Below are 56,757 nucleotides of genomic sequence, written 5' to 3'. Positions count from 1 at the left end.
GGAGCTCAGCAGCCTCTACGACGACCTGGAGGCGGCCGGCCAGAAGCCCGCCACCCGGGTCCTGCTGCACACCACCACCGAGGCGGACGCCGAGGTCGCCGCCGCGCTCGGGGTCGCCGAGGGCGATGAGGTCGTCCTGGTCGAACGGCTCCGGCTCGCCCACGGCGAACCGGTCGCCCACCTCCGCAACCACCTCCCGGCCGGCCTGCTGCCGCTGGAGACCGCCGCCCTGGAGGAGACCGGCCTGTACCGCCTGATGCGGGCCGCCGGGATCACCCTGCACAGCGCCCGCCAGGCGATCGGCGCCCGCGCCGCCACCGCCGAGGAGGCCGCCCGGCTCGACGAGGCCGAGGGTGCCCCGCTGCTCACCATGCGGCGCACCACCTTCGACGACACCGGCCGCGCGGTGGAGTTCGGCTCGCACGTCTACCGCGCGTCCCGCTACGCCTTCGAGTTCCAGCTCCTGGTCCGGCCCTGACCGGTCCGCCGCGGACGGGCCCGGGACGGACGGCCCCCGGACAGAATGTTCGGACAAACCCTTGACGCCGCCCCGCGCGCGCCGTTGGATCTCCTCCAGCCGCAATCCGGCGGCGGGGGAGCGAAGGCGGTCCACCATGAGCTGCGTCGGCACGGCCCGGCCCGGAGCGATCCGGACCCCGGGCGCGCGCACCCTTACCACCCGGCACCTCTCCACCGGGGCCGGGACCCCATGAATCGGTACAGAACGCCGGTAACCGATACTTGGTCGGTTGCCCGGTCCGGCCCGCCGGCACCGCGGCGACAGCAGACAGACCCGGGACAGCGACAAGAGCGGGAAAGGCAAGTCCTCGTGGCAAGGGTTCGAAGAAGAGGACGCGTCGTGGGCGCCGCGCTGGCGGCGGCGGTGCTCGGCGCCTCCCTGGCGGGGTGCAGCAGCACCGGGGGCAAGCGCGCCGAGGAGGAGCGCGCCGCGCAGACCGCCGGCGGCCGGGCCGCCGTGCACACCCCCCGGTGGACCGTCGCGATGGTCACGCACTCCGGGGACGGCGACACGTTCTGGGACATCGTCCAGAAGGGCGCCCAGCAGGCCGCCGTCAAGGACAACATCAACTTCGTCTACGCGCATGACAAGGAGGCCCAGCGGCAGAGCCAGCTGGTGCAGTCCTATATCGACCAGAAGGTCGACGGGCTGATCGTCTCGCTGGCCAAGCCGGACGCGATGAAGGACGTGGTGCGGAAGGCCGAGCGGGCCGGGATACCGGTGATCACGGTGAACTCCGGCGCCGAGGAGTCCAAGGCGTTCGGCGCGCTCACGCACGTCGGCCAGGACGAGAGCGTGGCCGGCGAGGCGGTCGGCGAGGAGCTGACCAAGCGCGGGAAGAAGAAGGCCCTGTGCGTGCTGCACGAGCAGGGCAACGTCGGCCACGAGCAGCGCTGCGACGGGGCCGCCAAGACCTTCAAGGGCACGATGGAGAAGCTGTACGTGGACGGCACCAACATGCCGGACGTGCAGGCGTCCATCGAGTCCAAGCTCCAGGCCGAACCGGACATCGACGCGGTGGTCACCCTCGGCGCGCCGTTCGCCCCGACCGCCGTCAAGGCCCGGGAGCAGGCCGGCAGCAAGGCCGAGGTGGACACCTTCGACCTGAACGCGCAGGTCGCCGGCGGCCTCAAGGACGGTTCGCTGGGCTTCGCGGTCGACCAGCAGCCCTACCTCCAGGGCTACCAGGCCGTCGATCTGCTGTGGCTGTACAAGTACAACGCCGATGTGCTCGGCGGCGGCCGCCCGGTCCTCACCGGACCGCAGATCATCACCAAGGACGACGCCGCGGCGCTCCAGCAGTACACGCAGCGGGGGACCCGATGAGCGCGGCCGGCGCCCCCGCGCGCCCCGCGCCCACCGGGAGCGCGGGCGACGAGCGGCTGGTACGGCGCTCCCTGGCCCGCCGCCTGATGGGCCGCCCCGAGCTGGGCTCGGTGGTCGGCGCGCTGGCGGTGTTCGTCTTCTTCTCCGTGGTCGCCGAACCGTTCCTGCGGCCGGCCAGCCTCTCCACGGTCCTGTACGCGTCCTCGACGATCGGCATCATGGCCGTCCCGGTGGCGCTGCTGATGATCGGCGGGGAGTTCGACCTCTCGGCCGGCGTGATGGTGGTCAGCTCGGCGCTGGTCTCGTCGATGGTCAGCTACCAGATGACCGCCAACACCTGGGTCGGCGTCGGGGTGTCCCTGCTGGTCACGCTGGGTTTCGGCGCGCTGAACGGGCTGCTGCTGACCCGGACGAAGCTGCCCAGCTTCATCATCACGCTGGGCACCTTCTTCATGCTGACCGGCCTGAACCTCGGCTTCACCAAGCTGATCAGCGGCACCGTCTCGACCAAGTCCATCGCCGACATGGAGGGCTTCGGCTCGGCCCGCGCGGTCTTCGCCTCCCACCTGACCGTGGGCGGTGTGGACATCCAGATCACCATCCTGTGGTGGCTGGCGCTGGTCGCGGTGGCCACCTGGATCCTGCTGCGGACCCGGGCCGGCAACTGGATCTTCGCGGTGGGCGGCAACGCCGACGCGGCCCGCGCGGTCGGCGTCCCGGTCGTCCGCACCAAGATCGGCCTGTACCTCGGCGTCGCGTTCGCCGCCTGGATCTCCGGCCAGCACCTGCTGTTCTCGTACGACGCGATCCAGTCCGGCGACGGGGTGGGCAACGAGTTCCTGTACATCATCGCGGCGGCGGTCGGCGGCTGCCTGATGACCGGCGGCTTCGGCTCGGCGATCGGCGCCGCGGTCGGCGCGCTGCTGTTCGGCATGGCCAGCAAGGGCATCGTCTACGCGCAGTGGAACCCGGACTGGTACAAGTTCTTCCTCGGCGCGATGCTGCTGCTCGCCACCCTGCTGAACGCCTGGGTCCGCAAGCGGGCGGAGGAGACGTCATGACCGCGCTCGTCGCCCTCGACGGCGTCAGCAAGTTCTACGGCAACGTCAAGGCGCTCACCGGGGTGTCCCTGGAGGTGCACGCCGGGGAGATCACCTGCGTCCTCGGCGACAACGGCGCCGGCAAGTCCACCCTCATCAAGATCATCGCGGGGCTGCACCAGCACGACGCCGGCAGCTTCCGGATCGAGGGCGAGGAGACCCGGCTCGGCTCCCCGCGCGAGGCCCTGGACCGCGGGATCGCCACCGTCTACCAGGACCTCGCCGTGGTGCCGCTGATGCCGGTGTGGCGGAACTTCTTCCTCGGTTCCGAGCCCACCACCGGTGCCGGCCCGTTCAAACGGCTCGATGTGCGCACCATGCGCGAGACCACCCGCGCCGAGCTGCTGCGGATGGGCATCGACCTGCGCGACGTAGACCAGCCGATCGGCACCCTCTCCGGCGGCGAGCGGCAGTGCGTCGCGATCGCCCGCGCGGTGTACTTCGGCGCCAAGGTCCTCGTCCTGGACGAGCCGACCGCGGCGCTCGGCGTCAAGCAGTCCGGCGTCGTCCTGAAGTACGTCGCGGCCGCCCGGGACGCCGGCCTCGGCGTGGTGTTGATCACCCACAACCCGCACCACGCCTACCTCGTCGGCGACCGCTTCGTCCTGCTCAAGCGGGGCACGATGGCCGGCAGCCACCTCAAGGCCGAGATCGAGCTGGAGGAGCTGACCCGTCAAATGGCGGGCGGCAGCGAGCTGGAACAGCTCAGCCACGAACTGGCCCGGACGGCCCCCGGGGAGTTCCCCGGAGGTCACCGGCCCGGGTGAACCCCGCCGCGCCCTCCGCCGGCTCCGCGCCGGTGGGGGGCGTGCCGCCCGGCACCGCGGTGCGCCGGACGGCGCGGGTGATGCACAATCGCACCGGACCATCCGCCGAGGCCCCCGGCCTCCCCGAGACCCGCAGGGACGAGACGACTCTTGCGCGCACGCAGCCGCGAAGACCGTGACGGCAGCCGGTACGGCTGTCCCGGCCGCCGCCCCGGCAGCCGTACCCGCGACCAGGTCCGAGGGGTGAGCCGATGAGCATGTACCGCGACCGGACGCACCGCGGGACCGCCCGCGCCACCGTCCTGCGCACCGTCGGCGCCCGCGAGCGCCGCTCCCACCTCACCGCCCCCCGGGTGCCCACGGTCGGTATCGACATCGGCGGCACCAAGGTCATGGCCGGTGTGGTGGACGCGGACGGCACCATCCTGGAGAAGGTCCGCACCGAGACCCCGGACAAGTCCAAGAGCCCCAAGGTCGTCGAGGACACCATCACCGAGCTGGTCCTGGACCTCTCCGACCGGCACGACGTCCACGCGGTGGGCATCGGCGCGGCCGGCTGGGTCGACGCCGACCGCTCCCGGGTGCTCTTCGCGCCGCATCTGAACTGGCGCAACGAGCCGCTGCGGGACCGCCTCGCCGAACGCCTCGCGGTCCCGGTCATGGTCGACAACGACGCCAACACCGCCGCCTGGGCGGAGTGGCGGTTCGGCGCCGGCCGCGGCCAGGACCACCTGGTGATGATCACCCTGGGGACCGGCATCGGCGGCGCGATCCTGGAGGACGGCGCCGTCAAGCGCGGCAAGTACGGGGTGGCCGGCGAATTCGGCCATATGCAGGTCGTCCCCGGCGGCCACCGCTGCCCGTGCGGCAACCGCGGCTGCTGGGAGCAGTACAGCTCCGGCAACGCCCTGGTCCGCGAGGCCCGCGAACTGGCCGCCGCCGACTCCCCGGTCGCGTACAACATCATCGAGCGGGTCGGCGGGCGGATCGGCGACATCACCGGCCCGCTGATCACCGAACTGGCCCGGGAGGGCGACGCGATGTGCGTCGAGCTCCTCCAGGACATCGGCCAGTGGCTGGGCGTCGGCATCGCCAACCTCGCCGCCGCCCTGGACCCGTCCTGCTTCGTCATCGGCGGCGGGGTCAGCGCCGCCGACGACCTGCTGATCGGCCCGGCCCGGGACGCCTTCCGGCGCCACCTCACCGGCCGCGGCTACCGCCCCGAGGCCACCATCGCCAAGGCGCAGCTCGGCCCCGAGGCCGGGATGGTCGGCGCCGCCGACCTCGCCCGCCTGGTGGCCCGCCGCTTCCGGCGCGCCAACCGCCGCCGGGTCGAGCGCTACGAACGCTACGAACGGGCCGGCCGCCGATGACCGAACCCGAACCGCAGACCGTGAGCGACGAGCACCCGGGCCCGCCGCCCCGCCCGCGCACCCGCCGGCCGTTCCTGATGGCGCTGGTGATCTTCCTGCTGATCACCATCCCGGCCGGCTACATCGTCATCTCCGCCGAGCAGAGCCGCGACAGCGGCGAGGACAAGGAGGCCGAGGCCGCCGCCACCGGCCTGACCAACGCCTTCCCCTCCCGGCTCCAGCAGCGGATCTACAACGTCCCGGTGCCGCTCGGCTCCACGCCGGTCTACTACTACGAGACCAACTCCTGGGAGACCAGCTCGCTGTTCGTGCAGTTCCGCACCAACGACTGGGGCCTGGACAAGTATCTGGCGGCCGTCGGCACCAGCACCGCCGCCCTGAAGAACGGCGCGATCACCATCCCGCCCGCGCAGGCCGCCAAGGTCGGCTGGGACTTCAACCCCGACTGGCCCTGGCGCGGCACGACGGTCAACCGCCCGGCCCCGCAGCCGTCCCAGCGCATCGTCGTCAACTACGACGAGCCGGGGCACCCCGTCGTCTACACGGTGTCGACCGTACGGTTCTGAGCCGTCCCCGGCGGGCCGTCCCCTGCCGGGCCGCCGCACCGCCTCGCCCGTACGGCACTGAGCCCGCCCCGCCGGGCCGCCGCCCTGCCTGCCGTGCCCTGCGTTCCCCTGCCCGCGCGACGCCGCGAGCGCCTCATGCCAGGGGCATAACCAACAGGCATGTGCATGATGATCAATGTGTCTTGGACGGCTGACCTCCGCTTCTGCATAGTTGAGGCATCGGCACCGCCCGCGGTGCCGGACTCCGTAGAGGTTGGACCCCCCTCACCTGTCGGCCGCCGGAACCCATCGGCGTGCCGAGGATTGGCCACCATGCCTGCGACGACCGCCCCCTTCAACGCGCATATGGACCGTGTGCTCGCCCCGGCCCGCGACCTCCCGGCCAACTCCCGCATCCTGGACGCCGGTTGCGGCCGCGGCGATGTCGCGCGGTGGCTGGCCGAGCAGGGCCACGACGTCCTGGGCGTGGACACCGACCTGGCCCCGGAGCTGCTCACCGACCGCCGCCCGCACGGCGGGGGAGCGCTGGCCCTGCGCCGCCAGGACCTCCTCACCCTGCCGGCCGGCACCCCGTACGACGCGGTACTGCTGCTGGGCGTCCTGCACTTCGCCGGCAGCGCCGCCGGTGTCACCGCGATGCTCCGGCACGCCACCGCGCTGGCCGGCCCGGCCGCCCCGCTGGCCCTGAGCTGGATCTGCGACGAGGTCCCCCTGGTCTACGAGGAGGGGTACCTGCCGGGTCGGCAGGAGGTCAACGACGCGCTGGCCGTGCTGGGTTGGCGGCCCGCCGAGATGTGGGACCGCGACGTCAGCCACCGCCACGGCGGACTGCCGCAGCACGACCACCGGATCGTCTACGGCGTGTGGTACCGCGCCTGACCTCGTCCGCGGGGGCGTGACGGCGCCGGCCCGATGCCTGGCGCTCCGCCCCGACCGCACGGTACGCGATGCGCGTACCGCCCCCCACACGCGTGGCACCGGGCCGCCCCCGACCCTTCCGCCGGGCCTGCCGCCCCGCAGCGGCGCCTGCCGTCAGCGGCACCGGCCGCCCCCACGCGTCCCCAGACTCCCTCCGCCCGAGCGGAGGGACGTTCCAGCACGGCGGCCGGACCCGCCGTCCGCCGTGGTCCCCGAAGGGACGATCCCCCGCGCGCACCGCCGTGGTGCGCCGTCGACGAAAGGAACTCCCATGACCCACACCCTCGTTGAGCGTGCCCCGGAGAGCGCGGTCCGTCCGGCGCTGATCCAGAACGGCAACGACCCCAAGCACTACAGCCACTCCGGTGTCTCGCTGGTCGAGCGCGCCCCGGAGAGCGCGGTGCGTCCGGCGCTGATCCAGAACGGCAACGACCCGAAGCACTACAGCCACTCCGGCGCCTCCATCTGATCCTGGCCCACCGGCGTGCCGTGGCCCCGTTGCGGGCCACGGCACGTCCCCACCGTCCCCACCGAGGAAGCAAAGGGTCCACCGCGCCATGTCCGCCACCGCACCCCCAGACACCCCGCCCGTCTACGCCCCCCATCCGCAGCTGCTGATCCACCCCGTCACCCTGGACGGGGAGCGGGTGATGGCGGCCGAGACCAGTTCGGCCACCCCGCCGCTGATGCTGCGCGACCCGCGTGTCGCCCTCGCGCTGTCGGTGCTGCCCGACACCGGCGGTACCCGCGAGGAGATCCTGGCGCTCTGGCGCGGCGAGGAAGCCCTGGCGCCGCTCGCCGAGGACCTCTGGGAGATCGTCCTCGCCGAGGAACTCCTGCTGCCCGCCGACCAGTTGCCGCCCACCGCCGCCGCGTGGCGCGACTACGGCTGGGCGGAGGCGTACCGCTTCCACGCGTCCACCCGCGACTACCCCTTCCTGCAGATGGACCAGGAGGGCGCGTTCGATCTGGACGACGCGCGGATGGCGGAGTACATCGCGGTCAGCAAGCCCCCCGAGATCACCCTGACCCTCCCCTGCGACACCGGCGTGGAGCTGCGGAAGGTCGGCGCGGACGAGTCCGCCGACGCGATGCTGGCGGCGATGACACCCGGGCAGCGCCGCGGCCGGGAGGGCCTGAGCCTGCTGATGGACGTCTGCTTCGGCGAACGCACCCGGCGCCCCTTCGCCGTCCAGGGCGACTTCCTGCGCAAGGCGGTGCCCTCCGGCGGCGCCCGGCACCCCACCGAGGCGTTCCTCGTCCTGTTCGACGACGCGGTGGCGCCCCCCGGGGTGTACCACTACAACGTCGAGCACCACCGCCTGGACCTCGTCCGCCCCGGGCAGCACCGGGACGCCTTCCGGCACGCCAGCTTCGACCTGTTCGACAAGTTCCACCAGGAGCCCTACGGCCTGCTGGTCTTCTGCTCCCTCGCCGAGCGCGCCATGTGGCGCTACCGCGACGCCCGTTCGGCCCGCGCCCTGTTCATCGACGTCGGCCACACCCTCATGGCCTACCGCACCGTCATCCACCGACTGGGAGTCGGCGGCTACACCTACCAGAAGTTCCACGACCGCGAGATCGCCGACCTCCTCGGAATCGATGGGGAACGGATGATCCCTCTCTTCCTCGGGACCCTCGTATGACCGCTACCGCACCGGCCACGCACGACACCGACACTCAGGCAGTGGACGAGCCGGGCGCCGTTCCCGAGCTGCCGCGGACGCTCGTCACCTCGCCGCTGTTCTTCGCCCACGAACGGCAGGGCGGCCAGGTCAGCGCCCTGGGCCTGTCCCGCCGCGAGCGGCTGCGCGCCCTCCACCCGCGCGCCTGGGACCTGCTGTACTTCTTCCTCGACCCGCGCCCCGCCACCGAGGCCACCGACGCCGGATACCACCCGGACGAACTGGCCCAGGCGCTCGCCGCCGGACTCCTGGAGGACGCCGGGGCGCCGCGCACCCGCGATATGTTCCGCTGGGAGGACCACCGCTGGTCGCGCGCCGCCTACGCGCTCTACTCGCAGCTGGACCTGCCCTACACCGAGCCCGTCGAGGAGGGCCACCGGCTGCCCGCCCTCTCCGACCTGCGCCGCGAGGAGATCAGCCGCTTCCAGAGCGACCGGCCCTACCCGCCGCGCTTCCGCGTCGAGCCGAAGGCCGTCCACCCGCTGCCCGCACCGGCGGAGCCGTTCGTCCAGAGCCTGGACTCGATGCTCGCCCGGCGCAGCGCCCGCAAGTTCGCCGCCACGCCCGTCACCCTGGACGACCTGGGCGCGCTGCTGTACCACAGCGCCGCCAACGTCCGCATGGCGGAGGACTCCAAGGCCGGCGGCGACCCGTACTACCTGCTGAACTCCTTCTACACCTGGCTCCAGCTCTACGTCGTGGTGCAGGGCGTGGAGGGCGTACCGCGCGGGGTGTACCAGTACGACTTCGCCGAACACGCCCTGCTGGAGACCGGACTGGCCCCGGACGACGCGGAGATCGCCGCCACCATCCAGGGGCAGAACTGGATCGGCGGCGGCGGAGTGAGCCTCTACGTCACCGTGCAGTGGGAGCGCTACCAGTGGCTCTACCGCCACTCCCGCGCCTACCTCAACCTCCTCATCCAGGTGGGGGAGTTCGCCCAGGAGGTGCTCCAGGCGGCCTACCAGCTCGGCCTGGTCGGCTGGCTGACCCCGGCCGTCGCGGAGAGCCGGGCCGCCCGGATGCTGGGCCTGGACCAGGTGCCCGCGGACGCCGACGCGATGTACTACCTGAAGCTGGGGTACCCGCGGTGAGCGGCGCGGCACCGGCCGGCGCGGTGCGCCTGTGGCCGGCCGGCGCCGGGGACGGCTCCCCGGCCCGCGCCTGGCGGTTCCGGAGCCGCGGGGCTGACCTGCTCCGCACCGCCGAGGAGCTGACCGGGCGCCGGCTGGCGGTGGTACGGGACGTGACCGTGGGCATGCCCGGCGACGACGGCGAACTCGTCGCGCAGCAGGGCGACTTCTGGTTCCACACCGACGCCACCTTCCTGCCCGAGCCGCCGCACTGGATGATCATCGCGGTCCAGGAGGCGCACGCCGGCGGTGAGCTGGAACTCCTGCCCAGCGAATTCCTCGACACCGAGGCGCTGTCGGCCGAGGCCACCTACCTCACCCCCGACGGCGCGGTCCACACCCCCGTGTGGGAGCCCCTGCCCGGCCCGCCCGGCACCGGACGGCTGCGCTACCGCGAGGACCGGATGCTGGCCGGCGGCGACGCCGCGGCCGTCGACCGCGCGCAGCAGGCCGTGTCCGACGCCGCCGCGCACGCCCTCACCGTGGGCGCGCTCGCGCCGGGGGAATGCCTCCTGGTGGACAACTGGACCGTGCTCCACCGGCGGCGCACCTTCACCGGGCGCCGGGTCATCCGCCGCCTCTGGCTCGACGAAACGGGCTGACCACCGGCCCCTGAGCGCGTCATAGGGCCGTGCCCGCGGCAGCGGCACGGCCCCGCGCCCGGACCGCGCCCGGACCGCGCCCGGACCGCGCCCGGACCGCGCCCGGACCGCGCCCGGACCGCGCCCGGACCGCGCCCGGACCGCGCCCGGAGCCGACCGGCAGACAGGGAGAACGCACGGCCCATGAGCGCCACCGACCGCACCACCGAGCCCCCGCCCGCGCTGCTCGCGCCGCTGCGGGCCCGCGGCTTCCGCTACCTGGCGATCGGCCAACTGGTCTCCAGCGCGGGCAACGCCATGTACAAGATGGCGCTCTCCTGGCTGCTGGCGGCCACCACCGGTGCGGACGGCGCCCTCATCGGCCTGCTGGCCGTCTTCCAGTTCGCCCCGCTGCTGCTGTTCAGCGGCACCGGCGGCGCCCTCGTCGACCGCCTCCCGCGCCGCCCCCTGCTGCTGACCACCCAGAGCGCCCAGGCCGCCCTCAGCCTGGCCATGGCCGCCCTGGCCTTCGCGGGCACCGCCCGCACCTGGCATATCTACGCCCTGACCTTCGCCTCCGGCCTGGTCACGGTCGTCGACAACCCGGCCCGGCAGCGCTTCCTGACCGACCTGGTGGGGGAACGGGGACTGGCCGGGGCCCTGGGCCTGTACTCCGCGCTGCTCAACCTCGGGCAGATCGGCGGACCGGTCCTGGCCGGCCTGATCGCCGGCCGGGCCCACCTCGGCTGGGTCTTCGCCGCTGACGCCGTGACGTTCCTCTTCGTCGCCGCCGTCGTGCTGCGCACCCCCCGGCCGCCGCGCCCCGCCCGCGCCGCCGCGGCCCCGCCGCGCTCCGGCGGGCTGCGCACCGGCCTGCGCGAGGTGCGCGGCAACCGCCACCTGACCGCCGCCATCGCGGCCTCCGTGATCGTCGGCGCGGTCGGCGTCCAGTTCACCGTCACCAACACCCTCATGGCGTACCGGGAGTTCCACCTCGGCCCCACCGGCTTCGCACTGCTCCCCACCCTGATCACCGCCGGCTGCCTGCTCGGGGCGCTGCTGGCCGGCCGCCACCCCCGGCCCGGCGGCACCACCGCCCTCCTGGCCGCCGCCGGTACGGGCGTGGCGAGCCTGGCCACCGGCCTCGCCCCCAGCTACCCGGTCTTCGCCGCCCTGATGGTGCCCACCGGCTGCGTGTCGATGTTCTTCACCACCACGACCGCGGTCTGCCTCCAGCGCGAGGCCGCCGAGCAGGTACGCGGCAGGGTCCTGGCCGTCCAGACCGTCGCCTTCTACGGCGGCGGCCCCCTCGGTGCCTTCCTGGTCGGCCTGTGCGGCGACCACCTGGGCCCCCGCGGCGCCCTCCTGGCGGCGGGCACCGTGACCGTCCTCCTGAGCGCCGGCTTCCTCGTCCGGCACCGCCGCCCGGCGCGGGGCGGCGGTCAGGACCCGCCGCCCGGCCCTCCGGCGCCGCTCAGGACCAGCTGAAGACGAACGGGGCGCCGGCCGAGCGCGTACCGTCCGGGCCGACCGCCACGACGTCGAGGGCGGTGGACGTCTCGCCCTGCTGGTCGAGCCGGTCGACGTAGTAGACGGTGTTGGGCGTGCCGCCCAGGTAGACCGGTGTCGCGTTCTGCCCGCGGCGGTACACCTCGTAGTGGTGCACCTCCGGTTCGGGGGCCGAGGGCGTCCACGCCAGGCGGAGGCCCTTGCGGCCGTCGGCCAGCGGCACGGTGCCGAGGTTGCGGACGTTCGCCGGGGCGCCGGGCGTCCCGAACGACCCGTCGTGGACGGCGAGTTGACCGACGTTGATCGCATAGCTGTCGACCGCCGCGGTGGCGGACACCTGCAGCGCGAGCTGGACGACGGTCCGGTTGGCGTAGCCGGCCAGGCTCACCGTCTTGGTCTCCCAGTCCGCCGACGCGGTGCTGCCGAGGTCGATGGTGGTGAACGTGGTGGGCGTGTCGGTGAAGGCCAGGGCGAGCCGGAGGTGCGTGGCGCCGGCGGCCGGGGTCTTCAGGGCCACGGTGACCTTGCTGGCCGAGGTGAGCGGCAGCCGGGTCTGGTACAGCCGCACCGTGGCCGGCTTGTTGGCGGTCAGCTTGCCGCTCAGGCGCAGACTGGTGCCGCCCTCGTAGGCGTCGGTGAAGGACAGCGACGGCTGGACGCCGGCGTCCGAGGGCTCGACGACCCACCGGTACGTCGGGAGGACGTCCTGGAGGGACAGGTTGTTCCACCCGCCGGTGCGGACCTTCTTCCCGCGCCGGAAATAGCCGGTGCCGTGCCCGGTGTTGAAATGGGTCACGAACGGCAGACGGCGCACCGGGGTGGATTCGGCCACATAGCGGGCGATCCCCCGCCAGCCCTCGGTCGGCGTGGACGACGGATTCCCCTTCGCGCCGACCCAGGTGTTCGCCTCTTTCTTGTAGAAGTCGGCCAGGTCCATCGTCTTGTACGTTCCGTTCTCCTTCTCCGGCATGGATTTGTCCTCGGGCACGAAAAGCGCCACGGACGTCAGATGCTGCTTCCCCTGCGGGCAGGCCGTCTCCGGGTCGAGCGGGCTGGTCCACGACATCTCCACGCCCGCGTAGACGTCATAGCGGCTGCGTTTCAGTTCGCCGGTGGCCTTCTCCGCCGACTTGGTGAGCTTGCCCGCGTTCCACCGGTAGTCGAGGAAGATCGAATCCGATACGCGGACACCGCCGTCCTGGAGGAACATTTTGTTCTGGTCGTTCAGCTCTCCCTGCCAGTCGATCTCGCCGGAGGGGAGCATGCTGTCGTACCACATGAACTCGACGGTGCCGGTGGCCCGCGCGTAGGCGAGCACATCCCGGAAGCCCCGGGCGATCGTCTGGTCGGCGCATTCGGTGCCGTCCGTCTCCTGATTGATGAACCAGCCCTCGAATCCGTAGTGCTGGGCGACCTGGATCAGCTTGTCCGCCACCGGATACGCCGCACCGGAATTCTGGACGAACTCCTTCAGCCATTTCTTCTTGCCGCCGGAGCGCTTCTGGGGAAAGAAAACCGTCCCGTAGACCTTCACGCCGTTGCGGTGCGCGGCGTCGATCACGGGTGCGGCCGGCGCGACGACGAGTCCCTCGTCGGCGGAACCGCCCCAGAAGACCAGGGTGTCCAGGTACTGCCAGTGGCCGAAGGCGTAGAAGGTGTGGTCGTAGAAGCCCTGCGAGGGGTTCTTGGAGGTTTTGGCGAACGATGAGCAGATGGCGATCCGCGCCTCACCGGCCCGGGCGTTGGTGTTCGCCTTCAGCGCGGCGTTCTGCTCGCGGGGCATCAGCGGGACCCGGGAGCGGTTGAACGGCGCGTTGGGGTCCGTGGCCGGGTCCCAGGCCAGCAGTGTTTCGAAGTGCCAGTGGGAGGCGTAGGGCGGTTCCGTGATCGACGGCGCGGCCGGGGCCGTTTCCGTACGCGTGGCCACCTGAATGTCGGCCATGGTGAGGTCCTCCTTGATCCTGCATTTCGCCGCACCGGGTGCGCGGCGGGGTGAGCGCGCGCGGCGTGCGCTACATGCAGAGATCTCGCGGAGCCGCCCTTTTCTCACGCGGGCGTCCGGCAACTTCACTCCAGCGGTCGGGCGTGTCCGGCGGCTCTCCGGGGCGCTCCTCCGAGCCGCCGAGGACACCCCCAAGAGGCCGCACGTCAAGCCGTATACGGAGGATCTTCGCCAAGCCGTCACAACGTGGGACGGTTTGCGCGGGGTTCCCACCCAAGCGCGTGAGAATTTGTGCGATGTGAGAGCGTGCAGGGCGTGAGTGAGACACCGATGCACACCCTGCAGTACCGCGTTGACGGGCCGGACGACGCCCCAGCCCTCGTTTTGGGTGCCGCACTTGGTACAACCTGGCACATGTGGGACCGGCAGATCCCCGAGCTGACCCGCCAGTGGCGCGTCATCCGCTTCGACCTGCCCGGCCACGGCGGATCGCCCGCGCACGCCGCCAGCTCCGTCGCCGAACTCGCCGACCGGCTGGTCGCCACCCTCGACGCGCTGGGCGTGGAGCGCTTCGGCTACGCCGGCTGTGACCTCGGCGGCGCCATCGGCACCCAGCTGGCGCTGACCCGCCCGTACCGCGTCACCTCCCTCGCCCTGGTCTCGTCCTCCCCGCGCTACGGCACCGCCGACGCCTGGCGCCAGCGCGGGGTGGTGATCCGCACCAACGGACTCGACCCGATCGCGCGCACCGCGCCCGAGCACTGGTTCACCCCCGGTTTCGCCGGTGCCCAGACCGCCATCGTCGAATGGGCCGTCCAGATGGTGCGGACCACCGACCCCGGCTGCTACATCGCCGCCTGCGAGGCGCTGGCCGCCTACGACGTGCGGTCCTCGCTCGGCCGGGTGGGCACGCCCACCCTGGTCGTCGCCGGGTCCGAGGACCAGGTCACCCCCACCACCGACGCCCGCGCCCTGGTCGCCGGCATACCCGACGCCGGTCTGGCGCTCATACCGGGCACCTCGCACCTGGCCCCGGTGGAGCAGCCGGCGGCCGTCACCGAGCTGCTGATCCGGCACTTCTCCACCGCCTGGGACGACAAGCCGGGCCCCGGCACCCCGGCGATCGGCGCGGCCGCCCCCAAACCGCAGATCGCGCCCCCGATGCCGACCCACGCCCCGGCCGCCATCGAGTCCGGCCTGGCGCAGCCCGCGCAGGTCCGCGGCGCCACGTACGAGCAGGGCGTCAAGCTGCGCCGCGAGGTCCTGGGCGACGCCCACGTGGACCGCGTCGAGGCCGCCACCGACGACTTCACGGCCGACTTCCACGACTTCATCACCCGCTACGCCTGGGGCGAGACCTGGACCCGGCCCGGCCTGGACCGCCGCACCCGCAGCATCATCACGCTGACCGCGCTGGTCGCCCGCGGCCACCGCGAGGAGCTGGTGCTGCACACCCGCGCCGCGCTCCGCAACGGCCTCACCCCCGCGGAGATCAAGGAAGTCCTGCTGCACACCGCCGTGTACTGCGGCGTCCCGGCCGCCAACACCGCGTTCGCGGTGGCCCAGAAGGTCATCCAGGAGGAGACCAGCCCGGAGGTGTGACGGCGCGCGGAGGTTGTCCACAGGCCCGCCCGCCCCGCCGCCCCGCGCGGCAAGATGGCCCCATGGAACTCACCAAGAAGACCCACGCCTGCGTCCGGATCGAGAAGGACGGGCGGACGCTGGTCATCGATCCCGGGGCGTTCAGCGAGGAGGACGCCGCCGTCGGCGCCGACGCGATCCTGGTGACGCACGAGCATCTGGACCACTTCGACGAGGGCCGCCTGCGCCGCGGTATGGAGGCGAGCCCCGGGGCCGAGATCTGGACCCTGGCCGCCGTCGCGGACCAGCTCTCGGCGGCCTTCCCCGGCCGGGTGCACACCGTCGGCGAGGGCGACACCTTCACCGCGGCCGGCTTCGAGGTGGAGGTGCACGGCCAGCTGCACGCGGTGATCCACCCGGACATCCCGCGGATCACCAACGTCGGCTTCCTGCTGGACGGCGGCGCGGTCTTCCACCCCGGGGACGCCCTGACCGTCCCGGAGGGCCGTACGGTCGACACCCTCCTCCTGCCCGTCCACGCGCCGTGGAACAAGATCGCCGAGATCATCGACTACGTCCGCGCGGTCGCCCCGCGCCGGGCCGTGGACATCCACGACAGCCTGCTGGCCGACCACGCCCGCCCGGTCTACGACTCCATGATCGACAAGCTCGGCGGCACCGACCACGGCCGGCTCTCCCCGGGCGCCCGGACGGAGGTGGGCTGACTGTCAGCGGTCCGCTGTAGGTTTACGGACATGCGCATCGCCACCTGGAACGTCAATTCGATCACCGCCCGCCTCCCCCGGCTGCTGGCCTGGCTGGAGAAGTCCGGTACGGACGTGCTGTGCGTCCAGGAGACCAAGTGCTCCGACGAGCAGTTCCCCTACGACCAGCTCCGCGAGCTGGGCTACGAAGCCGCCGTCAACGCCGACGGCAGGTGGAACGGCGTCGCCGTGGTCTCCCGCGTCGGCCTCGCGGACGTGGTCAGGGGTCTGCCCGGCGGCCCGGCCTACGACGGCGTCCAGGAGCCCCGCGCGGTCTCGGCGACCTGCGGCCCGGCCCGCGTCTGGTCGGTCTACGTCCCCAACGGCCGCGAGGTCGACCACGCGCACTACGCCTACAAGCTCGACTGGTTCCGGGCGCTGCGGACGGCGGTCGCCGAGGACGCGGCGGCCGGCCGCCCGTTCGCCGTCCTCGGCGACTTCAACGTCGCGCCCACCGACGAGGACGTCTGGGACCCGGCCGTCTTCGAGGGCCTGACCCACGTCACCCCGGCCGAGCGCGCCGCCCTGGGCGCCCTGCGCGAGGCCGGCCTCTCCGACGTCGTGCCCCGCCCGCTGAAGTACGACCGGCCCTACACCTACTGGGACTACCGCCAGCTCTGCTTCCCCAAGAACCGCGGGATGCGCATCGACCTCGTCTACGGCAACGCCCCGTTCGCCAAGTCCGTCGCCGACGCCTACGTCGACCGCGAGGAGCGCAAGGGCAAGGGCGCCTCCGACCACGCCCCCGTGGTCGTGGACCTCGACGTCTGAGCCCCGGCGCGCGCCGCCGGACCGGACAGGTGCCGCGCGCCTGTGGCCCCGGCGCGGGGGCGAGTGGGACCCTCGCACCATGAACCTGTCTTTCCTGGACAAGTGGCGCAGGCGTACGGACGCGGCCGGTCCGGTACCGCTCGCCGAGTCGGTGCGGGCCGATCCCGGCAGCGTCGTCGAGCTGTTCTCGGAGTGCGGGCTGCTGCGCGACCAGGCGGCCGCCGCCGGGGTCGAACTCGACGACTCCCAGCGGTCGTTGGAGGCGCTGGACCAGCTCCAGCCGGTGTGGCGGGACGACCCCGAGGTGCTGCCCTGGCTCGGCAACGACGCCGGTCTCTACCTCGGCACGGTCGTGGTCCGCACGGTGCGCGGCGCGGTCTGGCAGGTCCGCCCGGACGGCCGCCCGGTGGTGCGGCTGGACTCCGGCCGGGAGATCGACGTGGTCGCGGCCGGCCACGAGTGGGCCGACGAGGGCGCCCCCGAGCTGTGCCAGGTCTACGCCGAGGTCGCCGAGGGCTGAACCGCCCGCGGCGTTCCGCCCGCCCCGCGCGTGTCACCGGCGAAGTGCCCCATTCGTACGGGTAAGTTGCGAATCTCTCCGCCGTACGGATGAGAGGGGACGGGCCGCCCATGGCCGGTGACGCGCTGATCGAGCTGCGCGGGGTCAACAAGCACTACGGGACGCTGCACGTCCTGAAGGACATCGACCTCGGCGTCGGCCGCGGCGAGGTGGTGGTGGTCATCGGGCCCTCCGGGTCCGGCAAGTCGACCCTGTGCCGCACCATCAACCGCCTGGAGACCATCGAGTCCGGCACCATTACGCTGGACGGCGTCCCGCTGCCCGAGGAGGGCCGGGCGCTGGCCCGGGTCCGCGCCGACGTCGGCATGGTCTTCCAGTCGTTCAACCTCTTCGCGCACCGGACCGTGCTCGACAACCTCACCCTGGCGCCGGTCAAGGTCCGCCGGAAGCGCAAGGAGGACGCCGAGCGGCGGGCCCGCGAACTCCTCGACCGGGTCGGCCTCGCCGCCCAGGCGGAGAAGTACCCGGCGCAGCTCTCCGGCGGCCAGCAGCAGCGCGTCGCCATCGCCCGGGCGCTGGCCATGGACCCCAAGGCGCTGCTCTTCGACGAGCCCACCTCGGCCCTCGACCCCGAGATGATCAACGAGGTGCTGGAGGTGATGCGGCAGCTCGCCCGGGAGGGCATGACGATGGTCGTGGTCACCCACGAGATGGGGTTCGCCCGCTCCGCCGCGCACCGCGTGGTCTTCATGGCCGACGGCAAGATCATCGAGGACCGGCCGCCCGAGGAGTTCTTCGCCGCCCCGCGCAGCGACCGCGCCCGGGACTTCCTCGCCAAGATCCTCAAGCACTGAACGGGCCGCCGCGATGCCGCACCCTCCCGCCCCGCAGCCCTGCCGCCCGCTCCTCCTGGCCGCCCTGCTGCTCGCCCTCCTCGTCCCGGCCGCGGCGGGCTGCGGCCGGCCCGGCAGCCCGCCCGCCAAGGGCCCGCGCGCCGGCGACCTGCCCCACTACCGGGTGGCCCGCGGCTTCCGGCTGCCCGCCTCCCCGACCTGGACGGCCGCCGAACGCCGCGGCCGGCTCGTCATCGGCGTCAAGGAGGACCAGCCCTACCTCGGCGAACGGGACCCGGCCAGCGGCACCTACAGCGGCTTCGACATCGAGATCGCCAAGATGATGGCCGCCGCGCTCGGCTTCCCGGTCCGCGCCGTCGACTTCCGCACCATCGCCTCCGCCAACCGCGAGACCGCCCTCCAGAACGGCCAGATCGACCTCTACGTCGGCACGTACACCATCAACGCCAAGCGCAAGCAGCAGGTCGGCTTCGCCGGCCCGTACTACCTGGCCGGCCAGTCGCTACTGGTCCGCCGGGACGAGAACGGCATCCACGGCCCCGCGGACCTGGCCGGCAAACGCGTCTGCTCGGCCGCCGGCTCCACCCCCTACCAGCGCATCCGCGCCGACTACCCCCGGGCCGTCCTGGTCGCCTACGACACCTACTCGGTGTGCGTGGACAACCTCCTCACCTACCAGGTCGACGCGGTCACCACCGACGACGCGATCCTGCTCGGCTACGCGGCCAAGGCGCCGCGCGACCTCAAGCTCACCGGCCGCCCGTTCTCGAAGGAGCCGTACGGCATCGGGGTGCGGCGCGGCGACAGCGCGCTGCGGTTCGCGCTGGACGACGCGCTCGCCGCCGCCGAGCGGAACGGCACCTGGCGGCAGGCGTACCGGGCCACGCTCGGCCTGTCCGGGGTCCCGGCGCCCGCGCCGCCCCCGATCGACCGCTATCCGGCGCCCCGATGAGCCAAGGAACCGCCCGATGAACGTCCTCCTCGACAACCTCGCCCGCTACGGCGACGGCCTGCTGGGCACCGTCGAACTGACCGTCTACGCCGGCCTGCTGGCGCTCGCCCTCGGCTTCCTGATGGCGGCCTTCCGGGTCGCGCCGGTCCGCCCGCTGCGGGCCTTCGGCACGGCGTGGGTCACGGTGCTGCGCAACACCCCGCTGACCCTGCTGTTCTTCGCGGTGCTGCTGGGCCTGCCGCGCTTCGGCGTGGTGCTGCCGTTCACCCTCTTCGCCGTGCTGGCGCTGGGCTGCTACACCTCCGCGTTCATCTGCGAGGCGGTACGGGCCGGTATCGGCACGGTACCCGCCGGGCAGGGCGAGGCGGCCCGCAGCCTGGGCATGACCTTCCGGCAGACGCTCGGCCTGGTGGTGCTGCCGCAGGCGTTCCGCGCGGTCATCCCGCCGCTCGGCTCGACCCTGATCGCGCTCGCCAAGAACTCCGCGATCGCCGGCTCGTTCAGCGTCACCGAACTCCTCGGCGTCTACAAACCCCTCAACGAGCTGGGCTACAGCATCATCTGGTCGTTCGTGTGGATCGCGGCCGGCTACCTCCTCGTCACCCTCAGCCTCAGCGCGCTCTTCAACGCGCTGGAGAAGCACTACGGAGTCGCCCGGTGAGCGCCGTCCTCTACGACGTGCCGGGGCCGCGGGCCCGGCGCCGGCACCGCTGGTTCGGGCTCGCCGGGACGCTGGTGCTGCTGGCCCTGGTCGGCTGGGCGCTGGTGCTGCTCTTCCGCACCGGCCAGTTCACCGCGGCCAAGTGGACGCCGTTCCTCTACCAGGGCATCCAGGACCTGCTGCTCACCGGACTGGCCAACACCCTGCGGGCGTTCGGGCTGGCGGCGGTGCTGGCGCTGGCGCTGGGCGCGGTGCTGGCCGCCGGGCGGCTCTCCGCGCACCGGGTGCTGCGCTGGTCGTGCACGCTGCTGGTGGAGTTCTTCCGGGCCATGCCCGTACTGGTGATGATCTTCTTCATCTACGTGGCGCTGCGCGCCGAGCCGCTGACCGCGCTGGTCAGCGGGCTGACGCTGTACAACGGCTCGGTGCTGGCGGAGGTCTTCCGCTCCGGTGTGAACTCCATCGAGCGCGGCCAGGGCGAGGCCGCGTACGCGCTGGGCATGCGCAAGACGCAGGTGATGGTGCACGTACTGGTGCCGCAGGCGGTCCGGGCGATGCTCCCGGCGATCATCTCCCAGCTGGTGGTGGCCCTGAAGGACACCTCGCTGGGCTTCCTGATCACCTACGAGGAGTTCCTGCACGCCGGCAAGCTGATCGCCTCCAACCTCGACTACGACCTGCCGTTCATCCCCGTCGTCCTGGTCATCTCGCCGGTCTACATCGGGATGTGCATGCTGCTGTCGTGGCTGGCGACCTGGGCCGCCCGGCGGCAGCGGCGCAGCCCGAAGGTGGAGACCGGCGAGGTGGCCGCGCCGCAGCCGGCCACCCTGCGCGCCGACGACCACCGGGCGCACGGCTGACCGGCCGGCTCCGGACGCGTCGGCGTCAGACGATCCAGCTGCCGTCCCGCATCAGCTCGCGGCCGGGCAGCTCGTTCGCCTCGCGCCAGACCAGCAGCCGCCGCGGGGTGAAGCGGAGGTAGACCCAGGTGGCCCGGCCGTACGGATCCCAGCCGAGCTTGGCGGCGAAGGCGTCCGCGGCGTCCCGCGGCAGGGTGTCGCAGGCCAGCACCTCGGTGGTGCAGTGGGCGAGGACCACGTCCCGGGTGGTGCCCAGCGCCACCCGGCTCTCCGGGCGCGCCGCGAGATTGCGGGCGGTCGGGTTCCGGCGCTTGGTGGCCATGAGCAGGCGCTCGCCGTACCAGACGAAGGAGAGCGGCACCAGGGCGGGCGTCCCGTCGTCGGAGACGGACGAGACCCAGGCGTCCTCGTCCGCCTCCAGCCGCCGCAGCGCGTCCCGTTTGCGGAGTCCGGCATCGCGGGCCGGGGGGAAAGGGCTCATGATCCGGAGCGTAACGGCCGCCCCCGGGCCGCCGCGTCGGGCGCGGGGCGTACGCCCGGGGGCGTAGGCCCGGCCGTACGCCACCCAAGACCTCGGGCGGTTCAGTCGCGCACCGGCACCGACACATACGACGGGTCGTTCGCCGGGGAGGAGAAGGTCAGCCGGGCGCCGGACGGGTTCTGCGCGATGTAGAGCGGGTCGGCGGTGTCCACGACCAGCGTGAGGCGGTGCCCGGCCGGCACGTCGTAGGCGGTGGCGGCGAGGTCGAGGTCCAGGCCGAACGGTTGGCCCGGGGTCTTGCCGTGGAAGGTGAGCGGGGCGTGCGTGACGAGCTTGCCCAGGCCCAGCGGGCCCTCGTCGTAGAGGTAGGCGATGAGGGTGCCATCGGCGGCGGTCGGCGTCACCGTGGTGTGCAGCCGGGTCGTGCCGCGCACCCGCTGGCCGCCCGCATACGGGTCGGACTGCCAGACGGCGGCGGCCGAGCGCGGCAGCAGCGGTATCGACGCCATCGGCGGCATCCGCAGGAACTGGTCCAGCATGCTGGACAGGAAGATCAGCCCGCCATCGGCGCCGGAGTCGGTGCCGGTCCGGATCCGCTGGGTGGTGCCGAGCGCGATCCTGTGGTGCCCGGACGGCACGTCCTGCCAGCTCTTGTAGCCCTCGTAGGCGCCGGTGGAACGGGACTTCAGCAGGACCGGCGGCTCCTTGTCGATGCCGTTGTCGGTGCCCTTGAGGTAGTGGTCGAGCCACCGCTTGCTGTCGTTCCAGGTGTCGTTGGGCAGGCCGAGCAGGCCCAGGCCCTCGGCGGTGGCGTGGTCGCCGGGGCGGAACTCCAGCCGCTTGGGGCCCTTGAGCTTCTCGAAGAACGCCGCGTACTGGTCGGGCGGGAAGAGCGAGTCGCCCCAGGCGTTGCCGAGCAGGATCGCCGCGCCGTTGGCGTTGATCCGGTCCACGTAGGTGGCCGGGGACCGCTTGCGGCCCCAGGCGATCATGTCCTGCTCCTTGGCCATGTTGGCGCTGAGGAAGTCCTTGAGGACCTGCTGGAGTTCGGGGCTGGGCCGCCCGGTCAGCGCGCCCGCGCCGCCGAGCATCGCGGCGGCCTGGAGGTGCGGGGTGCGGCCGCTGTAGATCGAGCCGATGAGGTCGGCCCAGCCGCTGAGCGCTGCGACCGCCTTGATCCGCTTGTCCGCGCCGGCCGCCAGCAGGCTGATCCCGGCGCCGTACGACACCCCGGCCATCCCGACCTTGTGCGGATCGGCGGGGGTGTGGGCCAGCGCCCAGTCGATCACCTTGGAGGCGTCCCGTACGTCCTGCGGTCCGGCGGTCTCGATCTGCCCGCCGGACTGCCAGAAGCCGCGCGAGTTGTAGCCGACCACGACATAGCCGTCGGCGGCCAGCTTCCGGGCCTGCGCGAGGTATTCGATCTGCGGCATCGCCCAGCTGGTGGGCAGGACGACGAGCGGGTACCGGTGCGCGGCGTCGGCGCCGGCCGGGGTGAAGACGTTCGCCTTGAGGGTGATGCCGCCGTCGCCGGTGATGTCGGTGAACCGCAGGGTGGGGGTGCCGGCGGCGGACGGGCGGGCGGCGGACGCGGTGCGGGCGGGGGCCTGCGGCGCCGCGCCCGCCGGAGCGGCGGTCAGGACCGACGTGGCGAGCACCGTCGCGCAGACGGTGCCGATGGCGGCGCGCAGCGTGGTGCGGGAGGGCGTCATCTTCTGCTCCAGATCTCGACGCGGGCCGCGCGGACGCTGTCGCAGGACAGGAGGGGGCGCCCGGGGCCCGAAGTGACTGGAGAGTAAGGTCTGTTGCTTACCCGTGGTAACCCGTCGGTAGGTTACGGCTGGGTAACGCCGGGGCGGTGCGGGAGAGTTCGGCGCGGCCGGAGCGTTGCCGGAACGGACGCTACGAGCGGACGTTACCCGTGTGACCGGCGGGGCGCGAGGGGACGGTGGGGCGCGGTGGCGGAGGCGGTGCCGGTGGCGGACGGGGAGCGTGAGGCGCCTGGGGTACCTGGGGCGCCGACGCTGTTCGACGCCGGTGAAAGACGGGCCTGGGCCGGGCGATCGGCGGCGTACGCGGCGGGGTTCGGCCGGCTGTGCGCGTATACGGTACCGGCGCTGCTGGACGCCGCGGGTGTCACCGCCGGCAGCCGGGTACTGGACGCCGGCACCGGTCCCGGCACCGCCGCCGCGGCGGCTCGCGCCCGCGGGGCCGAGGTGACCGCCGTGGACGCCGAACCGGACATGGTGCGCGCCGCCGCGGCCGCGCTTCCCGGCGCCGAGGTGCGGCTCGCCGCCCTGCCCCATCTGCCCTTTTCGGCCGGGGCGTTCGACGCCGCGATCGGCAACTTCGTGCTCAACCACGTCGGCCGGCCCCGGGCGGCGCTGGCCGAACTGCGCCGGGTGACCCGGCCCGGCGGCCGGATCGCGGTGACCATCTGGGCCGCGCCGCCCGCGCCGGGCCAGGCGCTGCTCGGCCGCGCGGTGCGGGCCGCCGGGGTGGAGCGCCCGGCGGACCTGCCCGCCCTCGCCCCCGAGGACGACTTCCCCCGCACCCCGGCCGGGCTGGCGGAACTGCTGCGCGGAGTCAGCGGGTTGGCCGGGGTGGAGTGCGCCGAGGTGGCCTGGGATCACCGCACGACGCCGGGGGAGTGGTGGCGCGGCCCGGCGGCCGGGGTGGCGGCCATCGGGCAGACCGTGACGTCCCAGGGGCCGGCGGCCACCGAGCGGGTCCGGTGTGCGTTCCTCGCCTTGGCCGCGGAGTTCACGGCGGCGGATGGGCGACTGGTGCTGCCGCACCGGGCGTTGGTGGGATGGGCGAGGGTGGTGGGGTAGGGGGCAGGGTCCTCTGGGGCGCGTCGGCGGGGCGGGCACGCGCCGGCCAGGCGGGCGCGCCGCCCGGTGGCGTGCCGGGCGCCGCCCCCCGGCGTTACGGAGCGGTGGTGGCCGGCAGGGATTGCAGGAAGTCCGCCAGGGCCGCGTTGAACTCCGCCGGCTGCTCCAGGTTGGGCAGATGGCCGGACCGCGGGATCACCACCAGGCGCGAGTCCGGTACCGCCTCGTGGATGTGCCGGGCGTCGGCCACCGGCGTGAACGCGTCGTCCTCGCCCACCACGACCAGCGTGGGTACCGCGATCCCCGGCAAAGTGGGGGTGTAGTCGGGCCGTTCGGCCCGGCCGCGCAGGGCGGCCGCGGCGCCCTCGGGCGGGGCGCCGCGCATCATGCCCAGGACGTGGTCGGCGACCTCCGGCAGCGCGGTGACGTTGTACGGGGCGATCATCTTCGGCAGCGCTTCGGCCGCGTACCCGGCCATGCCCTCCGCCAGCAGCCGTTCCGCGGTCCGCAGGCGCACCGCGCGGCCCTCGGCGGTGTCCGCCGCCGCGAAGGTGTCGGCGAGCAGCAGCGCCCGGATCCGCTCGGGGAACAGCCGGTGGAACTCCATCGCGATCTGCCCGCCCATCGACAGCCCGCCGAGTACGCACCGGCCGATGCCGAGGTGGTCGAGGAGAGCGGCGATGTCCTGGGCGAAGACCGTGAGCGGGGTCTTGCCCGGCACCACCGAACTCCCGCCGTAGCCGCGGAGGTCGGGCACGATCACCCGCATCCCGGCGCGGCTGAAGTGCGCGGTCTGCGGCCGCCACATCGAGCGGTCGAAGGGATGGCCGTGGATGAGTACCAGCGGTTCACCGCTGCCCTCGTCCTCGTACGCGATCGAGATCCCGCCGGATTGCACTGATGCCATGGAACACCCCTTGTCGCCGCACCACCTGCGGCCTTGTTGTGCACAGGAGTTGACGGCTCGATGCTATGAGCGGCATTGTCTCGGCACAATAAAAACAATGTCCTCGGTGCAATCCGGGGTGCAATCGGGGGAGGGGTGCGCACATGACGGGGGACGACTTCCGTGCGATCGCCGAGGAGCTGGCCGCGGCCATCGAGGACGGCCGGCTGCGCCCGGGGGACCGGCTGCCGCCGCTGCGGCGGTTCGCCCGGCAGCGGCGGATCGCCGCCTCCACCGCGCACCGCGTCTACCGCGAACTGGCCCGCCGCGGCCTGACGGTCGGCGAGGTCGGCCGCGGCACCTTCGTCCGCACCGGGCCGCCGCCCGCCGAGCCCGCGCTGGCCGAGCCCGGCGGCCACCGCGTCGACCTGGAACTCAACCTCCCGATCCTGCCCGACCAGCCCGCCCGGCTCGCCGGCAGCATCGCCGACCTGCTGCAGCACGGCGACGCGCTGGCCGCGGCGCTGCGTCCGCCCGGCGCCGCCGGCACCCCGGCCGCCCGGCGCACCGCCGCCGCCCACCTCGCCCGTACCGGCTGGGCCCCCGACCCCGAGCGGCTGCTGTTCGCCGGCAGCGGCCGGCAGGCCCTGGCCGCCGCCTTCGCCGCCCTCGTTCCACCCGGCACCCGGCTCGGCGTCGAAGCGCTGACCTTCCCCGTCGTCAAGGGCATCGCGGCCCGCCTCGGCATCGTCCTCGTCCCGCTGGCGATGGACGCGGACGGTGTCACCCCCGCCGCCCTGCGCGCCGCCGGCCCGCTGCGCGCCGTCTACCTCCAGCCCGCCCTGCACAACCCGCTCGGCACCACCATGCCCGCCACCCGCCGCGCCGAACTCGCCGCTGTACTGCGGGAGTTGGACCTCTACGCCGTCGAGGACGCGGTCTACGGCTTCCTCCGCCCCGACCTCGCCCCGCTCGCCGCGCTCGCGCCGGAGCGCACCGTACTCGTCGACAGCCTCTCCAAGCGGCTCGCGCCCGGCCTGACCCTCGGCTTTCTGGTGACCCCCGAACGCGACGCCGGGCCCGACCTCGCCGCCGCCCTCCGCTCCGGCGGCTGGACCGCCTCCGGCTTCGCCCTGGCCGCCGCGCTCCGCTGGCTGTCCGACGGCACCGCCACCGCCATCGAGGAGGCCAAACGCGCCGACGCCGCGGCCCGCCGCCGGATCGCCGAAGACCGCCTGGCCGGCCACCGGCTCCGCGCCGACCCGCGGTCGTACCACTGCTGGTGGGAACTCCCCGAGCCCTGGCGGGCCGACACCTTCGTGGCCGCCGCCGCCCGCCGCGGTATCGCGGTCTCCCCGTCCGGCGCGTTCACGGCCGGCCCCGGCCACGCCCCCAACGCGGTCCGGCTCGCACTGTCCGCCCCGCCCGCCGACGTCCTGGCCGACGCCCTCGACGTCCTGGCCGCGCTGGCCCGCCGCTCCCCGGAGGACGCGGGCGCGGAGTAGGTCCGCGAGCCGAAAACTGCCACGGTACGGCCGGGCCCCGGCGCGGACGTCGCGCGCCGGGGCCCGGGCCTCACTCCACGGTCCGCTCGACCGGTATCCACAGCTCGGCGGTCGCCGTCGCACCGCCCGGCGCGGGCCGGACGCGCAGGATCTCCGGCCCGGGCCGGCTGCGGTACGGGTTCGACGGGAACCACTGCGCGTACACGTCCGCCCACAGCTGCTGGAGCGCCTGCGGGTACGGCCCGGTGTTCGCGAACACCGCCCACGACCCGGCCGGGACGGCCAGCGCCTCCAGGTCGTCCGGTACCTGACGACTCGTCACCGCCCCGTGCCAGTAGTCGAGTTCGCTGCCCTCGGCGCGAATGGGGTCGAGGTCGTCGCAGACCGCGACGATCCCCTCCGGGTCCTGGTCGGACAGCGCCGCGATCCGCCGCACGGTCTCCTCGCCCAGCCCCTGGACGAACTCCGCGATGGCCGGATTGACCCCCTCGTACACCAGCGACACCCGCGCCTTCCGCCCGGCCACCCGGAACTCGGGCTTCGCGACGATCCGGTATTCCATACTGCTGCTCCCTTCGATCACGAGCCGGAAGGCCATCCGGGGCTGCGAGCGCAGTACCGCGCCGGTCCGCCGGGCCTCGCCCGGCCCCACGCCGTGCACCGCACGGAACGCGCGGGCGAACGCCTCGCCCGACCCGTAGCCGTACCGCACCGCGATGTCCAGCAGCGTCCGCTCGCCGGCCAGCACCTCGGCACCGGCGACGGTCAGCCGCCGGCGCCGCAGGTACTCCGACAGCGGCATCCCGGCCAGCGCGGAGAACATCCGCCGGAAGTGGTACTCCGACGTCATCGCGATCCGCGCCAGCTCCGCCGCCCCGACCGTGCCGCCGAGGTGGCGTTCGATGTGCTCCATGGCCTCGTTCAGCCGCTCCAGCACCCCGGCCTCCTTCCCTTGCGCCGTTCACGCTAAGGAAGGCCCAGCATGCCGGACCCGACTTTCCGTGCCCGTAGCGGTCGGGTCCCGGACCGGCCGGCTCGCACAGCGCGCGGGTCAGGGGCGGCCCCGCGGCGGGACCTCCTCGGCCGGGCGGACCGGGCCCGGGGGCGTGCCGTCGCCGAACGGCCGCCCGCCCAGCTCCTCCCGGTGGTGCGGGGTCAGCCAGCCGGACAGGTCCGGGCCCAGCGGGACGATGCCGGTGGGGTTGATGCCGGTGTGCACCTGGTAGTAGTGCCGCTTGATGTGGTCGAAGTCCACCGTGTCGCCGAAGCCGGGCGTCTGGAAGAGGTCCCTGGCGTACGCCCACAGCACCGGGTCCTCGGCCAGTTTGAAGCGGTTGCACTTGAAGTGGCCGTGGTAGACGGCGTCGAACCGCACCAGGGTGGTGAACAGCCGGATATCGGCCTCGGTGAGCGTGTCGCCGACCAGGTAGCGCCGGTGCGACAGGTGCTCGGAGAGCGCGTCCAGCCGCCGGAAGAGGGCGCCGAACGCCTCCTCGTACTCGTCCTGCCCGGTGGCGAAGCCGGCGCGGTAGACACCGTTGTTGACGTCGCGGTAGACGCCGTCCATCACCGCGTCGATCTCCGCCCGGTGGGCCTCCGGGTAGAGGTCGGGCGCCCCGGGGCGGTGCAGCGCGGTCCACTCGGTGGCGAGGTCCAGGGTGAGCTGCTGGTAGTCGTTGGTGACCAGCTTGCCGCTGGGGACGTCCACGATCGCCGGGACGCTGACGCCGCCCGGGTGGTCCGGCTCCCGGGCCTCGTACGCCTCGGCGAGGTAGCGGATGCCCAGGACCGGGTCCCGGCCGTCCGGGTCGAGGGTGAAGCGCCAGCTGCGGTCGTCCTGGATCGGGTCGGCGATCGCCATCGGCAGCGCGTCCTCCAGCCCGAGCAGCCGCCGGGAGATCACCGCGCGGCTCGCCCACGGGCAGGCCCGGCTGACCACCAGCCGGTAGCGCCCCGCCGCCACCGGCCAGCCGTCGCGCCCGTCGGCGGTGATCCGGTCGGTGAAGTGGCTGCGGGAGCGCTTGAAGGGGGTGCGGCCGTAGGCGCGGTTGCTGGTGCCGCTGTCGTCGGGCATCGCCGGATCCTTCCCTCGGGGCGGGCGCCGTCCCGGAGAGCCTTCCCGCGTCCACGGCGGTATGCAGCGGTATTCCCGGCGCGTCAGCCGCCCGGCGCACGGTGAATCCTGACGGAATGTCCGGCGTAAGCGGTGACGCTGAAGCGGAACGCCGGCGGAACGGCAACCGGAACGCAAGCGGAACCGAAACCCGGAGCGTATCCGGGTCGGTAAGCGTAAGGCGAGGGGAACAGGACCTGAACGGTGCGCGGCGGACCCCGGAAAAGGAATGCCCAACTCACCGGTAAGAGACGGGATGCGCCTATCATCGCCCGATGATCAAACGAGCGATAGGTGTGGTCGTCGCCGGTGCCGCGCTGCTGGCGCCGACGACGGCCACCGCACAGGAGAACGCCCCCGCCCCCGCGTCCCGCCCCGCAGCGGACGCCTGGCAGCGGGTCGGCGACGGCATCACCGCCGGTATCAGCGGTATCGCGGTCGAGGCCCGGCACGGCGCCGCGGTCGACGCCGTCGGCGTCCGCGACAACAAGAAGCCTGGTCAGAACCGCCTCGTCGCGCTGGGCCTGCGCCCGGACGGCGCCCCGCGGGTGCGGCCGCTGGCCTGGGACGGCGAACTGCCGGTGGACCTGGAGGCGATCGACGCGGTGCCCGGCCGCGCCCATGAGTTCGTGGCGCTGGCCAGCAGCGGCACCGCCTACCGCGTCGTCCACGAGAAGGACACCGCGAAGGTGGTCGGGGTATTCCGGCTGCCGGGTATTTCCCCGGACGCCAATTACGAGGGTTTCGCGCTCTCCGTCGTGCACGGCAAAACCGTCGCGGTGTGGGCCGACCGCGGTCAGGACGAGCGTCCGGCGACCCTTTCGGCGGCGGAGTGGAATCCCGCGGACAACTCCTTCGGGAAGCCGGTCTCGGCGGAATTCCGGGCACCGTACCCGACCGAGAACGTCCGCCACGCCTCGGATGTGAAGCTCGCCGCGGACGGCCGGCTGACGGTCTCCTCGGCCGCCGACCCGGGCGACGACGGCCCGTTCGCCTCCGCGCTCTACGACGCCGGGCGGATCACCGTGGACGGTGCCGGCCGGATCCGGCTCGCGGTGTCCCGCACGCCGCACCGGCTCGCCGCGGTCACGGGGCACAAGGTCGAGGCGCTGACCTGTCTGCCCGGGTCGCGTACCGGGATCCTCGGTACGGACGACGAGAACGACGGCGGCTCGGTGGCGTTCGCGGACTTCTGCCGCCCCTGACCGCACCGGGCCAGCCTGACCGGTCCCCGCGCAGCCGCTGCACGGCCGTGCCGTCCCACGGCCGTAGGCGGCCCCGGTACCCGTCGCCGGAGCGCGTTGCCGAAGCCGCCCCGGGTCCCCGCCCCTGCCCGTCCGTTCAGTCCAGCCGGGTCAGATCGGGCCGCAGCCGGTGCCAGACCGGATGCCGGATCCGGCCCGTCGCCGTCCAGCCGGTGAAGGCGATCTCGGCGACCAGCCGCGGCTCGGCCCAGTGCACCCCGGCCAGGTCCACGGGGTTGCTGAACGGCGAACGGTCCGTCCCGATCACCCCGAAGTACCCGGCCAGCTCCCGCCGTTCCTGGTCGGAGAGCCCCGAACCGACCGCGCCCACGAACCGCAGCCCGGCCGGCTCCACCACCCCCGCCAGCACCGACCCCGGCAGGCCGCGCAGCGCCCCGCGGCCCTCCGTCCAGCCGCCGATGACGATGTCCAGGGTCTCCAGGTACTTGGTCTTCACCCAGTCGTCCGACCGCACCCCCGGCAGGTACGGGGAGGTCAGCCGCTTGGCCATCACGCCCTCCAGGCCGCCGCGCCCCGCGGCCTCCCACGCCTGCCGGCCGTGGCCCGCCACATAGCCCGGCACCGACCAGTTCGGCCCGGCCAGCCCCAGTCCGGACAGCACCGCCCGCCGCTCGTGGTACGGCGCCTCCAGCAGCGGCCCGCCCAGATACATCACGTCGAACAGCACCAGCTGCACCGGGATCTCCATCGCCAGCCGGGCGCTGCGGCGCGGGTTGACCACGCCCATCCGGCGCTGGAGCAGCCCGAAGTCGGGGCGGCCCGCGGCGTCCAGCACCACCACCTCACCGTCCAGGACCGTCGGCCGGCCGCGCAGCTGCGCGCCGAGCGGGCCGAGTTCGGGGTAGGCGGCGGTGGCGTCGTTGCCGGCCCGGGTGACGAGCTGGACGGTGCCGTCGCCCGCGCTGTTCACGACGCACCGGGCCCCGTCCCATTTGGCCTCGAAGCCCCAGGCCGCCTCCTCGGACTCGGGCGGCAGCGCCCCGATCACGGCCAGCATCGGCCGGATCACGGGATACGGACGGGCGGCGGGACCGCCGCGCCCGGACGTCGGGGCCATACCACGATGATCGGCGGAGGGCGGGGGCCGCGCAGGACGGGAGCGGCGGGGGCGCGGCCGTATGGGCCCTTCGCGGTACGGCCTCGGCGCGGACGGGCCTGGCGCCGTACGGGCCTACCGCCGTACGGGCCCGTCGCCGTGCGGCCCCGGGGGTCAGGCGCCCGGTGGGCCCGTGCCGGCCAGCGGCTGTGCCGGTTGCGGGGGGCCCGGGGGACGCGGGGAATCCGGGGAGCCCGGCGGATTCGGCCGTTCCGGGGGCTCCGGAGGCGGGCCTTCCGGGCGGTCGGCGCGGGCCGGTTCGTCCCGTGGGGCGCGCGTCGGCAGGAGGTGGTCGAGCCACCAAGGCCGCCAGTGGGCGCGCGGGCCCAGCAGGGCCAGGGCCGCGGGGAGGAGCAGCGGCCGGACGAGGAGCGCGTCGGTCAGGACGCCGGCCGCCAGGCCCACCGCGGCCGTGCGGACGGCCGTCCGGTCGCTGGCCGCGAAGGCGGCGAACACCGCGGCCATGGCCAGCGCGGCCCAGGTGAGCGCGCGGGCGGGGCGCCAGGGTTCGGTGGCGGCGGGGCGGCCCGTACGGGGGCGCGCCGCGCGGACGGCGGCGCGGGCGGTGCCCGTGCCCAGGAGGACCGCGCACAGCACCACCGGGACCCAGGTCTCCACCGGCACCGGCCCCGGGAGCCCCAGCGCCGGTCCGCCCCAGCCCCACTGGAAGAGCGCGACCACCACCCCGTACGACGCGGCGACCGGCAGCAGGCCGGCCACCGCGGTCACCGCCGCGGCCGGGACGCCCCGGAGCACCGGCAGCAGCACCAGGAACGCGAGCCCGGCGCCCGCCGCGAGGAGCAGCGGCAGCCGGGCGGCGACCAGGTCCCGGAACTCCGCGGCGGTGGCGGTGGCCCCGGTGACGTAGGTGTGCGCCTCGTAGCCGCTCACCGCGCGGGGGAGGACGGAGCCGGTCAGGCGGTGCAGGAGCGCGGTGGTGGCGGGGTGCTGTGGGTCGCGCGCGGGATAGGCGGTGGCGGTGAGCACCGCGCCGTCCGGTGAGACCCGCAGCGGGGTGACCGCGGCGGCGCCGGGGATCCGGGCGAGGACCTCGCGGGCCTGGTCGGCGAGCGCCGGGCGGTCCGCCTGGGGGACCGCGGCGCGGTCGATGACCAGGGTCAGCGGCCCGTTCGCACCGGGGCCGAACGCCGCCGCCATCAGGTCGTGGGCCCGGCGGCCGGTGGCCGAGGGCGGGTCCGTACCGGCGTCGAGGTGGCCCGGCCGCAGCGCGCACGCCGGGACGGCCAGCACCACCGCCACCAGCGCCCCGGCGGCGGCCGCGGCCCACCACGCCCGGCGCGCCTGCGGACCGGGGCCGGGCGTTCCCGTGCCCGTGGGTGCCTCAGCAGCTGCCGGCACCTCCGCCCCGCCCCCGCCGTACCGCCGCCCCAGCAGCCCGAGCAGCGCCGGGACGAGGGTGAGGGCCGCCAGGACCGCGGTGAGCGCGGTCAGGGCGAGGGCGGCGCCCAGCCCGGTGACGTAACCGGGCCCGGCGAGCGCCAGCCCGGCCGCCGCGAGCAGCACCGCGCCGCCGCAGACCAGCACGGCCCGGCCGGCGGTCGCCGCCGCCCGGCCCGCCGCGACGGCCGGTTCCGCGCCGTCCCGCAGCAGCCGCCGGTGCCGTACGAGCAGCAGCAGCGCGGCGTCGGTGCCCACGGCGAGGCCGGTCATCGCGGCCAGGGCGGGGGAGACGGCCGGCAGCGGGAACGCGGCGGCCAGCAGGCCCAGGCAGCCCAGCCCGCAGACCACGCCGATCAGCGCGGCCAGCAGCGGCAGCCCGGCCGCCAGGATGCCCAGCGGCCAGGCCAGCAGCACCAGCGCCGCGGCGGCCAGGGCCAGCGCCCGGCCGAGCCGGCCGCCGCCGGGCCGCGCCGCGTCGCCCAGCGCCCCGCCGTACTCGACGCGGACACCGGCCGCCCGCAGCGGAGCCACCGCGTGGTCCGCCCCGGCCAGGACGTCCGGGCCGAGGGCGGTCGGCGGGGTACGGAAGCGCAGCGCGAGGTAGCCGGTCCGGCCGTCGGCGGAGAGCGGTCCGGTGACGGGCGCGGTGCCGCCGGGCTGGGGCTGCGAGGGCGGGCCGGGCGGCGTGAGCGGGTCGCGTACGGCGCGGACGTCCGGGAGGCGGCGCAGGGCGCGGGCGGCGGCGGTGAGCTGGTCGCGGTAGGCGGTCAGCGGCCGGTCGGCGCGCAGCACGACCGTTCCGGCGGGGCCCGCCGCGGTGGGTTCGTGGGCGGCGAGCACCGCCCGGCCCTGGGCGGAGGGGGTGCCGGGCAGGGTGAGGTCGTCGGCGTACGTCCCGCCGGAGGTGTGCTGGAGCACCTGGACGGCGGCCAGTCCGGCCAGCCACAGCACCAGGACGGTCAGGGCGTGCCGGGCGCACCACTCGCCGAGGCGCCGCAGTCTCCCGGCGGGCCGGCGGTTCGGGGGCCGGACGGGCGCGTCCGGCGCGGGCGGCAACGACATGCCTCGCATTCAAGGCGCGTTCGCGCGCGGCGGCATGCCGGGGGAGCGAGACGGGTGGTGGCGGCGCGGCCGGAGGAGGGGGGAAGCCCCGGCCGGACGGGGGAACCCGACCGGGGCGGTCTGAGGGGAAGCAGCCCGTTTTGGGCGCTGCCAATTGAACGATAAACCATCCTCCGGCGTTCCGGCGCACGGGGTGACCGCTGTCACGCGCGGGGCCGGTCCTGACCGCCGCCGGCTCGGCCCCTCAGCCCGGCACCCGCACCGGCTCGTACCCCTGGTCCAGCAGCTCCGGGAGGTACCACTCCAGGGCCTGGACGGTCTGGAGGCGGTCGCCGCCGCCGTCGTGGCAGAGCACGATCGCGCCCGGCCCCAGCTCGTCCAGCACCGTGTCGGCGATCCGCTCCGGGCCGGGGCGGGTCCAGTCCTCGGAGTCCACCGACCAGCCGACCGGCGACATGCCCAGGTCGTTGCAGACCGCCAGCGACAGCGGGTCCCAGTCGCCGTACGGGGCCCGGGCCAGGGTGGGGGCGCTGCCCAGGATCTCCTCGATCAGGGCGCTGGTGCGGCCCAGTTCGGCGCGTACCTCGCCGGGCGGGAGGGCGGTGAGCTGGGGGTGGGTCCAGGTGTGGTTGCCGATGGTGTGGCCCTCCTCGGCGATGTAGTGCAGCAGGTCGGGGAAGGCCAGGGCGCATTCGCCGACGACGAAGAAGGTGGCCCGGGCGCGGTGCCGGCGCAGGAGCTGGAGGATCTCCGGGGTGTAGCGGGGGTCCGGGCCGTCGTCGAAGGTGAGCGCGATCTCCCGGTCGCGGCCGGGGAGGGTGAAGGCGACCTCGGCGCGCGGCGGGGAGGCGCCCGGTCCGGAGCGGGAGGTCTCGCCGGCCATCGCGCGGAGCCGGGGGGCCTCGGGCGTGCCGGTCGCGGTGCCGTCCGTAGGGCCCGTACGGCCCGTCAGGCCCCGGGCCCGCCGGGCGGCCTCCGGCGGCGCCGGCGGGCCGCCGTCCTGGCCGAGGACGAGGCGGGCGGCGGCCAGGGTGCCGATCACGACGCCGGCGCGCAGTACCGTCCGCCGCGCCGCGGTGAGCTTGTCGGAGGTCATCCCCTTGAGCTCTCACGCGGCCGGGGCCGGGCGGCGCAGCGACACCGCGCGGCGCGGCCCGGCTACCCGATCGGCTCCGGCCACCGGGGCCCGCGGTGTGCCATCCGGGTGGCGGTCGTACGTGAACCCGTTCATTCGGGGGCAGTCCGGTCCGCCCCACCCGTTGAAGGACTTACGGTCAAGGACTCACCGCCAGCACCAAATACCCCGCCAGCAGCGCCAGATGGACACCCCCCTGGAGCGGGGTGGCGCGGCCCGGGACCACCGTCAGGGTGCCGACCACGACCGTCAGCACCAGCAGCACCAGGTGGCTGGGGCCCAGGCCCAGGACGAGCGGACCCTTGAGCCAGATCGAGGCCAGCGCCACCGCCGGGATGGTCAGGCCGATACTGGCCATCGCCGAGCCCAGCCCGAGGTTGAGGCTGGTCTGCACGCGGTCCCGGCGGGCCGCCCGGACCGCCGCGATGGTCTCCGGCAGCAGCACCAGCAGCGCGATCACCACGCCCACCACCGACGACGGCAGACCGGCCGCCGCCACCCCGGCCTCGATGGTCGGCGACACCGCCTTGGCCAGGCCCACCACCGCGACCAGCGCCAGCGCCAGCAGGCCCAGGCTCCCCAGCGCCACCCGGGCGGACGGCGGATCGGCGTGGTCCTCGTCGGCGATCACCTCGCCGGCGGTGGTCACCGGCAGGAAGTAGTCCCGGTGCCGGACCGTCTGGGTGGTCACGAACAGCCCGTACAGCACGAGCGAGGCGAGCGCCGCGAACACCAGCTGCGGACCGGAGAACCGCGGCCCGGGCGCGCTGGTGGTGAACGTCGGCAGCGCCAGGCTCAGCCCGGCCACCGTGGCGACGGTGGCGAGCGCCGCGCCGGTGCCCTCGGCGTTGAAGACCGCCACCTTGCGTTTGAGCGCGCCGACCAGCAGGCACAGGCCGACGATGCCGTTGCAGGTGATCATCACCGCCGCGAAGACGGTGTCCCGGGCCAGCGCGGCGCTCTTGTCGCCGCCGTCCGCCATCAGCGTGACGATCAGCGCCACCTCGATCGTGGTCACCGCGACCGCCAGCACCAGCGACCCGAACGGCTCGCCCACCCGGTGCGCGATCACCTCCGCGTGGTGCACCGCGGCCAGTACCGCCCCGGCCAGGAACAGCGACACCACCGCCACCAGCGCGGCCGACAGCGCCCGCCCCCACACCAGCACCAGCAGCACCACTGCCGCGACCGGCAGCACACCGGTCCAGTGCAGCAGGGCGGAACGCGGACGGGCAGTCATACCCCCGAGCCTGGCAGAGACTCCGGGCCGCCGCCCGCCGGCCCGCCCCGCCCGGGCCGCCGCCCGGCACCGGCGCCGGCCCCCGGCACCGCCTCACCACCCCCTGTCCCGGCGGCACTTGCCCCGGTAGGCTCCGCCCCCTGCTGCCCCCTCGCACCGCCCGTGGAGGAAATCCAGGTATGTCCAACGCCCGACGTCTCACCGTCCTGGGAGTCACGGCCGCGCTGGCCGGCTCCCTGATGGCGGCCCCGGCCGCCGCCCGGACCGGCCCCGCACCGGCCCCCGCCGCCCCCGCCAAGACGCCCGTCGCCACCGGCTACGGCGGTGTGGTCGCCAGCGTCGACGCGGACGCCTCGGCCGCCGGTATCGAGGTGCTCCGCAAGGGCGGCAACGCGGTCGACGCGGCGGTCGCCACCGCCGCCGCCCTCGGCGTCACCGAGCCGTACTCCTCCGGCATCGGGGGCGGCGGCTACTTCGTCTACTACGACGCCCGGACGAAGACCGTCCGCACCCTCGACGGCCGGGAGACCGCCCCGCGCACCGCCACCAAGGACCTCTTCCTGGAGAACGGCAAGCCGATACCGTTCGCCGACGCGGTCACCAGCGGCCTGAGTGTCGGTACGCCCGGCACCCCCGCCACCTGGGACAGCGCCCTGAAGAAGTGGGGCAGCCGCTCCCTGTCGCAGGTGCTGCGGCCCGCCGAGAAACTCGCCGAGCACGGCTTCACCGTCGACCAGACCTTCCGGCAGCAGACCGCCGACAACGAGGCCCGCTTCCGCGACTTCCCGGCCACCGCCGCCCTCTTCCTGCCCGGCGGCAAGCTCCCGGTCGTCGGCTCCACCATGAAGAACCCCGATCTGGCGCGTACGTACCGGGAGTTGGGCGCCAAGGGCACCGACGTGCTCTACCGGGGCGCGATCGGCCGGGACATCGTCCGCACCGTCAACAAGCCCCCGGTCCGCCCCGGCGCCTCCCGCACGGTCCGCCGCGGCGACCTGTCCGCCGCCGACCTCGCCGCGTACCGCCCGGTCAGCCACCAGCCGACCCACACCACCTACCGCGGTCTGGACGTCTACGGCATGGCCCCGTCCTCCTCCGGGGGCACCAGCGTCGCCGAGGCGCTCAACATCCTGGAGAAGACCGACCTCTCGCACCTGACCGAGCAGCAGTACCTGCACCGCTACATCGAGGCCAGCCGCATCGCGTTCGCCGACCGCGGCCGCTGGGTCGGCGACCCGGCTTACGAGAACGTCCCGGTCAAGGGCCTCACCTCGAAGCGGTTCGCCGCCTCCCGGGAGTGCCTGATCAACGACCGCAAGGCGCTCACCAGCCCGCTCGCCCCCGGCGACCCGCGCCACCCGGCGCCCTGCCGCACCGCCGGCCCGGCCGCCCCCACGACGTACGAGGGCGAGAACACCACCCACCTCACCGTCGCCGACAAGTGGGGCAACATCGTCGCCTACACCCTCACCATCGAGCAGACCGGCGGCAGCGGCATCGCCGTCCCCGGCCGCGGCTTCCTGCTCAACAACGAGCTGACCGACTTCTCCTTCGCCCCCGCCAACCCGGCGGTGCCCGACCCCAACCTCCCCGGCCCCGGCAAGCGGCCGCGCTCCTCCATCTCCCCGACCGTCGTCCTGCGCCACGGCGAGCCGGTCCTCGCCCTCGGCTCGCCCGGCGGCGCCACCATCATCACCACCGTGCTGCAGACCCTGCTCAACCACCTCGACCGGGGCATGCCGCTGGTGGACGCGATCGCCGCACCGCGCGCCAGCCAGCGCAACGCGGCCGCCACCGAGCTGGAACCGGCCCTGTGGAACAGCCCGCTCCGCGCCCAGCTGGAAGCGCTCGGCCACACCTTCAAGCTCAACCCGGAGATCGGCGCGGCCACCGGTGTGCAGCGGCTGCCGGACGGCCGCTGGCTCGCCGCGGCCGAGAAGGTCCGGCGCGGCGGCGGTTCGGCGATGGTGGTCCACCCCGCGCCGTAACGCCGGCCCGCGGGCGGTGTGTGCCGTCCGTGTGTCCTCGCCGGGCCGCGCCGCGCGGCGTCGTTGCCGCCCCCTGCGGCGCCCTTTAGCCTCCTGGGACCGTTCGTTCGAGTGAGCGGTCCCAGGGAGGGCACCCAGCGTGAGCGTCGACGAGAGCCAGCAGCGCCGGACCGCGCCGGCCGCGGACCGCCCCCGCCACCCGGCCCCGGGCGGCCCCCCGGCCGGCCGGGGGGAGGGGCTCGCCGAGCAGGCCCGGGCGCTGGCCGGCGGCGAGGTCACCGCCACCGCCCTGGTCCGGCGATCCCTGGAGCGGATCGCCGCCACCCAGGACACCGTCAACGCCTTCCGCCGGGTACGCGCCGAGGCGGCGCTCGCCGAGGCCGCGGAGGCCGACCGCCGGCTCGCGGCGGGCGAGCGGCTGCCGCTGCTCGGCGTCCCGGTCGCCGTCAAGGACGACACCGACGTGGCGGGCGAACCCACCGCGTTCGGCTGCGCCGGGGAGTTCCCGCCCAAACGGCGCGACGCCGAGGTGGTACGGCGGCTGCGCGCGGCCGGCGCGGTCATCGTCGGCAAGACCAACTCCTGCGAGCTGGGCCAGTGGCCGTTCACCGAGGGCCCGGCCTTCGGCGAGACCCGCAACCCCTGGAACCCCGCGCACACCCCCGGCGGCTCCTCCGGCGGTTCGGCCGCCGCGGTCGCCGCCGGCCTGGTCCCCGCCGCCCTCGGCACCGATGGCGCGGGCTCCGTGCGGATCCCCGCCGCCTGGTCCCACCTGGTCGGCATCAAACCGCAGCGCGGCCGGATCTCCACCTGGCCGGACTTCGAGTCGTTCCACGGCATCACCGGCATCGGCCCGCTGGCCCGTACGGTCGAGGACGCCGCGCTGCTGCTGGACGCGGCCGCCGGCAACCACCCCGGCGACCTGCACCGGCCGCCGCCGGTCGCGGCCCGCGAGGCCGCCCGCCGGGACCCCGGGCGGCTGCGCGTCGCGCTGTCCTGGCAGACCGCCTTCACCTTCACCCGCAAACCGCTGCACCCCGACGTCCGGGCCGCGGTCACCGCCGTCGCCCGCACCCTGGCCGGCCTCGGCCACCTCGTCGAGGAGGCCGACCCCGACTACGGGCTGATCGGCCTGGCCTTCCTCCCGCGCGCCACGGCCGGCGTCGGCGACTGGGCCGCCCGGGTCCCCGACCCCCGGCTGCTGGACCGCCGCACCCGCCAGGCGGCCCGCCTCGGCCGGCTGCTCGGCGGACCGTTACTGCGCCGGGCCCGCGCCGTCGAACAGCGCCAGCGGCGCCGCGTCGGCGCGCTCTTCGGCCCCTACGACGTGCTGCTGACCCCGACCACCGCGACCCCGCCGCCGCGTATCGGCACCCTCGCCCGGCTGAACGGCTTCCAGACGGACCGGGCCATGATCGCCGCCTGCCCGTACGCCTGGCCGTGGAACGTCCTGGGCTGGCCGGGCCTGAGCGTACCGGCCGGTTTCAGCGCGGACGGGCTGCCGCTGGGCGCCCAGCTGCTCGGCCCGGCGCACGGCGAGCCCCGGCTGATCGCGCTGGCCGCCCAGCTCCAGGACGCCCTGCGCTGGCACGAGCGGTGGCCCGCCGGGTATCCGGGGGGCCCGCCCGGCGCCCGTTAGCCCAGCAGGGCGAGGATCTCCTCCGTGGTGCCGGTCTCGCCCAGGCGCGGGAAGATCCGGCGGACGCTGTTCTCGTGCGCGTCCGGGTCGAGGTCGGTCACCGCGTCGGTGGCCACCGCGACGTGGTAGCCGTGCTCGTGCGCGGCGCGGGCGCTGGACTCCACGCCGATGCTGGTGGCGATCCCGGCGAAGACGGTCTGGGTGACCCCGCGGCGGCGCAGTCCGGCGTCGAGCGCGGTGCCGTGGAAGGCGCCCCAGCGCTCCTTGGTGACGAGCAGATCGCCCGGCTGCCGGTCCAACTCGGGCACCAGCTCGGCCCAGTCGGCCGGTGGCGTGCCGCCGCCCGCCCGCGCGGCCTCGGTGCGGCCCGGCGCGCCGCCGGTGACGTTCACCAGCACCACCGGCAGCCCGCGCTCCCGGAACGCCGCGGCCAGCCGGGCCGCGCGGGCCACGATCTCCTCGGCGGGGTGGACGGTGGGCAGCGCGGTGATGCCCTTCTGGAGGTCGATCAGGACCAGTGCGGTGGTCGGGTCGAGGGTGCTGACGGTCACGGTAACTCCTGCTCTGCGTAAGGGAATTGAGGGGTGAGTGGCCGGAATGGCCGGTCTCGGGGGTCAGCCGAGGTCCCGGTTGCCCGCGGTGCGCAGCGACCGGTCGGCGAGGGTGAGGACGAGCAGCAGCACGCCGAGCACCGCGCCGGTCAGCGCGATGGCGTGCAGGCCCGCGTCGGTGGCGCGCGTCCCGTAGACCAGCCCGATCAGGCTGGAGGCGGTGATCGCGCCGAGGTACTGGGCGGTGCGCTGGAGCCCGGCCGCCGCGCCCACGCCGTCGGCCGGGGCCTGGGCGTAGACGGCGGCCTGGTTGCCGGTCGAGGACAGGCCCTGCGGGACGCCGAAGAGCGCTCCGGCGACCAGCAGGAGCGGCAGCGGGCTGGTGCCGCGCAGCAGCAGGAAGACCGCGCTGCCGGCGGTCAGGCAGACCGCGGCGACCGCCAGCGGGGCGCGGATGCCCCTCGTCCGGGCGCCGGCCAGGGAGCACACCGCGGCAGCGCCGGACATCGGCAGCATCACCAGCCCGGCGTGGAAGGACGAGAAGCCGTGCGCCTGCTCCAGCCACTGGCTGAAGCCGTACAGCACGCAGTAGATGACCAGATACGCCAGCCCGTGCCGCAGATACGTCAGGGTCAGCGCGCGGTTTCTGGCCAGCATCCGCAGGTCGATGAAGGGGTGCGGATGGCGCAGCTGCCACCACACCAGGACGGCGGTGAGCACCGCGGCCGGCGCGAGCAGCGGCCACCGCGGCGCGTCCAGCCGCAGCAGGAAGAACATCGCGCAGGTCAGCGCGGAGGCGAAGAGCGCGATCCCGAACGGGTCGAGGGAGCCGCGGGCCGCGCCGCCGGGACCGCCCGAGGGGGCCGCCGCGCGGCTGTCCCGGTCGCGGCCGTCCCGGTCGGGCGGGAGCCAGGCCAGCGCACCGGCCAGCGCCAGCAGCGCGAGCGGGACGTTGACCGCGAAGACCGCCCGCCAGCCCGCCGTCGCGGCGAGCAGCCCGCCGAGGGTGGGGCCGACCGCCGCACTGGCCAGCGCGGCCAGCGACATCCGGCCCAGCACCGTACGCGGTGTGGGCCGGCCGACCCGCCGCGATTCGGCCCGCAGCACCGCCATCGCCGCCGGATACGCGGCCGCGGTGCCGATCCCGAGGAGGACCCGGGAGACGATCAGCAGCGCGAACGTCGGCGCCAGCGCCCCGAGCAGGCCCGCCGCGCAGACCAGCACCGACCCGGCGGTGAACACCCGGCGCGGCCCGATCCGGTCCGCGACCCGGCCCAGCGACGGCTGGCCCACCGCGCTGGCCAGATACATCGCCGAGATCAGCCAGGCGGTGTCGGCCGCGCCGACCCGGAAGTCCTGGCCGATGGCGACCAGCGCGGTGGCGATCATCGTGGAGTTGATGGGGTTGAGCAGCGATCCCAGCAGCAGCGGGGTCATCAGCCGGGCGCCGAAACCGCGCTCCCCGGGCGGGAGTCCGGCGCCCGCCGCGGCCGGGCCGCCGGTGCGGCCGGGGGCCGTCCGCCCCGGCGCTTCGGGCCCGCTCATGCGTCGGTCAGCCGTCGTATCAGCGCGGTCGCCTCGGCCAGCGTCCGCCGCTCGGCGCCGGTCAGCCGCTCGGCGATGGCCACCGCGAGCCAGTCGTTCTTGGCCCGCCGGACGTCGGCCAGCACCCGGCGGCCCTCGCCGGTGAGCGAGAAGACCACCTGGCGGCCGTCGGTGGGGTGCGGGCTGCGGGCGAGGATGCCGCGCTCCTCCAGCGCGCCGACGGTGACCCGCATCGACTGCGGGCGCACCAGCTCGGCGCGGGCCAGCGCGGCGATGGTGGACGGCCCCTCGGCGTCCAGCCGGGCCACCACGGCGCGCTGGGTGGGGGTCAGCTCGCCCTGCGGCGAGGCGGCGCGCAGCCGCCGCATCAGCAGGGACACGCTCGCCCCCAGCTCGGCGGCGAGCCGTTCCCCGTCGTGGTCGGGCACAGTCTTGTCGGCCATGGTCCGAGCCTAGGAGATCGACAGGGAAACTTGCAAGGCAAACTTGCAAGATTGCCTGTCGTATCGCCGGGGGAGGAGCGGTGCCGGCCCCGCCCGCCGGCGCGCCGCGCCGCGCGGGGAGATGGTCTTGCCACGGTCGGTGACGGGCCTTACGGTCGCCTGCACATGCGGAGATCCTTGCGGCCGCGGGCCGGCGCACCGCGCCACCGCCCGCCGCGGGCCGGCGCATCGACAAAGGAGCAGCTCATGGCCGATGTTGTGCGTGCCGCACTGGTCCAGGCGTCCTGGACCGGCGACACCGAATCGATGATCGCGAAGCATGAGGAGCACGCCAGGGCGGCCGCCGCGCAGGGCGCGAAGGTGATCGGCTTCCAGGAGGTCTTCAACGCCCCGTACTTCTGCCAGGTGCAGGACGCCGAGCACTTCCGCTGGGCCGAGCCGGTGCCCGACGGCCCGACCGTCCGGCGGATGCGGGCCCTGGCCCGGGAGACCGGCATGGTCATCGTCGTCCCGGTCTTCGAGGTCGAGCAGTCCGGCTTCTACTACAACACCGCCGCCGTCATCGACGCCGACGGCACCGTCCTGGGCACCTACCGCAAGCACCACATCCCGCAGGTCAAGGGCTTCTGGGAGAAGTTCTACTTCCGGCCCGGCAACGCCGGCTGGCCGGTCTTCGACACCGCCGCCGGCCGGATCGGCGTCTACATCTGCTACGACCGCCACTTCCCCGAGGGCTGGCGGCAGCTCGGCCTCAACGGCGCCCAGCTCGTCTACAACCCCTCCGCCACCTCCCGCGGCCTGTCCGGCTACCTCTGGAAGCTGGAGCAGCCCGCCGCGGCCGTCGCCAACGAGTACTTCGTCGCCGCGATCAACCGCGTCGGCGTCGAGGAGTACGGCGACAACGACTTCTACGGCACCAGCTACTTCGTCGACCCGCTCGGCCAGTTCGTCGGCGACCCGGCCAGCGACACCAAGGAGGAACTCCTCGTCCGCGACCTGGACTTCCGCCTGATCGACCGGGTGCGGCAGCAGTGGGCGTTCTACCGCGACCGCCGCCCGGACGCCTACGAGGGGCTGGTGCGGCCGTGACCCACGACCCCGTCACCCTCCACGACCGCCACCGCGCCGTCCTGCCGTCGTGGCTGAATCTGTACTACGAGCGGCCCGTGGAGCTGACCCACGGCGAGGGCCGGTACGTCTGGGACGCCGACGGCAACCGCTACCTCGACTTCTTCGGCGGCATCCTCACCACCATGACCGCGCACGCGCTGCCGGAGGTCACCAAGGCGGTCAGCGAGCAGGCCGGCCGGATCCTGCACACCTCCACCGTCTACCTCTCCCGCCCCATGGTCGAGCTGGCCGAGCGGATCGCGGCGCTCTCCGGCATCCCCGACGCCCGGGTCTTCTTCACCACCTCCGGCACCGAGGCCAACGACACCGCGCTGCTGCTGGCCACCACCTACCGCCGGTCCAACCAGATCCTGGCGATGCGCAACAGCTACCACGGCCGGTCCTTCTCGGCCATCGGCATCACCGGCAACAGGAGCTGGTCGCCCACCAGCCTCTCGCCCCTCCAGACCCTCTACGTCCACGGCGGGGTGCGCTCGCGCGGCCCGTTCGCCGAGCTGTCCGACCGCGACTACATCGCCGCCTGCACCGCCGACCTCGAGGACCTGCTCGGCCAGACCGCGGGCGGCGTCGCCGCGCTGATCGCCGAACCCGTCCAGGGCGTCGGCGGCTTCACCTCCCCGCCCGACGGCCTCTACGCCGCGTTCCGCGAGGTGCTGGCCCGCGAGGGCATCCTGTGGATCAGCGACGAGGTGCAGACCGGCTGGGGCCGCACCGGCGACCACTTCTGGGGCTGGCAGGCGCACGCCGACAACGGCCCGCCCGACCTGCTGACCTTCGCCAAGGGCATCGGCAACGGCATGTCCCTGGGCGGTGTGGTCGCCCGCGCCGAGATCATGGACTGCCTGCCCGCCAACTCCCTGTCCACCTTCGGCGGTTCCCCCGTCACCATGGCCGCCGGCCTGGCCAACCTCGGCTACCTCCTCGACCACGACCTCCAGGGCAACGCCCGGCGGGTCGGCGGCCTGCTCATCGAACGGCTGCGGGCGGTCGCGGCCGGCCTCGACGTGGTCCGTGAGGTCCGCGGCCGGGGCCTGATGATCGGCGTCGAACTCGTCCGGCCGGGCACCGACGAGCCCTCGCCCGAGGCCGCCTCCCTGGCCCTGGAGGCGGCCCGGGAACGCGGCCTGCTGATCGGCAAAGGCGGGATGGGCGGCGGCGCGCTGCGCATCGCCCCGCCCATGACCCTCACCGTCGCCGAGGCCGAGGAGGGCGCCGCCCTGCTCGCGGACGCCCTGCGCCACGCCCAGGGGCAACTGGACGGCGGCGGGCGGGAGTAGCCGGGGCCGACTCAGGTGCGGGCCGCCGCCGCCCGCACCGCTTCGGCCACCTCGGTGAAGAAGCGGGTGTGCGCCCGGCGGCTGACCGGGGCCTCCGGGTTCCACGGCAGCAGCCGGGCGCGGGCCTCGATCGCCCGCCAGTGCTCGTCGGCCCGCAGCGCCTCGACCCGGGCGGCGTTGGCCCGTACGTCGAGCAGGACCACGTCCGGGGCGAGGGCGGCGGCCTCCGCCCAGCCGACCGTCGACCAGTTCGTCCCGGCGCCGGCCGCCGGCTCCGGCAGCTCCACACCGTGCTCGGCCAGCGCCCGCAGATCCGGCCAGGTGCCGGGCCGGGCCAGATGCACCTTCTCCGGCCCGGCGGGCGACAGCGCCACCACCCGCGGCCGCGCCGGGCCGCCGGTCACCCGCCGCAGCTCGTCCTCCGCCGCGTCCAACTCCCGTGCCAGGGACAGCGGTTCACCGCGGCCCAGCGAGCCGGCCAGCGCCGCGAACCGCTCCCGCACCTCTGGCAGACTGCGGCCCGGTCCGACCGCGAGCGCGGCCACCGGGACCTGCTCCTCCAGCTCCCGCGCGGTCTTGGCGGCCAGCCCGTAGACCTGCTCGCCGTCGTACGTCACCGCCACCACGAGGTCCGGGCGGGCCTCCAGCAGCGTGTCCGGATGCAGCGCGGCCCCCGAGCCGAGGTAGCGGATCGCGTCCAGCGGCAGCTCACCGGCCTTGGCCGGATCGGCCGCCGCGCCGTCGTGCTGGGAGCCGAACAGGCCCACCGGGCGGATGCCGTGGTCCCACAGCGTCGCGCCCGCCTGTATGTACGCCACGATCCGTTCCGGTCGGTTTCCGGCCACCACCAGGCGCCCGCGGTCGTCGGAGAACTCCCACGGTGTGCTCTGCTCCATGGCGCATCGCCTTTCTGACGTCATCTGGGGTGTTCCGACGTCCTTGGTGCCGATTGTGAAGGTGTCGTTCCGCTATGACTTTCGAAGCTGCGGGTCCGGGGACTGTTACCTGCCCATCCGGCCGCCCCCGCACCCCTCGTCCGGCCCGGCCCCCGGGCCCGGCGTGTCCCGCCGCTCGCCCACCCGGCTGACCGCCGCCGCGACACCCCCCGGCCCGCCGGAGATCCGCCGGACTCTTGCCACCGCCGGTGCCATGCTTCTACGGTGTCTCCTTCCCGTCCGGAATCTACGGGTGTAGACCAGCTTGTGCAGACCAGCTTTTGACGCCGCGTCAGGTGGCCGGCGCCAGGTAGGGAGCCGAGATGAGCCGTACGGTCGTCCGGGGCGGACTGGTCATCACCGCCGCCGAGGAGACCCACGCCGACGTCCTGATCGAGAACGGCCGGATCGCCGCCCTGGCCGCCTCCGACAGCCCCGCCGCCACCGGCTGGACCGCCGGCGCCGACCGCGTCCTGGACGCCACCGGCCGCTACGTCATCCCCGGCGGCGTCGACGCGCACACCCACATGGAGCTGCCGTTCGGCGGCACCGCCGCCTCCGACACCTTCGAGTCCGGCACCCGCGCCGCCGCCTGGGGCGGCACCACCACCATCATCGACTTCGCCGTCCAGTCCCAGGGCGCCGCCCTGCGCGCCGGCCTGGACACCTGGCACGCCAAGGCCGACGGCCAGTGCGCCATCGACTACGCCTTCCACATGATCGTCTCCGACGTCAACGACGCCACCCTGCGGGAGATGGACGGCCTGGTCGCCGAAGGACTCACCTCGTTCAAGCTCTTCATGGCGTACCCGGGGGTCTTCTACTCCGACGACGGGCAGATCCTGCGCGCCATGCAGCAGGCCGGCGGCAACGGCGGCCTGATCATGATGCACGCCGAGAACGGCCTGGCCATCGACGTCCTCGTCCAGCAGGCCCTGGCCCGCGGCGACACCGACCCGCGCTTCCACGGCGAGGTGCGCAAGGCCCTCCTGGAGGCGGAGGCCACCCACCGCGCGATCCGCCTGGCCCAGGTCGCCGGCGCCCCGCTCTACGTCGTCCACGTCTCGGCCCGCGAGGCCGCCGCCGAGCTGGCCCGGGCCCGCGCCGAGGAACTCCCGGTCTTCGGCGAGACCTGCCCGCAGTACCTCTTCCTGTCCACCGACAACCTCGCCGAGCCCGGCTTCGAGGGCGCCAAATACGTGTGCAGCACGCCGCTGCGGCCCAAGGAGCACCAGGCGGCGCTGTGGCGGGCGCTGCGCCGCGACGACCTCCAGGTCGTCTCCACCGACCACTGCCCGTTCTGCTTCGCCGGGCAGAAGGAGCTGGGCCGCGGCGACTTCTCGAAGATCCCCAACGGCCTGCCCGGCGTCGAGAACCGCATGGACCTCCTCCACCAGGCCGTCGTCGACGGCCACCTCTCCCGCCGCCGCTGGATCGAGCTGGCCTGCGCCGCCCCGGCCCGGATGTTCGGCCTCTACCCGAAGAAGGGCACCCTCGCCCCCGGCGCCGACGCCGACCTCGTCATCTACGACCCGCACGCCGAGCAGACCGTCTCCGCCGCCACCCACCACATGAACGTCGACTACTCCGCCTACGAGGGCCGGCGGCTGACCGGCCGGGTGCAGACCGTCCTCTCGCGCGGCGAACCGGTCATCACCGACCGGGAGTTCACCGGCCGGGCCGGACACGGCGCCTACACCCCGCGCGGCACCTGCCAGTACCTCCACTGACCGACCAGGGGGCCTCACCATGGACTTCGGACTCGTCCTGCAGACCGACCCGCCGGCCTCCGCGGTCGTCGACCTCATGCGGCGCGCGGAGGCGGCCGGCTTCACCCACGGCTGGACCTTCGACTCCTGCGTGCTGTGGCAGGAGCCGTTCGTCATCTACAGCCGCATCCTCGCCGAGACCAGCCGGCTGACCGTCGGCCCGATGGTCACCAACCCCGGCACCCGCACCTGGGAGGTCACCGCCTCCACCTTCGCCACCCTCAACGACATGTACGGCAACCGCACGGTCTGCGGCATCGGCCGGGGCGACTCCGCGATGCGGGTGGCCGGCCGCGCACCCAACACCCTCGCCCGGATAAGCGAGGCCGCGAAGGTGATCCGGGCCCTGGCGCGCGGCGAGGAGGCCGATCTCGGCGGCACCACCGTCCGCTTCCCCTGGGTCCGCGAGGGCGCCCGGCTGCCCGTCTGGATGGCCGCGTACGGCCCGAAGGCGCTGCGGATGGCCGGCGAGGAGGCCGACGGCTTCATCCTCCAGCTCGCCGACCCCTACCTCACCGCCTGGATGGTCAGGGCCGTCCGGGACGCCGCCGCGGCGGCCGGCCGCGACCCGTCCGGCGTCACCGTCTGCGTCGCCGCGCCCGCCTACGTCACCGCCGACGACTCGCCGGCGGCGCTGGCCCACGCCCGCGAGCAGTGCCGGTGGTTCGGCGGCATGGTCGGCAACCACGTCGCCGACCTCGTCGCCAAATACGGCACCGACTCCGGCGCCGTCCCGCACGAACTCACCGACTACATCAAGGCCCGCCAGGGCTACGACTACGCCCACCACGGCCGGGCCGGCAACCCCGACACCGCGTTCGTCCCGGACGCGATCGTGGACCGCTTCTGCCTCATCGGGCCGGCCGCCGCGCACATCGAGAAGCTGCGCGGGCTGCGGGAGCTGGGCGTGGACCAGTTCGCGGTGTACGCGATGCACGACGCGAAGGAGGCGGTGATCGACGCGTACGGCAGCGAGATCATCCCGGTGGTGAACGGCTGAGGCGGGCCGGGCGGCGGTGTGCCTGTGACCGGGTGCGCTACGGCACCCGGGTCAGCCACTCCTCGGAGGAGAACTTGCCCGCGGCCAGCTCCCGGGCCCGGGCCAGCTCCTCGGCCGTCACCGTCCCCGGCGACCCGCCGTAGCGGGCGCGGAAGGACGCGATCATCCGCTCGATGACCTCCGCCCGCGGCAGCCCGGTCTGCCGCCGCAGCGGATCGACCCGCTTCTTCGCGCTGGTGGTGCCCTTGTCGGACATCTTCTCCTTGCCGATCCGCAGCACGTCGAGCATCTTGTCGGCGTCGATGTCGTACGACATCGTCACGTGGTGCAGCACCGCGCCGTCCCCGGCCACCATCCGCTTCTGCGCCGCGCCGGCGATCTTTCCGGCGTCGGTGGCGATGTCGTTCAGCGGCTTGTACCACGCCCGGATGCCCATGTCGCCGAGCGCGGCCAGCACCCAGTCGTCCAGATACGCGTAACTCTCGGCGAAACTCAGGCCCTGCACAAGGGAGTTGGGCACACACAGCGAATAGGTGATGGTGTTGCCGGGCTCGACGAACATCGCCCCGCCGCCGGAGATCCGCCGTACGACCGTGACACCGTGCCGGGCCGCGCCCTCCGGATCGACCTCGTTGCGCAGCGACTGGAAGCTGCCGATGATCACCGCCGGGCGGTCCCACTCCCACACCCGCAGCGTCGGCGGCCGCCGCCCGGCCGCGACCTCGGCCGTCAGCACCTCGTCCAGCGCCATGTGCAGCTCCGGGGACTGCGGGCCCTCGTGGATGATCTGCCAGTCGAAGTCCGTCCACTCCCGGGCGCCGGCCACCGCCCGCCGCACCGCGATGCCCACCGCCTCGCCGCTGAAGCCGAACAGCACCGCGCCGGCCGGCAGCGCCGCGTCGATCCGGGCGGCCAGCCCGCGCGCGTCGGTGTCCGCCGGGGCGCCCTCCAGCGCGCCGTTGATCGCGTCCAGCGCCTCGTCCGGCTCCAGGAAGAAGTCCCCGGCGACGCGGACCCCGCGCAGCGCCCCGTCCACCACGTCCAGATCGACGACCACCAGCTTGCCGCCCGGCACCTTGTACTCACCGTGGTGCTTGCCCTGCACGGCCCTCTCCGTCCTTCCACGACCGGCTGCCCTTTCCCCCGCACGGCGCGCGGCCGGCAGCGGCGTCAACCGTAACGCGGGCACCGGCATTCCCGGCACAACGGGTCGGAGCGGACCCCCGCCGGCCCCCGGGCGCCCGGGCGGGGCGTTTGTCCGCGCGGCGGGCTCAGGCGAGCGCGTCCAGCAGCCGGGGCAGCGCCGTCCCGATCGGCTCCCTGACCACCTCGGCGGCCAGCGCGTCGTACGGCGTCGGATCGGCGTTGACGATCACCAGGCGGGCGCCGTGCTCCACGGCCACCCCGGCGAGCGACGCGGCCGGCTGCACCTGGAGCGTGGTGCCGACCGCGAAGAACACCTCGGCCGCCTTCGCCACCGCCAGCGCCTCCCCGATGACCCGTGGATCAAGCCGCTCCCCGAACATCACCGTCGCCGACTTCAGGATCCCGCCGCACTCCCGGCACGCCGGATCCGGCTCGCCCGCCGCCACCCGCTCCAGCGCCCCCGCCATCGGGGACCGCGCCCCGCACCCGGTGCACACCACCTCTCTAGCGGTGCCGTGGAGTTCGAGCACCTTGCGGGCCGGCATCCCGGCGAGCTGGTGCAGCCCGTCCACGTTCTGGGTCAGCACCCGCACCGGCGTCCCGGACCGCTCCAGCCGGGCCACCGCCTCGTGTGCGGCGTTCGGCCGGGCCCGCAGCGCCGGGCTGTCCCGCCGCATCCGCCAGGACCGCCGCCGGACCTCCGGATCGGCCATGTACGCCTCGTAGGTGACCAGCTTCGCGGCCTCCGGGTCGCGCCGCCACAGCCCGTTGGGCCCGCGGTAGTCGGGGACCCCGGAGTCGGTGGAGATGCCGGCGCCGGTCAGGAGCGCCACCAGTGGGCGCCGCGCCGGCCGGCCGTCGCTGCTGCTCATGGCCCGAGCGTACGGAACGGGCCGACCTCCGGCGAGCCGGTTCCGCGCCCGGCGGCCCGGTTTCCGCGCGGCCGGACGCGCCGCCCGGTACGGCCCGGCGCGGCCGCCGGGCACCCGGGGGAGAGGGTGGTGGCGGGCCGGGCCGGTGGGGGAGGCTACCGGTGATCACCTGCCCGGCGAGCCGCGACGAGGAGACCCCGTGTTCACCACCCGCCCCACCCTCCAAGGCACCTTCGGGATGGCCGCCACCACCCACTGGCTGGCGTCCCAGTCGGCGATGGCCGTCCTGGAGGACGGCGGCAACGCCTTCGATGCCGCCGTCGCCGCCGGCTTCGTCCTGCACGTCGTCGAACCGCACCTCAACGGGCCGGCCGGCGAGGTCCCCATCCTCCTGGCGCCCGCCGGCGGCCCGGTCCGGGTGCTCTGCGGCCAGGGCCCCGCCCCCGCCGGCGCGACCCCGGGCCACTACACCTCCCTCGGCCTGGACCTCGTACCCGGTACCGGGCCGCTCGCCGCCGCCGTCCCCGGCGCCTTCGACGCCTGGATGCTGCTGCTCCGCGACCACGGCACCAAGTCCCTGGCCGAGGTGCTCCGTTACGCCATCGGCTACGCCGAGCACGGCCACCCCGCCGTCGAGCGGATAGGGCAGACCGTCGAGACCGTCCGGGAACTCTTCGAGACCGAGTGGACCACCTCCGCCGCGCTCTACCTGCCCGGCGGCCGCGCCGTCCGCCCCGGTGGACTCCTCACCAACCGCCCCCTGGCGGCCACTTGGCGCCGCCTGCTCACCGAGGCCGCGGCGGCTTCCGCCGACCGGGAGGCGCAGATCGACGCGGCCCGCCGCATCTGGCGCGAGGGCTTCATCGGCGAGGCGCTCGCCGCGTTCGCCGCCCGCCCCGCCCTGGACACCTCCGGCGCCCGCCACGCCGGAACCCTCACCGGCGACGACCTCGCCGCCTACACCGCCACCTACGAGGACCCGGTGACGTACGACTGGCACGGCTGGACCGTCGCCAAGCCCGGCGCCTGGACGCAGGGCCCCGCCTTCCTCCAGCAACTCGCCCTGCTCCCGGAGGAGTTGCCGGCCTACGGCAGTCCCGAGTACGTCCACCTGCTCATCGAGGGCTGCAAACTCGCCATGGCCGACCGCGAGGCGTGGTACGGCGACGCCGCCGACGTCCCGCTCAGCGACCTGCTCGCGGACGACTACAGCGCCGCCCGCCGCGTCCTGATCGGCGCGGACGCCTCGTACGCGCTGCGGCCCGGCAGCCCCGGTGGGCGTACGCCGCGGCTCCCGGCGTACGTCGTGGCGGGCGCGACGGGGGCCGGGGCTGGCGCTGGGGAGCGTGGGCCGGGCCCGTCCGCCGCTCTGGCGCGCGGGGCCGGGGAGCCGACCACCGCCACCGGTACCGGACGGGGCGAGCCGCCCGCCGTCGCCCCCGAGGTCGACCGGGACGGCACCACCCGCGGCGACACCTGCCACCTCGCCATCGCCGACCGCTGGGGCAACCTCGTCTCCGCCACCCCGTCCGGCGGCTGGCTCCAGTCCAACCCGGTCATCCCCGCCCTCGGCTTCCCGCTCGGCACCCGGCTCCAGATGACCTGGCTGGAGGAGGGCCTGCCCAACTCCCTCACCCCCGGCCGCCGCCCCCGCACCACCCTCACCCCGTCCCTCGCGCTGCGTGACGGCGTGCCCGTGATGGCGTTCGGCACCCCCGGCGGCGACCAGCAGGACCAGTGGCAGCTGCACTTCTTCCTCGCCGCCGCACTGCGCCCGCCGGTCCGCGGCGGACTCGACCTCCAGGGCGCCATCGACGCCCCGAACTGGCACAACGACGCCTTCCCCGGCTCGTTCTTCCCGCGCGCCATGCGGCCGGGCGCGGTCACCGTCGAGTCCCGGATCGGGGCAGAGGTCATCGGCGAGCTGCGCCGCCGGGGGCACGACGTCACGGTGGGCGGCCCCTGGTCCGAGGGCCGGCTGTCCGCGGTGGCCCGCGACCCGGAGACCGGGGTGCTCTCGGCCGCCGCCAATCCGCGGGGGATGCAGGGGTACGCGGTGGGGCGGTGAGAGGGCGGGGCGGGCGCCGTCAGGCGGGGCGGGGGCCGTGAGCGGGCTGGGGGCGCCTCCGGCGGGCGGGGGCGGCCCGGGTCCGGCTCTCGGCGTACGGCGCTGACCTGCGGGAACGGTGGCGCGGCAGGCGCTGACGGGTGCCGGGCCCCGGCCCGCTCCGGCACCCGGTCGCCGCCCGGGCGGAACCCGGAGTTCACCTTGGCGCCGGCCGGAGTGTCAGTGCCGCGTGGTTCGATGGAGACATGATCGAAACACCGCAGACCCCGGCCCCGGGAGCCACCACGGACCTCACCGACGCCCTCACCCCCGCCCCCGCCGCGCCCTCCGGGCCGGATCCGGCCGCCGCCGTCCCGTTCGACCCGGCCGCCGTCGAGACGGCCGTCCGCCGCGCCGCGGCCGACGAGATCATGCCCCGCTTCCGCCAGCTCGCCGCCGACGACGTGGTGCAGAAGAACGGCCCGCACGACCTCGTCACCACCGCCGACCGGCGCGCCGAGGAGCACCTCACCGAGGCCCTGACCGCCCTGCTGCCCGGCTCCCGGGTCGTCGGCGAGGAAGCCGTGCACGCCGACCCCGCCGTCCTGGACGCCCTGCGCGGCGACGCCCCCGTCTGGATCGTCGACCCGGTCGACGGCACCCGCCAGTTCGTCCACGGCGACCCCGGCTTCGCCACCCTCGTCTCCCTCGCCCACCACGGCGAGGTCCTCGCCTCCTGGACGTACGCCCCCGCGCTCGGCCAGATGGCCGTGGCCCGCCGCGGCGCCGGCGCCTGGCTCAACGGCGAGCGCCTCACCGCCGGCCACCCCGCCCCGGGCGCCGCGCTCCGCGTCGCCACCTCCCATTACGACTTCACCGACGACGAGCAGAAGCGCGTCCTGGCCGCCCTCGACACCCCCGGCATCGCCCCCCGCCCCTGCGGCTCCGCGGGCCTGGAATACCTCCACATAGCCCAGGGCCGCCTCGACGCCACCGCCTTCAGCTGGGAGAACGCCTGGGACCACGCCGCCGGCCTGCTCCTCGTCCACGAAGCCGGCGGCGCGAGCGGTACGGTCGCCGGGCGGCCCTTCCGTATCGAAGGGGGCAACGCCCTCCCGTTCACCGCCGCGCGGGACGCCGCCACCGCCCGGCGTATCCTCGGACTGCTGGCGGCCGCCAACTGATCCTCACCGGCGAGGGTCGGACACGAGGGGAGTGGCGCAGGTGCCGACGATGCTCGACGCCGTGGTGATCGGTTCGGGACCCAACGGCCTGACGGCGGCGGCCGAACTCGCCCGCCGCGGGATGTCCGTGGAGGTCTTCGAGGCCCGCGACACCATCGGCGGCGGAGCCCGCACGGAGGAACTCACCCTCCCCGGCTTCCGCCACGACCCCTGCTCCGCCGTGCACCCGCTCGGCGCCGGCTCACCCGCCTTCCGCGCCATGCCCCTGGACCGGCACGGCCTGGAATGGCTCCACCCCGACCTGCCGATGGCGCATCCGTTCCCCGACGGCACCGCCGCCGTCCTCGCCCACTCCGTCGGCGAGACCGCGATGTCCTTCGGGCCGCGCGACGCCGGCACGTACCGCCGGCTGGTCGCCCCGTTCATCGGCAAGTGGGACACCATGGCCCACGACTTCCTCCGCACCCAGTGGCTCGGCCTGCCCCGCGACCCGGTGACCTACGCCCGCTTCGGCCTGGTCGCCGCCCAGCCCGCCGCCCTGCTCAACCACCGCTTCCAGGACGAGAAGGCCCGCGGCCTGATCGCCGGCCTCGCCGCGCACGCCAACGCCCCGCTCACCGGCCTGGGCACCAGCGGCCTGGCGCTGATGTTCGCCCTCGCCGCGCACGCCAACGGCTGGCCCGTCCCGCGCGGCGGCTCCCAGGCCGTCTCCGATGCCCTGGCCGGCCTGCTCCGCGCCCACGGCGGCACCGTCCACACCGGCTTCGAGGTCAAGCGCCTGGACGACCTCCCGCCCGCCCGCGCGTACGTCTTCGACACCTCCCCCACGGCCCTGGCCCGCATCGCCGGCCTCGGCAACGCCTACCGCGACACGGTCTACGGCCCCAGCGTCTTCAAGATCGACTACGCGCTCTCCGGCCCCGTCCCCTGGACCGCCACCGAGGCCCGGCGCGCCGGCACCGTCCACATCGGCCCCACCAGCCGCGAGATCGCCGCCTCCCTCGCCGCCGCCACCGAAGGCCGCGACCCCTCCGTCCCCTTCCTCATCACCGCCCAGCCCAGCCTCATCGACCCCACCCGCGCCCCCGAGGGCAAGCACACCTTCTGGGCGTACGGCCATGTCCCGAACGGCTGGGAAGGCGACGCCACCGAGGTGGTCGAGCGGCAGATCGAGCGGTTCGCCCCCGGCTTCCGCGACCTCGTCCTCGCCCGCGCCGTCGCCGGCCCCCCGCAGCTCGCCGCCCGCAACGCCAACTACGTCGGCGGCGACACCGCGACCGGCTCCGCCGCCGGCCTCCGCCTCCTCATCCGCCCCAAGCTCACCCGCGTCCCCTACGAGACCGCCCACCCCGCCGTCTACCTCTGCTCCCAGGCCACCCCACCCGGCCCCGGCGTCCACGGCATGTCCGGCCACTACGCCGCCAAGTCCGTCTGGCGCCGGCTGCGGGGCGGGAGGAGATGAGGGCGGGAGGAGATGAGGGGCGGCGGCCGGCCGCGGCCGGCACCGGCGGAGGAGAGGGCCAGGGGTAGCCACGGCTCGCCCACGGGCCCGGCTCCGCACGCCCCGCCCGCGGCTCCAGGGCGTCCTAGGCTCGCCCCATGAGCACGCGCCTCACTCTCGTCCAGGGCGACATCACCGCCCAGGCCGTCGACGCCATCGTCAACGCCGCCAACTCCTCCCTGCTCGGCGGCGGGGGCGTGGACGGCGCGATCCACCGCCGCGGCGGACCCGAGATCCTCGCCGAGTGCCGCGCCCTGCGCGCCGGCCACTACGGCCGCGGCCTCCCGACCGGCCAGGCCGTCGCCACCACCGCCGGCCGCCTCCCCGCCCGCTGGGTGATCCACACCGTGGGCCCGGTGTACTCCGCCACCGAGGACCGCACCGACCTCCTCGCCTCCTGCTACACCCAGTCCCTCCGCACCGCCGCCCGCCTCGGCGCCCGCACCCTCGCTTTCCCCGCCATCTCCACCGGCGTCTACCGCTGGCCGCTCGCCGACGCCGCCCGCACCGCGGTCACCACCGTCCGCACCGCCCTCGCCACCGACCCCGGCACCTTCGCCTTCGACGAGATCCGCTTCGTCGCCTACGACGACCGCGCCCGCCAGGCGTACGAGACAGCCCTGGCCGAGCGGTGAACCGGCGCCGGGGGAGAGCGGGCCCGGCGGCGGGCGGCGGCGGGCAGGTCCCCGGGGGAGCGGCGGGCAGGACGCCGGGAAGTGAGGGACCCCCGCATCGCCCCAGATGAGCCGACATCGATGTCGGATTTCCGCCAGCCCCACCCCGTTCCCCCGCGCGATCCTTGAGGGCATGCACACCGATACCGAGCGCTGTCTGCGCGCCGTGCGGTCCAAGGACGCCCGCTTCGACGGCTGGTTCTACACCGCCGTCCTCACCACCGGCATCTACTGCCGACCCAGCTGCCCGGTCGTGCCCCCCAAGCCCCGCAACATGCGCTTCTACCCCAGCGCGGCCGCCGCCCAGCAGGCCGGCTTCCGGGCCTGCAAACGCTGCCGCCCCGACGCCAGCCCCGGCTCCCCCCAGTGGAACGAGCGCGCCGACCTCGTGGCCCGCGCCATGCGCCTGATCGCCGACGGCATCGTGGACCGCGAGGGCGTACCCGGCCTCGCCGCCCGCCTCGGCTACAGCCCCCGCCAGATCGAACGCCAGCTGCGCGCCGAACTCGGCGCCGGCCCCCTCGCCCTGGCCCGCGCCCAGCGCGCCCAGACCGCCCGGCTCCTGGTCGAGACCACCACCCTCCCGATGGCCGAGATCGCGTTCGCCGCCGGTTTCGCCAGCATCCGCAGCTTCAACGAAACCGTCCGCGAGGTCTTCGCGCTCTCCCCGACCGAACTCCGCGGCCGGGCCGGCCCCGGCCCCCGCACCGCCACCCCCGGCACCCTCGCCCTGCGGCTCCCCTTCCGCCGGCCGCTCAACCCCGACAACCTCTTCGGCCACCTCGCCGCCACCGCCGTCCCCGGCGTCGAGGAATGGCGCGACGGCGCCTACCGCCGCACCCTCGCCCTCCCCTACGGACACGGCATCGCGGCCCTCACCCCGCACCCCGACCACATCGACTGCCGGCTTTCGCTCACCGACCTGCGCGACCTGGCCGGCGCCATCGCCCGCTGCCGCCGGATGCTCGACCTCGACGCCGATCCCGAAGCCGTCGACGACCTGCTCCGTACCGACCCCCAGCTGGCACCCCTGGTCGACAAGGCCCCCGGCCGCCGCGTGCCGCGCACCGCCGACCCGGACGAGTTCGCGGTCCGCGCCGTCCTCGGCCAGCAGGTCTCCACCGCCGCCGCCCGCACCCACGCCGGACGCCTGGTCCGCGCCCACGGCGAACCCGTCGAGGACCCCGCCGGCGGCCTCACCCACCTCTTCCCGACCACCGCGGCCCTCGCCGGCCTCGACCCGGAAGCCCTCGCCATGCCCCGCACCCGCCGCACCACCCTCACCGGTGTCATCGGCGCCCTGGCCACCGGCACCCTCCAACTCGGCGTCGGCAGCGACCGCGACGAGGCCCGCGCCCGCCTCGCCGCACTCCCCGGCATCGGCCCCTGGACCGTCGAGTGCATCGCCATGCGCGCCCTCGGCGACCCCGACGCCTTCACCCCCACCGACCTCGGCCTCCGGCGCGCCGCCGCCCGCCTCGGCCTCCCCGCCACCCCGGCCGCCCTCATCCGCCACTCCGCCCGCTGGCGCCCCTGGCGCGCCTACGCCGTCCAGTACCTCTGGGCAACCGACGACCACCCCATCAACCACCTCCCCGGAAACTGAGTCCCACCATGACCCCCTCAGCCCCCTCAGCCCCCGCGACGCCTACCC

At 74.6% G+C, this 56,757-nt stretch carries 50 protein-coding genes (1 of these 50 only partly in view); 34 read left to right on the top strand and 16 right to left on the bottom strand.

What is annotated here, in order from left to right; genetic code table 11:
* From ADL22_RS23075 to ADL22_RS23020, 12 genes are all read left to right on the top strand, one after another.
* A protein-coding gene (locus ADL22_RS23075) for a GntR family transcriptional regulator (protein WP_066983003.1) crosses the window boundary here: on the top strand, positions 1-478 show its 3' portion. 242 nt of this gene lie to the left of the window's left edge; the window shows 478 of its 720 coding nt (coding positions 243-720); its start codon lies off the left edge, out of view; its stop codon occupies positions 476-478.
* Positions 479-859: 381 nt separating this feature from the next.
* Positions 860-1,846, top strand: coding sequence for a sugar ABC transporter substrate-binding protein (locus tag ADL22_RS23070; RefSeq protein ID WP_420711590.1), 987 nt, complete (start codon positions 860-862; stop codon positions 1,844-1,846).
* Positions 1,843-2,907, top strand: coding sequence for an ABC transporter permease (locus ADL22_RS23065; protein WP_066982981.1), 1,065 nt, complete (start codon positions 1,843-1,845; stop codon positions 2,905-2,907). The genes ADL22_RS23070 and ADL22_RS23065 overlap by 4 nt, the downstream gene beginning before the upstream one ends.
* On the top strand, positions 2,904-3,713 hold the full coding sequence (locus tag ADL22_RS23060) for an ATP-binding cassette domain-containing protein (protein ID WP_066982977.1): 810 nt from the start codon (positions 2,904-2,906) through the stop codon (positions 3,711-3,713). Before ADL22_RS23065 ends, ADL22_RS23060 begins: the two co-directional genes overlap by 4 nt.
* A 251-nt stretch (positions 3,714-3,964) precedes the next feature.
* Positions 3,965-5,086: an ROK family glucokinase gene (locus ADL22_RS23055; protein WP_066982975.1), complete on the top strand. Its 1,122-nt coding sequence runs from the start codon at positions 3,965-3,967 to the stop codon at positions 5,084-5,086.
* Positions 5,083-5,652 carry a hypothetical protein gene (locus ADL22_RS23050; RefSeq protein ID WP_066982972.1) on the top strand — a complete coding sequence of 190 codons (570 nt, stop codon included), beginning with the start codon at positions 5,083-5,085 and terminating at the stop codon, positions 5,650-5,652. The genes ADL22_RS23055 and ADL22_RS23050 overlap by 4 nt, the downstream gene beginning before the upstream one ends.
* A gap of 312 nt (positions 5,653-5,964) precedes the next feature.
* Positions 5,965-6,531, top strand: coding sequence for a class I SAM-dependent methyltransferase (locus ADL22_RS23045; RefSeq protein WP_066982969.1), 567 nt, complete (start codon positions 5,965-5,967; stop codon positions 6,529-6,531).
* Positions 6,532-6,841: 310 nt separating this feature from the next.
* Positions 6,842-7,039 carry a hypothetical protein gene (locus ADL22_RS23040; RefSeq protein ID WP_066982967.1) on the top strand — a complete coding sequence of 66 codons (198 nt, stop codon included), beginning with the start codon at positions 6,842-6,844 and terminating at the stop codon, positions 7,037-7,039.
* 88 nt (positions 7,040-7,127) lie between these two features.
* Positions 7,128-8,216, top strand: a complete 1,089-nt coding sequence (locus ADL22_RS23035; RefSeq protein WP_066982964.1) for a SagB/ThcOx family dehydrogenase — start codon at positions 7,128-7,130, stop codon at positions 8,214-8,216.
* Entirely contained in the window at positions 8,213-9,349 is a 1,137-nt protein-coding gene (locus tag ADL22_RS23030) for a SagB/ThcOx family dehydrogenase (protein ID WP_079064354.1), read from the top strand. The genes ADL22_RS23035 and ADL22_RS23030 overlap by 4 nt, the downstream gene beginning before the upstream one ends.
* The gene (locus ADL22_RS23025) at positions 9,346-9,990 is read left to right on the top strand and encodes a TauD/TfdA family dioxygenase (protein WP_066982959.1); all 645 of its coding nucleotides are present in this window, start codon (positions 9,346-9,348) and stop codon (positions 9,988-9,990) included. Before ADL22_RS23030 ends, ADL22_RS23025 begins: the two co-directional genes overlap by 4 nt.
* Positions 9,991-10,173: 183 nt before the next feature.
* Complete coding sequence (locus tag ADL22_RS23020; RefSeq protein ID WP_066982956.1) at positions 10,174-11,457, top strand: MFS transporter; 1,284 nt, start codon at positions 10,174-10,176, stop codon at positions 11,455-11,457.
* On the opposite strand, the gene ADL22_RS23015 is transcribed toward ADL22_RS23020, so the two are convergent.
* Positions 11,444-13,420 carry an endo-beta-N-acetylglucosaminidase gene (locus ADL22_RS23015; RefSeq protein ID WP_066982953.1) on the bottom strand — a complete coding sequence of 659 codons (1,977 nt, stop codon included), beginning with the start codon at positions 13,418-13,420 and terminating at the stop codon, positions 11,444-11,446. The genes ADL22_RS23020 and ADL22_RS23015 overlap by 14 nt on opposite strands.
* A gap of 330 nt (positions 13,421-13,750) precedes the next feature.
* Between ADL22_RS23015 and pcaC the strand changes: the two genes are divergently transcribed.
* The 8 genes from pcaC (at position 13,751) to ADL22_RS22975 (ending at position 20,383) form a co-directional block, all read left to right on the top strand.
* Positions 13,751-15,022 carry a 4-carboxymuconolactone decarboxylase gene (gene pcaC, locus ADL22_RS23010; RefSeq protein WP_107116365.1) on the top strand — a complete coding sequence of 424 codons (1,272 nt, stop codon included), beginning with the start codon at positions 13,751-13,753 and terminating at the stop codon, positions 15,020-15,022.
* 62 nt (positions 15,023-15,084) lie between these two features.
* Entirely contained in the window at positions 15,085-15,726 is a 642-nt protein-coding gene (locus tag ADL22_RS23005; protein WP_066982950.1) for an MBL fold metallo-hydrolase, read from the top strand.
* Positions 15,727-15,756: 30 nt separating this feature from the next.
* Positions 15,757-16,536, top strand: a complete 780-nt coding sequence (locus tag ADL22_RS23000) for an exodeoxyribonuclease III (RefSeq protein ID WP_066982947.1) — start codon at positions 15,757-15,759, stop codon at positions 16,534-16,536.
* A gap of 79 nt (positions 16,537-16,615) precedes the next feature.
* Complete coding sequence (locus ADL22_RS22995; protein WP_066982944.1) at positions 16,616-17,056, top strand: DUF6278 family protein; 441 nt, start codon at positions 16,616-16,618, stop codon at positions 17,054-17,056.
* Positions 17,057-17,166: 110 nt separating this feature from the next.
* Entirely contained in the window at positions 17,167-17,910 is a 744-nt protein-coding gene (locus ADL22_RS22990) for an amino acid ABC transporter ATP-binding protein (RefSeq protein ID WP_066982941.1), read from the top strand.
* A 13-nt stretch (positions 17,911-17,923) separates the two neighbouring features.
* The gene (locus tag ADL22_RS22985; RefSeq protein WP_066982938.1) at positions 17,924-18,862 is read left to right on the top strand and encodes a glutamate ABC transporter substrate-binding protein; all 939 of its coding nucleotides are present in this window, start codon (positions 17,924-17,926) and stop codon (positions 18,860-18,862) included.
* A gap of 16 nt (positions 18,863-18,878) precedes the next feature.
* The gene (locus ADL22_RS22980) at positions 18,879-19,523 is read left to right on the top strand and encodes an amino acid ABC transporter permease (RefSeq protein ID WP_066982935.1); all 645 of its coding nucleotides are present in this window, start codon (positions 18,879-18,881) and stop codon (positions 19,521-19,523) included.
* Positions 19,520-20,383, top strand: a complete 864-nt coding sequence (locus ADL22_RS22975) for an amino acid ABC transporter permease (protein ID WP_066982932.1) — start codon at positions 19,520-19,522, stop codon at positions 20,381-20,383. The genes ADL22_RS22980 and ADL22_RS22975 overlap by 4 nt, the downstream gene beginning before the upstream one ends.
* A 25-nt stretch (positions 20,384-20,408) precedes the next feature.
* Here ADL22_RS22975 and ADL22_RS22970 read toward each other — a convergent pair whose 3' ends face one another.
* Positions 20,409-20,864, bottom strand: coding sequence for a pyridoxamine 5'-phosphate oxidase family protein (locus tag ADL22_RS22970; protein WP_066982929.1), 456 nt, complete (start codon positions 20,862-20,864; stop codon positions 20,409-20,411).
* Positions 20,865-20,965: 101 nt separating this feature from the next.
* The gene (locus tag ADL22_RS22965; protein ID WP_066982927.1) at positions 20,966-22,576 is read right to left on the bottom strand and encodes a CocE/NonD family hydrolase; all 1,611 of its coding nucleotides are present in this window, start codon (positions 22,574-22,576) and stop codon (positions 20,966-20,968) included.
* A gap of 258 nt (positions 22,577-22,834) precedes the next feature.
* On the opposite strand from ADL22_RS22965, the gene ADL22_RS22960 reads away from it, so the two are divergent.
* Entirely contained in the window at positions 22,835-23,698 is an 864-nt protein-coding gene (locus tag ADL22_RS22960; RefSeq protein WP_420711591.1) for a class I SAM-dependent methyltransferase, read from the top strand.
* Between the two features lie 94 nt (positions 23,699-23,792).
* Here ADL22_RS22960 and ADL22_RS22955 read toward each other — a convergent pair whose 3' ends face one another.
* On the bottom strand, positions 23,793-24,605 hold the full coding sequence (locus ADL22_RS22955) for an alpha/beta fold hydrolase (protein ID WP_066982924.1): 813 nt from the start codon (positions 24,603-24,605) through the stop codon (positions 23,793-23,795).
* A 143-nt stretch (positions 24,606-24,748) separates the two neighbouring features.
* Between ADL22_RS22955 and ADL22_RS22950 the strand changes: the two genes are divergently transcribed.
* Positions 24,749-26,089: a PLP-dependent aminotransferase family protein gene (locus ADL22_RS22950; RefSeq protein ID WP_066982921.1), complete on the top strand. Its 1,341-nt coding sequence runs from the start codon at positions 24,749-24,751 to the stop codon at positions 26,087-26,089.
* A 70-nt stretch (positions 26,090-26,159) separates the two neighbouring features.
* On the opposite strand, the gene ADL22_RS22945 is transcribed toward ADL22_RS22950, so the two are convergent.
* Positions 26,160-27,026 carry an AraC family transcriptional regulator gene (locus ADL22_RS22945; protein WP_066982918.1) on the bottom strand — a complete coding sequence of 289 codons (867 nt, stop codon included), beginning with the start codon at positions 27,024-27,026 and terminating at the stop codon, positions 26,160-26,162.
* A 114-nt stretch (positions 27,027-27,140) separates the two neighbouring features.
* Positions 27,141-28,163 carry a glutathione S-transferase family protein gene (locus ADL22_RS22940; RefSeq protein WP_066982915.1) on the bottom strand — a complete coding sequence of 341 codons (1,023 nt, stop codon included), beginning with the start codon at positions 28,161-28,163 and terminating at the stop codon, positions 27,141-27,143.
* 314 nt (positions 28,164-28,477) lie between these two features.
* Here ADL22_RS22940 and ADL22_RS22935 point away from each other — a divergent pair, with 314 nt between their 5' ends.
* Positions 28,478-29,407 carry a hypothetical protein gene (locus ADL22_RS22935; RefSeq protein WP_234430816.1) on the top strand — a complete coding sequence of 310 codons (930 nt, stop codon included), beginning with the start codon at positions 28,478-28,480 and terminating at the stop codon, positions 29,405-29,407.
* A gap of 136 nt (positions 29,408-29,543) precedes the next feature.
* Here the strand turns inward: ADL22_RS22935 and ligD are convergent, their stop codons facing one another.
* From ligD to ADL22_RS22915, 4 genes are all read right to left on the bottom strand, one after another.
* A complete protein-coding gene (gene ligD / locus ADL22_RS22930; protein ID WP_066982912.1) occupies positions 29,544-30,524 on the bottom strand; it encodes a non-homologous end-joining DNA ligase in 981 nt (326 codons plus the stop codon).
* A gap of 153 nt (positions 30,525-30,677) precedes the next feature.
* A complete protein-coding gene (locus ADL22_RS22925; RefSeq protein WP_066982909.1) occupies positions 30,678-33,026 on the bottom strand; it encodes an MMPL family transporter in 2,349 nt (782 codons plus the stop codon).
* Between the two features lie 244 nt (positions 33,027-33,270).
* Positions 33,271-34,122: a polysaccharide deacetylase family protein gene (locus ADL22_RS22920; protein ID WP_066982907.1), complete on the bottom strand. Its 852-nt coding sequence runs from the start codon at positions 34,120-34,122 to the stop codon at positions 33,271-33,273.
* A 178-nt stretch (positions 34,123-34,300) separates the two neighbouring features.
* Entirely contained in the window at positions 34,301-35,401 is a 1,101-nt protein-coding gene (locus ADL22_RS22915) for a calcium:proton antiporter (RefSeq protein ID WP_066982904.1), read from the bottom strand.
* 179 nt (positions 35,402-35,580) lie between these two features.
* Here ADL22_RS22915 and ggt point away from each other — a divergent pair, with 179 nt between their 5' ends.
* The gene (gene ggt / locus ADL22_RS22910) at positions 35,581-37,389 is read left to right on the top strand and encodes a gamma-glutamyltransferase (RefSeq protein ID WP_066982902.1); all 1,809 of its coding nucleotides are present in this window, start codon (positions 35,581-35,583) and stop codon (positions 37,387-37,389) included.
* A gap of 139 nt (positions 37,390-37,528) precedes the next feature.
* Positions 37,529-39,028, top strand: a complete 1,500-nt coding sequence (locus ADL22_RS22905) for an amidase (RefSeq protein ID WP_066982900.1) — start codon at positions 37,529-37,531, stop codon at positions 39,026-39,028.
* Here the strand turns inward: ADL22_RS22905 and ADL22_RS22900 are convergent.
* The 3 genes from ADL22_RS22900 to ADL22_RS22890 all read right to left on the bottom strand — a co-directional run bounded on the left by ADL22_RS22900 (position 39,025) and on the right by ADL22_RS22890 (position 41,552).
* Complete coding sequence (locus ADL22_RS22900; RefSeq protein WP_066982899.1) at positions 39,025-39,579, bottom strand: isochorismatase family protein; 555 nt, start codon at positions 39,577-39,579, stop codon at positions 39,025-39,027. The two genes, ADL22_RS22905 and ADL22_RS22900, sit on opposite strands and share 4 nt — an antisense overlap.
* 63 nt (positions 39,580-39,642) lie before the next feature.
* Positions 39,643-41,124, bottom strand: a complete 1,482-nt coding sequence (locus ADL22_RS22895) for an MFS transporter (RefSeq protein ID WP_066982897.1) — start codon at positions 41,122-41,124, stop codon at positions 39,643-39,645.
* Positions 41,121-41,552, bottom strand: coding sequence for a MarR family winged helix-turn-helix transcriptional regulator (locus ADL22_RS22890; RefSeq protein WP_079064356.1), 432 nt, complete (start codon positions 41,550-41,552; stop codon positions 41,121-41,123). Before ADL22_RS22890 ends, ADL22_RS22895 begins: the two co-directional genes overlap by 4 nt.
* Positions 41,553-41,813: 261 nt before the next feature.
* Here ADL22_RS22890 and ADL22_RS22885 point away from each other — a divergent pair, with 261 nt between their 5' ends.
* Both ADL22_RS22885 and ADL22_RS22880 read left to right on the top strand, forming a co-directional pair.
* Positions 41,814-42,656 carry a nitrilase-related carbon-nitrogen hydrolase gene (locus ADL22_RS22885; RefSeq protein ID WP_066982893.1) on the top strand — a complete coding sequence of 281 codons (843 nt, stop codon included), beginning with the start codon at positions 41,814-41,816 and terminating at the stop codon, positions 42,654-42,656.
* Complete coding sequence (locus ADL22_RS22880) at positions 42,653-43,975, top strand: aspartate aminotransferase family protein (protein ID WP_066982891.1); 1,323 nt, start codon at positions 42,653-42,655, stop codon at positions 43,973-43,975. Before ADL22_RS22885 ends, ADL22_RS22880 begins: the two co-directional genes overlap by 4 nt.
* Before the next feature lie 11 nt (positions 43,976-43,986).
* On the opposite strand, the gene ADL22_RS22875 is transcribed toward ADL22_RS22880, so the two are convergent.
* Positions 43,987-44,871, bottom strand: a complete 885-nt coding sequence (locus tag ADL22_RS22875) for an ABC transporter substrate-binding protein (protein WP_066982889.1) — start codon at positions 44,869-44,871, stop codon at positions 43,987-43,989.
* A gap of 362 nt (positions 44,872-45,233) precedes the next feature.
* Between ADL22_RS22875 and hydA the strand changes: the two genes are divergently transcribed.
* Complete coding sequence (gene hydA / locus ADL22_RS22870; protein ID WP_066982887.1) at positions 45,234-46,640, top strand: dihydropyrimidinase; 1,407 nt, start codon at positions 45,234-45,236, stop codon at positions 46,638-46,640.
* 19 nt (positions 46,641-46,659) lie between these two features.
* Positions 46,660-47,679 carry a TIGR03842 family LLM class F420-dependent oxidoreductase gene (locus ADL22_RS22865; RefSeq protein WP_066982885.1) on the top strand — a complete coding sequence of 340 codons (1,020 nt, stop codon included), beginning with the start codon at positions 46,660-46,662 and terminating at the stop codon, positions 47,677-47,679.
* Positions 47,680-47,716: 37 nt separating this feature from the next.
* Here the strand turns inward: ADL22_RS22865 and ADL22_RS22860 are convergent, their stop codons facing one another.
* The gene (locus ADL22_RS22860; RefSeq protein WP_066982883.1) at positions 47,717-48,784 is read right to left on the bottom strand and encodes a lipoate--protein ligase family protein; all 1,068 of its coding nucleotides are present in this window, start codon (positions 48,782-48,784) and stop codon (positions 47,717-47,719) included.
* 166 nt (positions 48,785-48,950) lie between these two features.
* Complete coding sequence (locus ADL22_RS22855; protein ID WP_066982881.1) at positions 48,951-49,697, bottom strand: SIR2 family NAD-dependent protein deacylase; 747 nt, start codon at positions 49,695-49,697, stop codon at positions 48,951-48,953.
* A 199-nt stretch (positions 49,698-49,896) separates the two neighbouring features.
* Between ADL22_RS22855 and ADL22_RS22850 the strand changes: the two genes are divergently transcribed.
* From ADL22_RS22850 to ADL22_RS22830, 5 genes are all read left to right on the top strand, one after another.
* Complete coding sequence (locus tag ADL22_RS22850) at positions 49,897-51,765, top strand: gamma-glutamyltransferase family protein (RefSeq protein WP_066982879.1); 1,869 nt, start codon at positions 49,897-49,899, stop codon at positions 51,763-51,765.
* A 245-nt stretch (positions 51,766-52,010) separates the two neighbouring features.
* Positions 52,011-52,928 carry an inositol monophosphatase family protein gene (locus ADL22_RS22845; protein ID WP_066982878.1) on the top strand — a complete coding sequence of 306 codons (918 nt, stop codon included), beginning with the start codon at positions 52,011-52,013 and terminating at the stop codon, positions 52,926-52,928.
* A gap of 40 nt (positions 52,929-52,968) precedes the next feature.
* A complete protein-coding gene (locus tag ADL22_RS22840) occupies positions 52,969-54,390 on the top strand; it encodes a phytoene desaturase family protein (RefSeq protein ID WP_066982987.1) in 1,422 nt (473 codons plus the stop codon).
* A 137-nt stretch (positions 54,391-54,527) separates the two neighbouring features.
* Entirely contained in the window at positions 54,528-55,064 is a 537-nt protein-coding gene (locus ADL22_RS22835) for an O-acetyl-ADP-ribose deacetylase (protein ID WP_066982876.1), read from the top strand.
* A gap of 172 nt (positions 55,065-55,236) precedes the next feature.
* The gene (locus ADL22_RS22830) at positions 55,237-56,709 is read left to right on the top strand and encodes a DNA-3-methyladenine glycosylase 2 family protein (RefSeq protein ID WP_066982874.1); all 1,473 of its coding nucleotides are present in this window, start codon (positions 55,237-55,239) and stop codon (positions 56,707-56,709) included.
* Positions 56,710-56,757 lie beyond the last annotated feature (48 nt).

This window comes from Streptomyces sp. NRRL F-4489, from assembly GCF_001509485.1.
GTDB lineage: Bacteria > Actinomycetota > Actinomycetes > Streptomycetales > Streptomycetaceae > Streptomyces.
Note: the sequence above shows the minus strand (reverse complement) of the source record. Positions and strands in the feature narration are given on the sequence as shown.

Excerpts from the sequence above, each read along its gene's own strand:
- ADL22_RS22935 (WP_234430816.1), top strand. The coding sequence starts at position 28,478 with ATGATCAAACGAGCGATAGGTGTGGTCGTCGCCGGTGCCGCGCTGCTG.
- ADL22_RS23035 (WP_066982964.1), top strand. The coding sequence starts at position 7,128 with ATGTCCGCCACCGCACCCCCAGACACCCCGCCCGTCTACGCCCCCCAT.
- ADL22_RS23015 (WP_066982953.1), bottom strand. The coding sequence starts at position 13,420 with ATGGCCGACATTCAGGTGGCCACGCGTACGGAAACGGCCCCGGCCGCG.
- pcaC (WP_107116365.1), top strand. The coding sequence starts at position 13,751 with ATGCACACCCTGCAGTACCGCGTTGACGGGCCGGACGACGCCCCAGCC.
- ADL22_RS23060 (WP_066982977.1), top strand. The coding sequence starts at position 2,904 with ATGACCGCGCTCGTCGCCCTCGACGGCGTCAGCAAGTTCTACGGCAAC.
- ADL22_RS22915 (WP_066982904.1), bottom strand. The coding sequence starts at position 35,401 with ATGACTGCCCGTCCGCGTTCCGCCCTGCTGCACTGGACCGGTGTGCTG.
- hydA (WP_066982887.1), top strand. The coding sequence starts at position 45,234 with ATGAGCCGTACGGTCGTCCGGGGCGGACTGGTCATCACCGCCGCCGAG.
- ADL22_RS23000 (WP_066982947.1), top strand. The coding sequence starts at position 15,757 with ATGCGCATCGCCACCTGGAACGTCAATTCGATCACCGCCCGCCTCCCC.
- ADL22_RS23065 (WP_066982981.1), top strand. The coding sequence starts at position 1,843 with ATGAGCGCGGCCGGCGCCCCCGCGCGCCCCGCGCCCACCGGGAGCGCG.
- ligD (WP_066982912.1), bottom strand. The coding sequence starts at position 30,524 with ATGGCCCCGACGTCCGGGCGCGGCGGTCCCGCCGCCCGTCCGTATCCC.
- ADL22_RS22985 (WP_066982938.1), top strand. The coding sequence starts at position 17,924 with ATGCCGCACCCTCCCGCCCCGCAGCCCTGCCGCCCGCTCCTCCTGGCC.
- ADL22_RS23030 (WP_079064354.1), top strand. The coding sequence starts at position 8,213 with ATGACCGCTACCGCACCGGCCACGCACGACACCGACACTCAGGCAGTG.
- ADL22_RS23040 (WP_066982967.1), top strand. The coding sequence starts at position 6,842 with ATGACCCACACCCTCGTTGAGCGTGCCCCGGAGAGCGCGGTCCGTCCG.
- ggt (WP_066982902.1), top strand. The coding sequence starts at position 35,581 with ATGTCCAACGCCCGACGTCTCACCGTCCTGGGAGTCACGGCCGCGCTG.
- ADL22_RS22950 (WP_066982921.1), top strand. The coding sequence starts at position 24,749 with ATGACGGGGGACGACTTCCGTGCGATCGCCGAGGAGCTGGCCGCGGCC.
- ADL22_RS23005 (WP_066982950.1), top strand. The coding sequence starts at position 15,085 with ATGGAACTCACCAAGAAGACCCACGCCTGCGTCCGGATCGAGAAGGAC.
- ADL22_RS22835 (WP_066982876.1), top strand. The coding sequence starts at position 54,528 with ATGAGCACGCGCCTCACTCTCGTCCAGGGCGACATCACCGCCCAGGCC.
- ADL22_RS22980 (WP_066982935.1), top strand. The coding sequence starts at position 18,879 with ATGAACGTCCTCCTCGACAACCTCGCCCGCTACGGCGACGGCCTGCTG.
- ADL22_RS23055 (WP_066982975.1), top strand. The coding sequence starts at position 3,965 with ATGAGCATGTACCGCGACCGGACGCACCGCGGGACCGCCCGCGCCACC.
- ADL22_RS23050 (WP_066982972.1), top strand. The coding sequence starts at position 5,083 with ATGACCGAACCCGAACCGCAGACCGTGAGCGACGAGCACCCGGGCCCG.
- ADL22_RS22895 (WP_066982897.1), bottom strand. The coding sequence starts at position 41,124 with ATGAGCGGGCCCGAAGCGCCGGGGCGGACGGCCCCCGGCCGCACCGGC.
- ADL22_RS22875 (WP_066982889.1), bottom strand. The coding sequence starts at position 44,871 with ATGGAGCAGAGCACACCGTGGGAGTTCTCCGACGACCGCGGGCGCCTG.
- ADL22_RS22920 (WP_066982907.1), bottom strand. The coding sequence starts at position 34,122 with ATGACCTCCGACAAGCTCACCGCGGCGCGGCGGACGGTACTGCGCGCC.
- ADL22_RS22970 (WP_066982929.1), bottom strand. The coding sequence starts at position 20,864 with ATGAGCCCTTTCCCCCCGGCCCGCGATGCCGGACTCCGCAAACGGGAC.
- ADL22_RS22955 (WP_066982924.1), bottom strand. The coding sequence starts at position 24,605 with ATGGCATCAGTGCAATCCGGCGGGATCTCGATCGCGTACGAGGACGAG.
- ADL22_RS22885 (WP_066982893.1), top strand. The coding sequence starts at position 41,814 with ATGGCCGATGTTGTGCGTGCCGCACTGGTCCAGGCGTCCTGGACCGGC.
- ADL22_RS22990 (WP_066982941.1), top strand. The coding sequence starts at position 17,167 with ATGGCCGGTGACGCGCTGATCGAGCTGCGCGGGGTCAACAAGCACTAC.
- ADL22_RS22845 (WP_066982878.1), top strand. The coding sequence starts at position 52,011 with ATGATCGAAACACCGCAGACCCCGGCCCCGGGAGCCACCACGGACCTC.
- ADL22_RS22940 (WP_066982915.1), bottom strand. The coding sequence starts at position 28,163 with ATGCCCGACGACAGCGGCACCAGCAACCGCGCCTACGGCCGCACCCCC.
- ADL22_RS22925 (WP_066982909.1), bottom strand. The coding sequence starts at position 33,026 with ATGTCGTTGCCGCCCGCGCCGGACGCGCCCGTCCGGCCCCCGAACCGC.
- ADL22_RS22830 (WP_066982874.1), top strand. The coding sequence starts at position 55,237 with ATGCACACCGATACCGAGCGCTGTCTGCGCGCCGTGCGGTCCAAGGAC.
- ADL22_RS23020 (WP_066982956.1), top strand. The coding sequence starts at position 10,174 with ATGAGCGCCACCGACCGCACCACCGAGCCCCCGCCCGCGCTGCTCGCG.
- ADL22_RS22995 (WP_066982944.1), top strand. The coding sequence starts at position 16,616 with ATGAACCTGTCTTTCCTGGACAAGTGGCGCAGGCGTACGGACGCGGCC.
- ADL22_RS22965 (WP_066982927.1), bottom strand. The coding sequence starts at position 22,576 with ATGACGCCCTCCCGCACCACGCTGCGCGCCGCCATCGGCACCGTCTGC.
- ADL22_RS23045 (WP_066982969.1), top strand. The coding sequence starts at position 5,965 with ATGCCTGCGACGACCGCCCCCTTCAACGCGCATATGGACCGTGTGCTC.
- ADL22_RS22855 (WP_066982881.1), bottom strand. The coding sequence starts at position 49,697 with ATGAGCAGCAGCGACGGCCGGCCGGCGCGGCGCCCACTGGTGGCGCTC.
- ADL22_RS22865 (WP_066982885.1), top strand. The coding sequence starts at position 46,660 with ATGGACTTCGGACTCGTCCTGCAGACCGACCCGCCGGCCTCCGCGGTC.